At 38.8% G+C, this 56,747-nt stretch carries 56 protein-coding genes, 3 tRNA genes and 1 rRNA gene (2 of these 60 cut by a window edge); 8 read left to right on the forward strand and 52 right to left on the reverse strand.

What is annotated here, in order from left to right; all coding sequences use genetic code 11:
• The 4 genes in view from EUBELI_RS09160 to EUBELI_RS09175 are tightly spaced (at most 30 nt apart) and all read right to left on the reverse strand, a layout consistent with a single transcriptional unit that may run on beyond the window.
• On the reverse strand, positions 1-33 hold the 5' portion of the coding sequence (locus EUBELI_RS09160; protein ID WP_012740126.1) for a LytR/AlgR family response regulator transcription factor. Its footprint begins 654 nt before the window's first position; 33 of the gene's 687 nt are visible here — the first part of the coding sequence; it begins with the start codon at positions 31-33; its stop codon lies off the left edge, out of view.
• Positions 34-57: 24 nt separating this feature from the next.
• A complete protein-coding gene (locus EUBELI_RS09165; protein WP_012740127.1) occupies positions 58-630 on the reverse strand; it encodes an indolepyruvate oxidoreductase subunit beta in 573 nt (190 codons plus the stop codon).
• Positions 631-660: 30 nt separating this feature from the next.
• Entirely contained in the window at positions 661-2,406 is a 1,746-nt protein-coding gene (iorA, locus tag EUBELI_RS09170) for an indolepyruvate ferredoxin oxidoreductase subunit alpha (protein WP_041688298.1), read from the reverse strand.
• A 26-nt stretch (positions 2,407-2,432) separates the two neighbouring features.
• A complete protein-coding gene (locus EUBELI_RS09175; RefSeq protein WP_041688300.1) occupies positions 2,433-4,067 on the reverse strand; it encodes a class I adenylate-forming enzyme family protein in 1,635 nt (544 codons plus the stop codon).
• A 447-nt stretch (positions 4,068-4,514) separates the two neighbouring features.
• Here EUBELI_RS09175 and EUBELI_RS09180 point away from each other — a divergent pair, with 447 nt between their 5' ends.
• On the forward strand, positions 4,515-5,750 hold the full coding sequence (locus tag EUBELI_RS09180) for an NAD(P)-dependent oxidoreductase (protein ID WP_012740131.1): 1,236 nt from the start codon (positions 4,515-4,517) through the stop codon (positions 5,748-5,750).
• Positions 5,751-5,845: 95 nt separating this feature from the next.
• Here EUBELI_RS09180 and EUBELI_RS09185 read toward each other — a convergent pair whose 3' ends face one another.
• From EUBELI_RS09185 to EUBELI_RS09220, 8 genes are all read right to left on the reverse strand, one after another.
• Complete coding sequence (locus tag EUBELI_RS09185; protein WP_012740132.1) at positions 5,846-6,073, reverse strand: hypothetical protein; 228 nt, start codon at positions 6,071-6,073, stop codon at positions 5,846-5,848.
• 132 nt (positions 6,074-6,205) lie between these two features.
• Complete coding sequence (locus EUBELI_RS09190; RefSeq protein WP_012740133.1) at positions 6,206-7,231, reverse strand: branched-chain amino acid aminotransferase; 1,026 nt, start codon at positions 7,229-7,231, stop codon at positions 6,206-6,208.
• Between the two features lie 99 nt (positions 7,232-7,330).
• Positions 7,331-8,311, reverse strand: a complete 981-nt coding sequence (locus EUBELI_RS09195; RefSeq protein ID WP_012740134.1) for an aldolase catalytic domain-containing protein — start codon at positions 8,309-8,311, stop codon at positions 7,331-7,333.
• Positions 8,312-8,437: 126 nt separating this feature from the next.
• Complete coding sequence (gene mfd / locus EUBELI_RS09200) at positions 8,438-12,058, reverse strand: transcription-repair coupling factor (protein ID WP_012740135.1); 3,621 nt, start codon at positions 12,056-12,058, stop codon at positions 8,438-8,440.
• 13 nt (positions 12,059-12,071) lie between these two features.
• On the reverse strand, positions 12,072-12,632 hold the full coding sequence (gene pth / locus EUBELI_RS09205) for an aminoacyl-tRNA hydrolase (protein ID WP_012740136.1): 561 nt from the start codon (positions 12,630-12,632) through the stop codon (positions 12,072-12,074).
• A 126-nt stretch (positions 12,633-12,758) separates the two neighbouring features.
• Positions 12,759-13,025, reverse strand: coding sequence for a septation regulator SpoVG (spoVG, locus tag EUBELI_RS09210; protein ID WP_012740137.1), 267 nt, complete (start codon positions 13,023-13,025; stop codon positions 12,759-12,761).
• Between the two features lie 73 nt (positions 13,026-13,098).
• On the reverse strand, positions 13,099-14,214 hold the full coding sequence (glgD, locus tag EUBELI_RS09215) for a glucose-1-phosphate adenylyltransferase subunit GlgD (protein WP_012740138.1): 1,116 nt from the start codon (positions 14,212-14,214) through the stop codon (positions 13,099-13,101).
• Positions 14,214-15,485 carry a glucose-1-phosphate adenylyltransferase gene (locus tag EUBELI_RS09220; protein ID WP_012740139.1) on the reverse strand — a complete coding sequence of 424 codons (1,272 nt, stop codon included), beginning with the start codon at positions 15,483-15,485 and terminating at the stop codon, positions 14,214-14,216. The genes glgD and EUBELI_RS09220 overlap by 1 nt, the downstream gene beginning before the upstream one ends.
• 208 nt (positions 15,486-15,693) lie before the next feature.
• Between EUBELI_RS09220 and murC the strand changes: the two genes are divergently transcribed.
• The 4 genes from murC (at position 15,694) to EUBELI_RS09240 (ending at position 20,757) form a co-directional block, all read left to right on the forward strand.
• Positions 15,694-17,073 (forward strand): UDP-N-acetylmuramate--L-alanine ligase, encoded by a 1,380-nt coding sequence (murC, locus tag EUBELI_RS09225; protein WP_012740140.1) that lies wholly within the window; start codon positions 15,694-15,696, stop codon positions 17,071-17,073.
• Between the two features lie 267 nt (positions 17,074-17,340).
• Positions 17,341-18,456: a DnaD domain protein gene (locus tag EUBELI_RS09230; protein ID WP_012740141.1), complete on the forward strand. Its 1,116-nt coding sequence runs from the start codon at positions 17,341-17,343 to the stop codon at positions 18,454-18,456.
• Between the two features lie 17 nt (positions 18,457-18,473).
• Positions 18,474-19,472: an ATP-binding protein gene (locus EUBELI_RS09235; protein ID WP_012740142.1), complete on the forward strand. Its 999-nt coding sequence runs from the start codon at positions 18,474-18,476 to the stop codon at positions 19,470-19,472.
• Positions 19,473-19,572: 100 nt separating this feature from the next.
• Entirely contained in the window at positions 19,573-20,757 is a 1,185-nt protein-coding gene (locus EUBELI_RS09240) for a ribose-phosphate pyrophosphokinase (RefSeq protein ID WP_012740143.1), read from the forward strand.
• 47 nt (positions 20,758-20,804) lie between these two features.
• Here the strand turns inward: EUBELI_RS09240 and EUBELI_RS09245 are convergent, their stop codons facing one another.
• The 14 genes from EUBELI_RS09245 to EUBELI_RS09310 all read right to left on the reverse strand — a co-directional run bounded on the left by EUBELI_RS09245 (position 20,805) and on the right by EUBELI_RS09310 (position 34,810).
• Positions 20,805-23,027, reverse strand: a complete 2,223-nt coding sequence (locus EUBELI_RS09245; RefSeq protein WP_012740144.1) for a transglycosylase domain-containing protein — start codon at positions 23,025-23,027, stop codon at positions 20,805-20,807.
• Between the two features lie 24 nt (positions 23,028-23,051).
• On the reverse strand, positions 23,052-25,589 hold the full coding sequence (locus EUBELI_RS09250) for a cysteine peptidase family C39 domain-containing protein (protein ID WP_041688302.1): 2,538 nt from the start codon (positions 25,587-25,589) through the stop codon (positions 23,052-23,054).
• Between the two features lies 1 nt (position 25,590).
• On the reverse strand, positions 25,591-26,739 hold the full coding sequence (locus EUBELI_RS09255) for a class I SAM-dependent methyltransferase (protein WP_012740146.1): 1,149 nt from the start codon (positions 26,737-26,739) through the stop codon (positions 25,591-25,593).
• A 103-nt stretch (positions 26,740-26,842) separates the two neighbouring features.
• Positions 26,843-27,568 (reverse strand): YwmB family TATA-box binding protein, encoded by a 726-nt coding sequence (locus tag EUBELI_RS09260; protein ID WP_012740147.1) that lies wholly within the window; start codon positions 27,566-27,568, stop codon positions 26,843-26,845.
• A gap of 59 nt (positions 27,569-27,627) precedes the next feature.
• Positions 27,628-28,032: an ATP synthase F1 subunit epsilon gene (gene atpC, locus EUBELI_RS09265; protein WP_012740148.1), complete on the reverse strand. Its 405-nt coding sequence runs from the start codon at positions 28,030-28,032 to the stop codon at positions 27,628-27,630.
• Between the two features lie 13 nt (positions 28,033-28,045).
• Entirely contained in the window at positions 28,046-29,440 is a 1,395-nt protein-coding gene (atpD, locus tag EUBELI_RS09270) for a F0F1 ATP synthase subunit beta (RefSeq protein WP_041688829.1), read from the reverse strand.
• Positions 29,441-29,459: 19 nt separating this feature from the next.
• Positions 29,460-30,320: an ATP synthase F1 subunit gamma gene (gene atpG / locus EUBELI_RS09275; RefSeq protein ID WP_012740150.1), complete on the reverse strand. Its 861-nt coding sequence runs from the start codon at positions 30,318-30,320 to the stop codon at positions 29,460-29,462.
• A 26-nt stretch (positions 30,321-30,346) separates the two neighbouring features.
• Positions 30,347-31,855: a F0F1 ATP synthase subunit alpha gene (atpA, locus tag EUBELI_RS09280; protein WP_012740151.1), complete on the reverse strand. Its 1,509-nt coding sequence runs from the start codon at positions 31,853-31,855 to the stop codon at positions 30,347-30,349.
• Positions 31,856-31,906: 51 nt separating this feature from the next.
• Positions 31,907-32,452, reverse strand: coding sequence for an ATP synthase F1 subunit delta (atpH, locus tag EUBELI_RS09285; protein ID WP_012740152.1), 546 nt, complete (start codon positions 32,450-32,452; stop codon positions 31,907-31,909).
• Complete coding sequence (gene atpF, locus EUBELI_RS09290; protein ID WP_228003418.1) at positions 32,440-32,994, reverse strand: F0F1 ATP synthase subunit B; 555 nt, start codon at positions 32,992-32,994, stop codon at positions 32,440-32,442. Before atpF ends, atpH begins: the two co-directional genes overlap by 13 nt.
• Before the next feature lie 36 nt (positions 32,995-33,030).
• Complete coding sequence (atpE, locus tag EUBELI_RS09295; RefSeq protein ID WP_012740154.1) at positions 33,031-33,288, reverse strand: ATP synthase F0 subunit C; 258 nt, start codon at positions 33,286-33,288, stop codon at positions 33,031-33,033.
• Between the two features lie 34 nt (positions 33,289-33,322).
• Positions 33,323-34,045: a F0F1 ATP synthase subunit A gene (gene atpB / locus EUBELI_RS09300; protein ID WP_012740155.1), complete on the reverse strand. Its 723-nt coding sequence runs from the start codon at positions 34,043-34,045 to the stop codon at positions 33,323-33,325.
• A complete protein-coding gene (locus EUBELI_RS09305) occupies positions 34,046-34,498 on the reverse strand; it encodes a hypothetical protein (protein ID WP_012740156.1) in 453 nt (150 codons plus the stop codon).
• A gap of 3 nt (positions 34,499-34,501) precedes the next feature.
• Complete coding sequence (locus tag EUBELI_RS09310) at positions 34,502-34,810, reverse strand: AtpZ/AtpI family protein (RefSeq protein ID WP_012740157.1); 309 nt, start codon at positions 34,808-34,810, stop codon at positions 34,502-34,504.
• A gap of 149 nt (positions 34,811-34,959) precedes the next feature.
• On the opposite strand from EUBELI_RS09310, the gene EUBELI_RS09315 reads away from it, so the two are divergent.
• On the forward strand, positions 34,960-35,430 hold the full coding sequence (locus EUBELI_RS09315) for a DUF402 domain-containing protein (protein WP_012740158.1): 471 nt from the start codon (positions 34,960-34,962) through the stop codon (positions 35,428-35,430).
• Between the two features lie 46 nt (positions 35,431-35,476).
• Here the strand turns inward: EUBELI_RS09315 and EUBELI_RS09320 are convergent, their stop codons facing one another.
• The 9 genes from EUBELI_RS09320 to EUBELI_RS09355 all read right to left on the reverse strand — a co-directional run bounded on the left by EUBELI_RS09320 (position 35,477) and on the right by EUBELI_RS09355 (position 42,802).
• The gene (locus EUBELI_RS09320) at positions 35,477-35,956 is read right to left on the reverse strand and encodes a deoxycytidylate deaminase (protein ID WP_012740159.1); all 480 of its coding nucleotides are present in this window, start codon (positions 35,954-35,956) and stop codon (positions 35,477-35,479) included.
• Between the two features lie 3 nt (positions 35,957-35,959).
• A complete protein-coding gene (rpiB, locus tag EUBELI_RS09325) occupies positions 35,960-36,388 on the reverse strand; it encodes a ribose 5-phosphate isomerase B (RefSeq protein ID WP_012740160.1) in 429 nt (142 codons plus the stop codon).
• Entirely contained in the window at positions 36,388-36,870 is a 483-nt protein-coding gene (locus EUBELI_RS09330) for an arsenate reductase/protein-tyrosine-phosphatase family protein (protein WP_081458309.1), read from the reverse strand. The genes rpiB and EUBELI_RS09330 overlap by 1 nt, the downstream gene beginning before the upstream one ends.
• Positions 36,871-36,905: 35 nt before the next feature.
• Positions 36,906-37,961, reverse strand: a complete 1,056-nt coding sequence (locus EUBELI_RS09335) for an L-threonylcarbamoyladenylate synthase (RefSeq protein WP_012740162.1) — start codon at positions 37,959-37,961, stop codon at positions 36,906-36,908.
• A gap of 21 nt (positions 37,962-37,982) precedes the next feature.
• The gene (locus EUBELI_RS09340) at positions 37,983-38,771 is read right to left on the reverse strand and encodes an N-acetylmuramoyl-L-alanine amidase family protein (protein WP_012740163.1); all 789 of its coding nucleotides are present in this window, start codon (positions 38,769-38,771) and stop codon (positions 37,983-37,985) included.
• A gap of 61 nt (positions 38,772-38,832) precedes the next feature.
• Positions 38,833-40,356, reverse strand: coding sequence for a glycosyl hydrolase family 18 protein (locus EUBELI_RS09345; RefSeq protein ID WP_012740164.1), 1,524 nt, complete (start codon positions 40,354-40,356; stop codon positions 38,833-38,835).
• Entirely contained in the window at positions 40,344-40,520 is a 177-nt protein-coding gene (locus tag EUBELI_RS14395; RefSeq protein WP_165437544.1) for a hypothetical protein, read from the reverse strand. The genes EUBELI_RS09345 and EUBELI_RS14395 overlap by 13 nt, the downstream gene beginning before the upstream one ends.
• Before the next feature lie 196 nt (positions 40,521-40,716).
• Positions 40,717-41,388, reverse strand: coding sequence for a hypothetical protein (locus EUBELI_RS09350; RefSeq protein ID WP_012740166.1), 672 nt, complete (start codon positions 41,386-41,388; stop codon positions 40,717-40,719).
• Positions 41,306-42,802, reverse strand: coding sequence for a serine/threonine protein kinase (locus EUBELI_RS09355; protein WP_012740167.1), 1,497 nt, complete (start codon positions 42,800-42,802; stop codon positions 41,306-41,308). The genes EUBELI_RS09350 and EUBELI_RS09355 overlap by 83 nt, the downstream gene beginning before the upstream one ends.
• A gap of 190 nt (positions 42,803-42,992) precedes the next feature.
• On the opposite strand from EUBELI_RS09355, the gene EUBELI_RS09360 reads away from it, so the two are divergent.
• On the forward strand, positions 42,993-43,841 hold the full coding sequence (locus tag EUBELI_RS09360) for an adaptor protein MecA (protein WP_012740168.1): 849 nt from the start codon (positions 42,993-42,995) through the stop codon (positions 43,839-43,841).
• Positions 43,842-43,904: 63 nt separating this feature from the next.
• Here EUBELI_RS09360 and EUBELI_RS09365 read toward each other — a convergent pair whose 3' ends face one another.
• Positions 43,905-44,111, reverse strand: a complete 207-nt coding sequence (locus tag EUBELI_RS09365) for a DUF1858 domain-containing protein (protein ID WP_012740169.1) — start codon at positions 44,109-44,111, stop codon at positions 43,905-43,907.
• A 258-nt stretch (positions 44,112-44,369) separates the two neighbouring features.
• Between EUBELI_RS09365 and EUBELI_RS09370 the strand changes: the two genes are divergently transcribed.
• Positions 44,370-44,540 carry a DUF362 domain-containing protein gene (locus tag EUBELI_RS09370; protein WP_012740170.1) on the forward strand — a complete coding sequence of 57 codons (171 nt, stop codon included), beginning with the start codon at positions 44,370-44,372 and terminating at the stop codon, positions 44,538-44,540.
• Positions 44,541-44,655: 115 nt separating this feature from the next.
• On the opposite strand, the gene dnaB is transcribed toward EUBELI_RS09370, so the two are convergent.
• The 16 genes from dnaB to EUBELI_RS09450 form a co-directional block, all read right to left on the reverse strand.
• Complete coding sequence (dnaB, locus tag EUBELI_RS09375; RefSeq protein WP_012740171.1) at positions 44,656-46,002, reverse strand: replicative DNA helicase; 1,347 nt, start codon at positions 46,000-46,002, stop codon at positions 44,656-44,658.
• 35 nt (positions 46,003-46,037) lie between these two features.
• On the reverse strand, positions 46,038-46,484 hold the full coding sequence (gene rplI, locus EUBELI_RS09380) for a 50S ribosomal protein L9 (RefSeq protein WP_012740172.1): 447 nt from the start codon (positions 46,482-46,484) through the stop codon (positions 46,038-46,040).
• Entirely contained in the window at positions 46,484-48,547 is a 2,064-nt protein-coding gene (locus EUBELI_RS09385; protein WP_041688305.1) for a DHH family phosphoesterase, read from the reverse strand. The genes rplI and EUBELI_RS09385 overlap by 1 nt, the downstream gene beginning before the upstream one ends.
• Before the next feature lie 319 nt (positions 48,548-48,866).
• Positions 48,867-49,130: a 30S ribosomal protein S18 gene (rpsR, locus tag EUBELI_RS09390; RefSeq protein ID WP_012740175.1), complete on the reverse strand. Its 264-nt coding sequence runs from the start codon at positions 49,128-49,130 to the stop codon at positions 48,867-48,869.
• Between the two features lie 17 nt (positions 49,131-49,147).
• Positions 49,148-49,612, reverse strand: a complete 465-nt coding sequence (locus tag EUBELI_RS09395; protein WP_012740176.1) for a single-stranded DNA-binding protein — start codon at positions 49,610-49,612, stop codon at positions 49,148-49,150.
• A gap of 66 nt (positions 49,613-49,678) precedes the next feature.
• Positions 49,679-49,966 (reverse strand): 30S ribosomal protein S6, encoded by a 288-nt coding sequence (gene rpsF, locus EUBELI_RS09400; protein WP_012740177.1) that lies wholly within the window; start codon positions 49,964-49,966, stop codon positions 49,679-49,681.
• A 116-nt stretch (positions 49,967-50,082) separates the two neighbouring features.
• The gene (locus EUBELI_RS09405) at positions 50,083-50,280 is read right to left on the reverse strand and encodes a DUF951 domain-containing protein (RefSeq protein WP_012740178.1); all 198 of its coding nucleotides are present in this window, start codon (positions 50,278-50,280) and stop codon (positions 50,083-50,085) included.
• 23 nt (positions 50,281-50,303) lie between these two features.
• Positions 50,304-51,020 (reverse strand): NAD-dependent protein deacylase, encoded by a 717-nt coding sequence (locus EUBELI_RS09410; RefSeq protein WP_012740179.1) that lies wholly within the window; start codon positions 51,018-51,020, stop codon positions 50,304-50,306.
• Entirely contained in the window at positions 51,013-51,597 is a 585-nt protein-coding gene (locus EUBELI_RS09415) for a non-specific protein-tyrosine kinase (RefSeq protein WP_012740180.1), read from the reverse strand. The genes EUBELI_RS09410 and EUBELI_RS09415 overlap by 8 nt, the downstream gene beginning before the upstream one ends.
• A gap of 24 nt (positions 51,598-51,621) precedes the next feature.
• Positions 51,622-53,133, reverse strand: a complete 1,512-nt coding sequence (locus EUBELI_RS13720) for a YveK family protein (RefSeq protein ID WP_012740181.1) — start codon at positions 53,131-53,133, stop codon at positions 51,622-51,624.
• Positions 53,134-53,151: 18 nt separating this feature from the next.
• Positions 53,152-53,922, reverse strand: a complete 771-nt coding sequence (locus EUBELI_RS09425) for a hypothetical protein (protein ID WP_012740182.1) — start codon at positions 53,920-53,922, stop codon at positions 53,152-53,154.
• A gap of 48 nt (positions 53,923-53,970) precedes the next feature.
• On the reverse strand, positions 53,971-55,158 hold the full coding sequence (locus tag EUBELI_RS09430) for a glycosyltransferase (protein ID WP_012740183.1): 1,188 nt from the start codon (positions 55,156-55,158) through the stop codon (positions 53,971-53,973).
• A gap of 70 nt (positions 55,159-55,228) precedes the next feature.
• Positions 55,229-55,299 (reverse strand) — tRNA-Cys (locus EUBELI_RS09435).
• 14 nt (positions 55,300-55,313) lie between these two features.
• A tRNA-Glu gene (locus EUBELI_RS09440) sits at positions 55,314-55,385 on the reverse strand.
• Between the two features lie 43 nt (positions 55,386-55,428).
• Positions 55,429-55,500 (reverse strand) — tRNA-Asn (locus EUBELI_RS09445).
• Between the two features lie 186 nt (positions 55,501-55,686).
• A 23S ribosomal RNA gene (locus EUBELI_RS09450) occupies positions 55,687-56,747 on the reverse strand; it runs 1,827 nt beyond the window's last position.

Consider the following 56,747-nt stretch of genomic DNA (forward strand, 5'->3'; position numbering starts at 1 on the left):
CGGCTCATCATCGCATATAGTAAATCTCGTCAAATGCCTTCCCCCTGTGTGTATTATCTAAGCATTTCTTCCCAGTTCAAATGCCTTCCTGTTAAGCTCAAGGAATTTAGCAGGAACATTTTTCTCTATGGCATCCTGCCACTGTTCGTCTGTTATGTCAGGGAAGTATGTTGAGAATCTTCCCATAAGTGCTATATTAACAGCCTTAGAAGAACCTGCCTCCTCAGCGAGTGCAAGGAAATCCTTCGCATCAACCTTGGCGCCTGCTGCTGTAAGCTTCTCAATAAGTCCTTCCGGATACTCTGCTGCCCCTGTAATTACAGGCATTGGCTCCATCTTCTGCGTATTGGTGATGATAACTCCGTCTTTCTTTAAGAATTCAACCCATCTTGCAGCCTCTAACTGCTCAAATGAAATGATAACATCAGCCTCACCTTTATCGATTACCGGTGAATATACCTTCTCGCCGTATCTTACATAAGTTACAACCGAACCGCCTCTCTGGCTCATTCCGTGTACCTCGGAAACCTTAACATCATATCCCTGCTTTAATAATACATATCCTAACATCTTGCTGGCAAGAAGTGTTCCCTGTCCGCCAACACCAACTATCATAATATTCTTTGTCATATTGAATCTCCCTTCAGTTACCTGTCTAAACTACATTCCTATTGCATCGAATCTGCACATCTGCTTGCACACTTCACATCCGATACATAATGTTGGGTCAATATGTGCTTTCTTATCCTTGAATGATATAGCAGGACAGCCAATCTGCATACATGCCTTACAGCCTTTACATTTGTCCTGATTAATTGCTATTGCAGGCTTGTGGACAGTTCCCTTAATCATTACACATGGTCTTCTGCTTATGATTATAGACGGTTCTTTAGCTGCAAGCTCCTCTGTTACTGCTGTCTCAACTGCTGCGAGGTCGTATGGGTCAACAACTCTTACTCTGTTAAAGCCTAAAGCCCTGCATAATGCTTCAAGGTCAACTTTGCCTGCAGGCTCACCTCTTAAGTTCTTACCAGTTGTAGGATTCTGCTGATGTCCTGTCATACCTGTGATTGAGTTATCAAGAATAATTACTGTTGAATTACTCATGTTGTAAGATATGTCTGTAATTCCAGTCATTCCTGAATGCATAAATGTTGAATCTCCGATAACACCTACGCTGTTACTCTCGCCTGCTTCTCCCATAGCCTTGTTAAAGCCATGAAGTCCTGAGCATGACGCACCCATGCAGACATTAAGATCCATTGCATTAAGTGGTGCAACTGCGCCCAATGTATAACATCCGATATCTCCGTATACCATAATCTTCTTCTTGTGAAGAATGTAGAATATTCCTCTGTGTGGACAGCCGGCACACATAACTGGTGGTCTGCCCGGAATCTGTGCGTCTATTGTTGTGTATTCAGGTTCTTCCATTCCCATACATTTTTTAATAAGATTCTGTGAGAATTCTCCACATATTGGAAATGTATCCTTACCATGAACCTGTATTCCTAACTGCCTGCAGTGGTTCTCAATGATTGGGTCAAGCTCCTCTATTACATAGATTTCGTCCTTACCCTCTGCAAAATCTTTGATAAGCTTCTCTGGAAGTGGATATACCATGCCAAGCTTAAGTACGCTTACCTTATCTCCAAATACTTCCTTAGTATACTGGTATGATGTTGATGATGTGATTACACCTATCTTCTTTCCATTGACAAGGCTTCCCTCTGCACACTCTTCAATTCTGTTAATTCCACTTGTCTCTGCATACTGTATAAGGTCAAGTGTTCTCTGCTCAACTCTTACATGTGCATCTCTTGAATTCTTAGTCATCATGACCTTAGTTGGGTCTTTTACATAAGGGACCTGTGCAGGCTCTACTCTTTCTTCAGGACATACAACACTCTGTGAATGTGCAACTCTTGTACACATTTTGATAAATACTGGTGTATTGTACTTCTCTGATATCTCATATGCTTCCTTAACGAAAAGTCTTGATTCTTCTGAATCTGCAGGCTCAAGCATAGGTACTTTGGCTGCAAATGCATAATGTCTTGAATCCTGTTCGTTCTGTGATGAGTGCATTCCCGGGTCATCTGCTACACAGATTACAAGTCCTGCGTTAAGTCCCTGATATGATATTGTAAATAATGGGTCTGCTGCCACATTTAAACCAACATGCTTCATTGCACATGCTGCTCTTACTCCACCGAGTGTTGCTCCGTGTGCTGCCTCTAATGCAACCTTTTCATTAGGCGCCCACTCGCAGTATATCTCATCATATTTTGCTGCTTCTTCTGTTATCTCTGTACTTGGTGTTCCCGGATAACTTGATATTACCTTACAGCCTGCTTCATACATTCCTCTTGCAACTGCCTTATTGCCCAGCATTAATTCTCTCATAACAATCTCCATTCTATGTATTCTTATCAGCCTTTATTTTCCTGTTCTACAAGTCTGTCTGCGCCGTACATCTTACGAAGCTTCGGCTTCTCAATCTTTCCTGTAGCATTACGCGGAATATCTGCAAATATAATCTCTTTCGGACGCTTGTATCTTGGAAGCTCCATGCAAAAGTCTTCTATCTCTTCCTTTGTACATGTAACTCCGTCCTTAACTTCTATGATAGCCGCTGTCTTTTCACCCAGTCTGTGGTCTGGAAGACCGATAACAGCTACATCTTTAACTTTATTAAATCTTCTGATGAAGTCCTCTATCTGAACCGGATAAATGTTTTCTCCACCGCTTACGATAACGTCTTTCTTTCTGTCTACAAGGAAGTAGAAACCGTCCTCGTCCTGCATAGCCATATCACCTGTATATAACCAGCCGTCCTTAAGAACCTCCTTAGTAGCTTCCTCGTTGCGGTAATAACATGTCATGACACCCGGTCCTTTAACACAGAGTTCTCCGACATCTCCCTGTTTTACTGTATTACCGTCTTCATCAACTATCTTACATTCCCATCTGTAACCCGGAATTCCGATAGCACCAACCTTATTGATATTCTCCACACCAAGATGTACACAGCCCGGACCTGTTGATTCTGAAAGTCCGTAGTTGGTATCGTACTGGTGCTTAGGGAAGTATTCCTTCCATCTCTTGATAAGTGAAGGTGGAACCGGCTGCGCACCTATATGCATAAGTCTCCACTGGTCAAGTCTGTAATCTGATAACTTGATGTCTCCTCTGTCAAGTGCATCTAATATATCCTGAGCCCAAGGCACTAACAGCCACACGATTGTACATTCTTCATCTGATACAGCCTTAAGGATTGTCTCAGGCTTAGTTCCCTTAAGAAGTACAGCCTTGCTTCCTGCCACAAGACTTCCCATCCAGTGGAACTTGGCTCCTGTATGGTAAAGTGGAGGAATACATAAAAATGTGTCATATCTTCCCGTTCCATGGTGCTTCTGCTCCATCTCGGCAGCCTGTGTAAGGCTTCTGTGCTTATGAAGAATAGCCTTAGGAAATCCTGTTGTTCCTGATGAGAAATATATTGCACCGTAATCATCTTCTGTTATTGTTACATCAGGTGCTTTGCTTGAACAGTCAGCAACCAGTTCACGGTAGCTTTCTGCAAAGCTTGGACAGTTATCTCCCACATAGATAAGAAGTCTGCCCTTTGATAATCTCTCAGCATTTACCTCAATTCGTCCTATAAACTGTGGTCCAAATACAATAACATCTACCTCTGCAAGCTCTGCGCAGTAATAGATTTCGTCTGAATCATATCTGAAGTTGAAAGGCACTGCTATCGCACCTGTCTTTAACACTCCGAAATATATAGGAAGCCATTCAAGGCAGTTATACATAATAATAGCTACCTTATCGCCCTTCTTGATCCCTCTGCTGATAAGCATGTTGGCGAATCTGTTCGCTTTCTCGTTAAATACACTCCATGTAATCTCTCTGCGGTATGGAGAATAAGTTGTAGGCTCAATAAGCCCGAACTCCTTCCATGTCGTTCTTCTCGTATCCTTTTCATCAGGATTGAGTTCTACCAATGCAACCTCGTCTGGATATTCTCTTGCATTGCGCTCTAAGTACTCTGTAACTGGCATCTTAATTCCTTCCCTGCTGCCCCCGACAGCATGCAATTTCATTAAATTATATCATACTATATTTTGCCAAAAAAATCCATAAAACAGCCCGCCTTTCAGCCACGCTTTCGTCAAACTTCCCCTTTAATTCCAACTTAAAAAATGCTATGATTAAGTTAGTTAATTTGCGCATGTGTATCCGGCTGTCCGGCACCTGTCTGTGGTGCAGGAATGAATTGTGACGAGCTGTGCAGGAGTTAAGCCGCTGTCTGCAAAAGCTAATCGCACAAAAGCTCGTCCAAGCGAAGCGCGTTTGCTTTTGTGCGATGTAATAAACTCTGCAGACAGCGGCTTTTACTCCTGCTAAGCGAGGAAAACCTGAGTTCCAGCGCCACAGACAGGTGTCGGACAGCCTGATACACACACGCAGCTTACTACTACTTAACATTTTTTAAAGGGGGATATATTATGGCGTTACATGTTATGGACGAGGCCAACCGCTGCTTACAGTGCAAAGTGCCTCAGTGTCAGAAGGGATGTCCTATCAACACTAACATTCCTATGGCAATCCGTTTACTTAAAGAGAACAAGCTTAACGAAGCTGGTAAAATGCTTTTCGAGAACAACCCACTTACTACCGTGTGCAGTCTTATCTGCAATCATGAGAACCAGTGTGAAGGTCACTGTGTACTTGGAAGAAAGGGCGCTCCTGTACATTTTTCTACTATTGAAAATTATATCTCAAGTACATATGCCAACCAGATGACTGAAGGTCCTAAGCCTTCTAACGGCATGAGAGTCGCAATCATCGGTTCGGGCCCTGCCGGTATCACTATTGCAATTATTCTTGCAAGATACGGATATCAGGTTACTATATTTGAAGGAAAGGACAAGATTGGCGGCGTATTAAGATACGGTATTCCGGAATTCAGACTTCCTAAGACTGTTCTTGACGATATTGAATACAGACATCTTGCCTTGAAGGGCATTAAGATTCGTCCGAATACAACTATCGGTGGTGCAATCGGAATTGATGATTTGTTCCGTGATGGCTACAAGTCTATATTTATAGGTACAGGCGTATGGAAGCCTAACTCTCTTCATATTAAAGGAGAGACTTTCGGTAATGTCCACTTTGGTATCAATTACCTCAATAACCCTGACAGCTATCACCTTGGTGAAACTGTTATTGTTATCGGTGCCGGTAATGCCGCTATGGACGTTGCAAGAACTGCCAAGAGAAAAGGCTCCCGCAATGTCATCTGTTTCTCTATCACTAAGGAAGTTGCTGCAAGCAAATATGAATTCAGCTATGCACAGCTTGAAGGAATCACATTTGAATATAACAAACGCCCCGTTGAGATTAAGGATGACGGTGTTATATTCAGGGATATTATTGAGAATGAAGATGGAACTTTCACTGATGTAGAAGGAACTGATACACTTCACCACTCAGACAGTGTTATCATCTCTATCAGTCAGGGACCTCAGAACCGTATTGTTAACACAACAACAGGTCTTAAGGCTACTGCAAGAGGACTTCTTGACGCAGACGAGACTGGTCACACAAGCCGTCCGGGTATATTTGCATCAGGTGATGTTGTCAACGGTGCAAGAACCGTAGTAGAAGCTGTTGCACACAGCAAGATTGTGGCAGAATCAATGCATCAGTATATGCAGTCTCTGCCGAAGGATGAAGAATAAAGATATTATTTTTAGCAATAAAAATCGTCTATGACACAGCTCTTAAATTGAGTTTCTGTCATAGACGATTTTATTTATCTCTCATTAGCTTTTAATTACATATCTGCAAGCAATTCCTTTGCCTTGTCCATAGAATCCATATGAACATAGATATCACACTTAGAATTCTTGCTGTTATTAAGGAACTTGAACACGCCTGTGTGGAAATTCCACTTCTCAAAATATGATATATTGTTTCTTCTAAGCACTCTCTCTATCTTTCTGCTTTCTTCTAATGTTACATCAGAACGCAATAAACGTTCATTAGTTCCGACTTCTGACATACTGCTGCACCTCTTTACTAACGTCTGTTATATTAGTATGTTACCACATTTTAAATGTAAAATCCACTTTAGAAAATTAAAAAATCGGTCTGAACACTTGTCCAGACCGAATAAACATTTAAAGAATATCAATTAAGCGATTGTGTAAATCCATCCCTTAGGAGCTTCAATCTTGCCCATCTGGATACCTGTTAATGTATCATAGAGCTTCTGGATTGTAGGACCCATCTTCTCCATTCCGCTTGGGAAGCAGATTTCCTTACCATGGTCGTTAATCTTTCCAACAGGTGAGATAACTGCAGCTGTACCGCAAAGACCACACTCTGCAAAATCCTTAACTTCATCAAAGAGAACTTCTCTTTCCTCAACCTCTAATCCAAGATATTCCTTAGCAACAACCATTAATGAACGGCGTGTGATTGATGGAAGAATTGAATTAGACTTTGGTGTTACGAACTTACCATCTTTAGTGATGAATATGAAGTTAGCACCACCTGTCTCCTCAACCTTAGTTCTTGTTGCTGGGTCAAGGTACATATTCTCTGCAAATCCTTCTTCATGTGCTGTCATAATTGCATGTAAGCTCATAGCATAGTTAAGTCCAGCCTTGATATGTCCTGTTCCGTGTGGTGCTGCTCTATCAAAATCTGAAACCTTGATAGTAATAGGCTTGGCACCGCCCTTGAAGTAAGGACCTACTGGAGTTGTAAGTACTCTGAACTGATATTCATCAGCAGGCTTAACTCCGATAACAGGGTTGCTTCCGAACATGTATGGACGGACATAAAGTGTTGCACCTGAACCAAAAGGTGGTACCCATGCTGCATTAGCTTCTACTGTCTTAGCAACTGCCTCTACCCACTTATCTTCTGGGTAAACTGGCATCTCAAGTCTCTCACATGAATCTTTCATTCTTGCTGCATTCAGATCTGGGCGGAACATAACAATGTGACCATCCTCTGTTGTATAAGCCTTAAGACCTTCAAAACATGTCTGTGCATACTGAAGGACACCTGCACACTCGTTAATGACAACCTTGTCATCCTCTGTAAGTGTTCCGTTATCCCATGCGCCATCTTTATAGTTGGCTACGAATCTCTTGTCAGTCTTGATGTAACCAAAGCCAAGGCTTGACCAATCAATATTCTTCTTTTCCATTGTTAGTACTTCCTTTCATCTAAAGATACCAATGTAAAAAATGTTTTACACGATTTTGAGCATATTTTACGCTCTTAAAAATGTCATGTCAACATTTCATTACTCATCTCCGGTAATTTCTGTGTAATATTTAGCATAATCGGTTCTTTCTGCCTTAGTAAATGCAATTGCTGTTCTTGGATGCTGGTTAGTCTGACCGGTAAGCATGTACTGTACATCACATCCCCACACAACACCTGATGCTTTAAGTGGAACCATATGCTTTTCAATAAACTTAAGCACTGGAACAATATTAAACTTAGGATTTCTTAAGAACCCTAATAATAATTCTGAATAGCAGTTACCTGCACCTCTTCCCATTCCGCTTACTGTTGCATCAAGAAGGCTTACGCCGATTGAGCATGCCTCAATTGTATTGGCAAATGCAAGCTGCTGGTTGTTATGTGCATGTATACCAACACTTTTTCCATACTTCTCTGCTATCTTAATGTATTTGTCAGCAAGTCTTCTTACCTGCTCCGGGTATAATGAACCATAGCTGTCAACAAGGTATATGTACTGTGCCTTGCTCTGTGATGCAAGAAGCTCTAATGCAAGGTCTAACTCATTCTCACCTGCTGTCGATATCGCCATAATATTGACTGTAACCTCATATCCCATATCTGAACAGTAGTTAGCCATCTCAATAGCTGCCGGAATGGTATTAATATATGTTGCAACTCTCACCATATCAACAACTGACTCTGACTTAGGTGGAATATCTCTCTTCATATTAGTTCTTCCGACATCAGCCATAACTGATATCTTAAGTGGTGTATCATTCTCGCCAACAATAGCTCTGATATCTTCTTCCTTACAGAACTTCCACTTTCCGAATTCTTTCTCATCAAATATATCCTTATCAGCCTTATATCCAAATTCCATATAATCAACGCCTGCTGCCACATTAGCTTCATAAAGATCTTTAACAAACTCATCAGTGAATTCAAAATTATTCACAAGACCTCCATCTCTTAATGTACAGTCCATAACCTTGATGTCTGGTCTGTAAGAAGTCAAATTACCCCTGTTTTCTGCCATAACCTGTTTCCTCCTGTAAAATTTCCTCCTGGAATTGTTTCGCTTTAAACCGTTACGCTTTAAAGTGTTAAACTGTTTTGAATTATAACACATCTATCAAGGTTGTCAACTGTTGATGTGAGATTTTTACTTCACCATCAGCCTCTCCATAAACACATCCATCAACGCATTAAGCCCCTTAAGGTATTCCTTCGCATTAGTGAATTTCTTCTTAGTTACAGTCCATATAAATGCAGGATTGGCGTCTACTCTCATCTGGATTGCACCGCCATACTCGTCAAGAAGCTTCTTTATAGCATCCGGGTCTAATTCAGCCTTAGGATAAACTGTCATAACTGTACGCCATACTGCTGTTCCTGATTCCTGATGCGCAACGCCGCCCTTTATCTCTATCATGCCAAGTTTATGTGCCTTTGACTTGATAAGCGCAATCATAAGCAGATTGTCGGCGCATGATGGCACACTTCCGTATCTGTCTGATAACTCGTCCCTCATATCTGATAATTCATCCATGTTCTCAAGTGCAGCAATTCTCTTATATATATCAAGCTTCTGGTACTCACTCTTAATATATGTTGCCGGAATATAAGCGTCCACATCTACATCTATTGTTGTCTCAAACTCATACTCATTCTTAATTCCCTTAAGATTGTTGACTGCCTGATTAAGCATTTTACAGTACAGGTCGTATCCTACAGCCGCCATGTGACCATGCTGGCTGTTTCCAAGCACATTTCCTGCACCTCGGATTTCCAGATCCTTCATCGCAATCTTAAAGCCCGAACCGAAATCCGCAAATTCCCTGATTACGCTGAGTCGCTTCTCCGCTACCTCTGTCAGTACCTTATCTCTTCTGTACAGTAAAAATGCATACGCAGTCCTTGAGCTTCTGCCAACTCTTCCTCTTAGCTGATAAAGCTGAGAAAGTCCAAAACGATCTGCATCTTCAATTATCATTGTGTTGCAGTTGGATATATCCATACCTGTTTCAATTATAGTTGTAGACACCAACACATCTATCTCACCATTAACGAAATCACACATTATCTTCTCAAGCTCCCGTTTAGCCATCTGACCGTGGGCATATGCCACATTTGCATCAGGAACAAGCTCCTGAATGTGTGCAGCCGCCTCATCAATGCTTCTTACACGGTTGTATACATAGTAGACCTGACCGTTTCTGGCAAGCTCCCTTGTGATTGCCTCTCGTATCATCTCATCATTATGCTCTGTAACGAAAGTCTGTATCGGAACACGGTCAACCGGAGGCTCTTCAAGAACACTCATATCCCTGATTCCCGCAAGGCTCATGTGAAGCGTTCTTGGAATCGGAGTGGCACTGAGCGTAAGCACATCAACATTATTCTTTAACTTCTTAATCTTCTCCTTGTGTGTAACACCAAAACGCTGTTCCTCATCAATAATAAGAAGTCCCAGATCCTTGAACACCACGTCTTTAGAAAGAAGCCTGTGTGTGCCTATTACAATGTCAACCATGCCCTTCTTAAGTTCCTCAATGGTCTCCTTATTCTGTGCTGAGGTTCTGAAGCTTGACAACTGGGCTACCGTAACCGGAAAGTCCTTCATTCTCTGTTCAAATGTGGTAAAATGCTGACTTGCAAGTACTGTTGTAGGTACAAGATAAGCAACCTGCTTTCCTTCCTGAACCGCCTTAAATGCTGCTCTTATCGCAATCTCTGTCTTACCATAGCCCACATCTCCACATATAAGTCTGTCCATTACCCTGCGGCTTTCCATGTCATGCTTCGTGTCTTCTATCGCATTTAACTGGTCTGTTGTCTCCTCATAAGGGAACATTTCCTCAAATTCCTGCTGCCATACCGTATCCGGTCCAAACTGGTATCCTTCTATTCTCTGTCTTGTGGCATACAGCTCAACAAGGTCTTTAGCCACTTCTTCAACGGCTGAATGAACCTTTGACTTAGTCTTTCCCCACTCTGAACCACCAATCTTATTAAGCTTTGGCTTTTTCTCTACATCTGAACCGGCAAATTTCTGCAGACGGTCAAGCTGTGTTGCGAGCACATAAAGGTTGCTGTTATCTGCGTAAGATATCTTGATGTAATCCTTCTCAACACCTTCAACCTTAATCTTCTCAATGCCCTTGTACTGGCCTATACCGTAATTCTCATGAACAACATAATCGCCAATATTAAGTTCATTAAAGCCGGCAATATTCTTGCCATCATACTCCTTCTTCTTAACCCTCTTGCGCTTCTTCTCTGTAAATATGTCATTTTCGGCAATGCACACAAATCCCTGCAGCGGATACTCAAATCCCCTGTGAAGGCTTCCGTAAGTAACCATCACAAGTCCGCCTGCCATGGATTTATTGCTGTCCTCTGTATAGAAGCTCTCAATTCCAAGCCTTCCAAGATCATCAACAATTCTGTTAGCTCTTGTTCTTGAGCTGCACACAAGAAGAACTGCGTATTTATTACGTTTATACTTCCTTATGTCATCTGAAAGATATTCAAAGCTGTTATTATATGAGCTTATGCTTCTCGCTTCAATATGCATTGAATAATCTATCCCAAAGAATTCAGGTGTGTATTCAAGTGTTGTCAGCACAAGCTGCTTATGTCCGTTCATTGAAAGAACGGCTGTCTCCATATCCATAAACATATGTGTCTGACTTGGTAGCACATAACCGCTTTCTAATCTGTTCTTCATACTCTCACTGTACTCATAGAAAGTCATGTCGCTGTGTTCCTTAAGCCTTACAGGTTCGTCCACGACAATAAGAGTATCTCCCTTAGGGAAATACTCTGCCAGGCTGCTCACTCTGTCTGCAAATGTATATATGAATTTGCTGTAATCTCCTGTCCTTAACGCGTCATCAAACATTCTGTTAAGATGATTGCCAGCCTCTATCTGTTCCTTAGTACGCTTCCTTTTATCTGCTCCGAACAGCTTCATCTGTTCGTCTTTTTCATGTCTGATTTTTTCAATCCCCTGCTCTATTTCATCCTCAGTAAAAAGGAACTCTGTTGCAGGAAATACCGTATAACTCTTATAATTCTCAATGGAACGCTGGCTGTCTGCATCAAACGCCCTTATTGAGTCTATCTCATCATCCCACAATTCAATTCTCACAGGTGCTTCATCTGTATATGAAAATATATCTATTATTCCGCCTCTTATGGCAAACTGTCCTTTGGCTTCAACCATTCCGAATCTCTCGAATCCCATAGCTGTAAGTTTCTTTGCCATATCCTCTACATCGAGTATGTCACCCTTCTTAAGGTTAATGACTGCCCGCTTGAATCTGTCGACTGGAAGAAGCATATCTGATATTCCATCAATGGTTGTCACAATTGTAAGCGGTCCGTCTGAAGCTTCCTCTGTTGATTTCTCTGTTCCAGATTTTACAATGTCCGATTTATTCAATCTGTCAATTATGGCTGCTATACATCTGATTCGCTCTCCGGCAATCTGTCGTCCCTGCACATCTGCGTTATAAAATATTACATCTTTCGCAGGATAATACATTACATTTCCGCCGTTAAAGAATCTGGCATCCTCCGCCATATCCCTTGCTTTCCCCTCGTCACTGGTTATAACAAGCTGGAAATTATAATTGCTGGCTATGGCACTTGAAAAATGCAGCTTCTGCGTGTCAATACAGCCACTTACCATTACTGTTCTGCCACCATCTTTAGCAAGCTCTTTATTAAGTTGTTCCACACCGGCTGTATTATACACCGGCTCAAATATTGCTTTCATATTATACCACCAGTTATCCGTTATATTTATTCATACCACTTTCTATTCCATCTGTAAGTATGCATTCTACAGCTTCACAGGCTTTCTTATTAGCCTCTCTTAATGTTGCATATTCCTCTGCAGGAAATTTCCCAAGCACCCAGTCTGCAAGATCCCAGTTCTTAGGCTTATCGCCGACTCCGAACTTTATTCTCTTGAACTTGTCGCTTCCAAGATGTGCTATTATACTCTTGATTCCATTGTGTCCACCTGCACTTCCCTTTGCACGGAGTCTTAGCTTACCTACATCAAGACTTATATCATCAAAGATAACAAGAAAATCATCTATATCACATTTGTAATAATCCATAACTTCTCTTATACACTCGCCTGAATTATTCATATATGTCATAGGCTTAACAAGTATTACTTTCTGACCTGCTATTACGCCTTTTCCGATAAGTCCCTTGTGCTTTGCTGTGTCCACACTGATATTATATTTGTCTGCAAGCTCGTCTATTACTGAAAATCCTGCATTGTGTCTTGTTCCCATATATTCTTTACCCGGATTACCAAGTCCCGCTATTATATACATTGTGTTTTCCTCTCTTTTTATTATAACATTTATTGAGATTATACTTATTCAATAAATTTAAAGCAAGTACAAAAGAGCCAGTCTGCTTTCACAGGCTGGCCCTTACTCATCTTGTATCCGACTGCTTTACTCTTCTACATACTCTGCCTTTTCGTAAGCTTCAAGAACAATCTTCTGCAGCTTATCCCTTGTCTGAGTATTAATTGGATGAGCGATGTCCCGATACTCTCCGTCTGATGATTTTCTGCTTGGCATTGCAATAAACAATCCCTTCTCTCCCTCAATCACCTTAATATCATGTACAACGAATTCATCATCTATTGTGATTGACACAACAGCTCTCATCTTACCTTCTTTAGCAATCTTTCTAACCCTTACATCTGTTATATTCATAACGCACCCCTTCTAAAACCTTATGGTTCCTGTTATACTTTAGTCCAAACACCTTCTGTTGCAATTCTTATTCTTAATAGTATAATGGACTGTCCTCCACAACAATCCTTACACCATTCTCACCTACATATCTTGAATTAGCCTTTATTGTACTATTGCTTTCAACAATACAGTTCTCAATATATGCATTGTCTCCAATATATGCATTGTTAAGAATAATTGAATTCTTGATTACACTGTTATTACCAATATATATCTTCTTGAATAACACTGAATCTTCAACAGTTCCGTTCACTATACATCCACTTGAAACAAGGCTGTTTCTTACATTAGCACCAAAATTGTACTTTGCTGGTGGTAAATCCTCAACCTTAGAATATACATCCGGATACTGCTTGAAGAAATAATCTCTTACATCCTTTTTAAGGAAGTCCATATTAGTCTTATAATAAGAATCTACTGTTGATATATTGCTCCAGTATGTATCAAGCTTATATCCATATATCTTCTTGACATTCTTATATCTTACAAGAATATCTCTTACAAACTCATGTCTGTCTTCTTCAGCAGCCTTCTCAAGAAGTTCAATAAGAAGTCTTCTTCTTATCACATAGATACCTGTTGAAACTGTTGAAAGATTAGTCTCTAATGGCTTCTCATCAATATCTGTGATTCTTCCTTCCTCTGTCATGGCTACTACACCATAACGGCCTATTTCTGAACGATCTTCTAAATTCTTGACGACAACTGTAATATCAGCCTTCTTCTCAATATGATACTGAAGCACCTTATTATAATCGAGCTTATATATACCATCACCTGATGCAATAACTACATATGGCTCATGGCTCTGCTTTAAAAACTGCATGTTCTGATATAATGAATCTGCTGTTCCTCTGTACCAGTTACTGCTCTCTGCTGTGATTGTAGGAGTGAATACAAATAATCCTCCCTGCTTTCTTCCGAAATCCCACCACTTAGATGAGCTTAAATGTTCATTAAGTGATCTTGCGTTGTACTGTGTAATAACTGCAACCTTCTGGATTCTTGAATTAGTCATATTGCTCAATGCAAAATCTATGGCGCGATAACTTCCGGCAATCGGCATGGCTGCAATGGCTCTCTTATTAGATAGTTCACGCATCATTCTGTTATTTCCGCCAGCTAATATAATACCTATTGCTTTCATTAATTATCACCTGCCTTAATTATTATGCCTCCGCCTGGTAACTCACCATTAGGGTAATCCTGTAATGTTGTCTCTCCTGATATGGCTGTATTCTTTCCAACCTTAACATTGTCTGGAATAACAGACCACTCACCGACGGTAACAAGTCCGGAATTATATATCTTAGGGAACTTAACATTCTCTGCTTCTTCACCAACTCCAAGTTCAACATTCTCTCCAATCGTTACATCTTCTGCGATTATTGACTTGGTTATTGTTGTGTTCTTTCCGATGTGTGAATTATTCATAATAATTGAGTCTCGGATTACACAGCCTTCTTCAATAACAACTCCCGAACCTATTACAGAATTAAATACTCTTCCGTATACTTCAGTTCCATCACCTATGATACTCTTCTCTATATAGGCATCTTTAGCAATATACTGTGGTGGGATTGTATCTGTCTTGGTGTATATCTTCCAGAATTCCTCATAAAGATTAAATATAGGAATAATATCTATAAGTTCCATATTAGCTTCCCAGTATGAGCTTAATGTTCCTACATCCTTCCAGTATCCGTTGTATTCGTAAGCAAATATTCTCTTATTATTATTAAAGCAGTATGGAATTACATGCTTTCCGAAATCGCATTCCTGCTGATCCTTAAGCTTGATAAGTGCATCCTTAAGAACCTTCCAGCTGAATATGTATATACCCATTGACGCAAGATTGCTCTTTGGATGTTCAGGCTTTTCTTCAAACTCTGTAATCTTATTATCGTTATCTGTAACAACCACGCCAAATCTGCTTGCTTCTTCCATAGGTACAGGCATCGCAGCAATTGTAATATCCGCATTGTTAGCCTTATGATAATCAAGCATTATCTTGTAATCCATCTTGTATATATGGTCACCTGAAAGAATAAGTACATATTCCGGATGATACTGCTCCATATACTCCAGATTCTGGTAAATGGCATTAGCTGTTCCTGTATACCATTCACTGTTCTGGCTCTTCTCATAAGGTGGAAGAACTGATACTCCTCCTACATTACGGTCAAGATCCCAAGGAATACCAATTCCTATATGCGTATTAAGACGAAGTGGCTGATACTGTGTTAATACTCCCACTGTATCTATTCCTGAGTTAATACAGTTACTGAGAGGAAAGTCGATTATTCTATACTTTCCACCAAATGCTACTGCCGGCTTTGCCACTTTAGAAGTAAGTACTCCTAATCTGCTTCCCTGGCCACCAGCTAACAGCATTGCAATCATTTCTTTTTTAATCATGCTATCACCTCTGATGTTAAATTTTTACTGCTTTTAGATATTTTGATTATATCATACTATTCTCATTAAGTAAAAAGAATTTCGAGTTTTTTATACACATTTTTATGCACATTTTCTAAATCGTATATTATATAATAAGAAAGGTTTGAAAAATAAGCCGATAAGACATACAATATAACAAACAATAATTTCAAGGAAGGAAAATATCATGTACAAGATTGATTTCAACAACCCTATCCATATTCACTTCATTGGCATAGGTGGTATAAGTATGAGTGGGCTTGCCAAGATTCTTTTATCTAAAGGTTTTTCTGTTTCAGGTTCCGATTCACACTCATCAGCACTTACTGACGAACTCATTGGGGACGGATGTCTGGTATCTGTTCCACAAAGTGCCGGTAACATAACTAATGATATAGATCTTGTTGTATATACAGCAGCAATTCATCCTGATAATCCAGAATTCAAGGCAGCTAAAGAAGCAGGACTTCCTATGCTTACCCGTGCAGAGCTTCTTGGCCAGATTATGACCGTCTATAAGAATGCAATTAATATTGCCGGTACTCATGGAAAGACAACAACTACTTCCATGGTCTCTGAGATACTGCTTGCTGCCAGCATGGATCCTACTATATCTGTGGGCGGTATACTTAACAGCATTGGTGGCAACACCAGAGTAGGCGGTGATAATTATTTTGTAGCAGAAGCCTGCGAATATACTAACAGCTTTTTATCATTTAATCCAACTATGAACATTATTCTCAATGTCAAGGAAGATCATCTTGATTTCTTCAAGGATATTGATGATATCCGTCATTCTTTTAAGCTTTTTACTGAAAAGCTGCCTTCTGACGGAACTCTTATCATCAACACTGACATTGATAATTATGAATATTTCTATCAGGATACTGACTGCGAGGTCATTACATTTGGCTCTGACCCTGCAAAGAGCATGTACAGTGCTTCTGATATCGCTTATGACGAGCTTGGAAGATGCACTTATTCTCTTCTTATTAATGGAGAGAAGGCTGACACTATAACTCTTGGTGTACCGGGGCTTCACAATGTTTACAATTCTCTTGCTGCTATTGCCGCTACAAGAAAGCTATCTGTTGATATGGAGCATATCAAGGCAGGTCTTTCTAACTTTAAGGGTACTAACAGAAGATTTGAGAAGAAAGGCACATTTAACGGTGTTACTGTCATTGATGATTATGCCCATCACCCTGATGAAATCCGTGCTACTTTAAGTTCTGCCGCACACTATCCACATAACCGTGTATGGGTAGTTTTCCAGCCTCATACATATTCGCGTACGAAGCTTTTATTTAATGAGTTTGCTGATGCATTAAGCCACGCTGACAAAGTTGTCCTCGCCAAGATATACGCTGCAAGAGAGACTGATACGCTTGGAATCAGCTCTGCTGACCTGTGCGAGAAGATTAAATCTCTCGGTAAGGAATGTGTATACATTGACAATTTTGAGGACATTGAAAAATATTTATTAAAAAATTGTATCAACGGTGACTTGTTAATAACTATGGGGGCCGGTGACATATATAAAGTCGGTGAGGACTTGCTTAAATAGTCGGTTTTCCACCTGCCTGAATTTTTTCAACAAAGTTATCCACATTATCCACAATTTTCTGTTACTTAATTGTGCAGAATGGTTGTGGATAATTTTTTATTATAGTCTTTTTTTAATTCCGCTTTTTACACGGTTCTCTGTATCTGTTTTTAATTTATCCACATTTTCCACATTTTCCACAAACCTCCTTTCCGCGCTGAACGCGCTTTGCATTTATTTTTTTCAGTGGTATAATCTGCTCATAACTTTTTTGGGGAGAATGATACCATGAATAATCTGAATTTATCTTCAGAGACTGCATCCGGTTATACAGCAGTTTCTGATCTTTTTATAGACGAATATGTTCCTTCTGCGAACGGTGATTTTGTTAAAGTATATCTTTATCTTTTAAGACTGCTTTCAAGAAAGAATAGTGATTTGAGTATCTCCTCTCTTGCTGATACATTTAACCAGACAGAGAATGATGTCATGAGAGCATTACGATACTGGGATAAGCTGGGGCTTTTAACTCTTTCCTATGACAGTAATAAAGAATTGTCCGGAATTACTTTCAGACAGCCTGATAATAAGCCTTCAGCACCTGACCCTGATGATACGAATATTATACATACTACTTTTAATGAAGCTTCTGACAGCATTCCTGATGCTAAGCCTGCGAAAGAACCTGAAAAGATTCCTTTAAAAGAATCTGTAGAACCTTCCAGAGTTACTGTTTCGCCTGATAAGCTCAGCGAATTATCATCTAATGATGATTTTTCAATGCTTGTCTTTGTTGTCCAGACATATCTTGGAAAGACTTTATCTGAAGGAGAAATTAATGCCATTGTTTACTTCTATGACACATTACATTTTCCGGCAGATCTCATCGAATACCTTATTGAATACTGCGTCTCTAAAGGCAAGACTTCTTTAAGGTATATAGAGAAGGTTGCTTTAGCATGGGCAGATGAAGGCATCAGCACCGTAGAAGCAGCTAAGGAAGAGGTTTCTAACCACAACGAGGTTGCTTACCGTATAATGCGTGCATTCGGAATAACAGGAAGAGAACCCGGTCAGGCAGAAAAGCAGCTTATTTCCAAGTGGACTGATGTATTCTGCTTTGATTCTGACATGATTATTGAAGCATGTAACAGAACTCTTAAAGCTACTCACCAGCCGAGCTTTGAATATGCTGATTCTATTCTTACAAAATGGAACTCTTCTAATATCCGTAATTCTGAAGATGTTAAAAAATCAGATGCCCAGTATGAGGCCTCTAAAGCAGCCAAGGTAATTAAGAACCCGGCATCACTAAAGCAGAATGCCAACCGTTTTAACAATTATCAGCAGCGCCCTAAGAAATCTGATGATTTTTACAATTCATTATTAAGCAATAATAATTAATTAGAAAGGAGTGTGTTATGCCTCTAACTAATACCCAGTATGACTCAATAATGAGAATATATGATGATATCCGCACAACCAACAGACATATTCAGGCTGACCGTTATAATGAAGCTGTTTCCGCTTGTCCATCTATAGCAGATATTGATTCTGATATCATAGATATGTCTGTTAAAAATGCCAGAGCCCGCATAGACACTGGTTCATCTGACACGACTACTGATGAACTGGCTGCTGCACTTAAGACACTTCATGAAAAAAGAGTATCTGCCCTGGCTTCAATTGGTAAGCCTGCTGATTATCTTGATGATATATATACCTGTCCTTATTGCAAAGATTCCGGGTATGTTAACGGAAAAAGATGTACATGCTTTAACAAAAAAGCTATTGATCTTATATATAAGGACTCTAATCTCAAGAACATAACTGAGAATGAGAATTTTGATACATTTTCATATAACTGGTATAATAACATCGATGTAGATCCTGCCACAGGACTCACACCTTATAATAATATGCAGAAGGTTGTCAGCATATGCCATGATTTTGTTGATAATTTTGATAAGAATTTTTCTAATCTGTTATTTATCGGTCAGACAGGTGTAGGCAAAACATTTCTTTCTAACTGCATTGCCAAAGCTCTTATGGATTCTTATCACAGTATTATATATTTGACTGCCGGTGAGTTCTTTGATTCATTTAAAAGCGGTGATTTTAAAGAGTATGGTAACTCTAAATTCGATACATCTTTCTTTACTGAATGTGACCTGCTTATAATTGATGACTTAGGAACGGAGAATTCTTCCAGCTATAATTTGTCGAATCTGTTTTACATTATTAATGAAAGGCTTCTTAGAAAGAAAAGTGTTATTATCTCTTCTAACCTTGATATGCCTGATATTGAAAGCAGATATTCTCAGCGTATCTTTTCAAGGCTTGTAAGTGCCTATTCTATTTTAAGAATTTTTGGTGATGACATCCGGTGTATGAAGAAATTATCAGCTAAAAACTCTTAACGATTATTTATGTCAAATATATCATTGACTTATTTCGCGTCAATGTTTATATTTTTATATGTATGTTTAATTATTATACTTTTATGGAGGATTATTTATTATGCCACGTGATGAAAGACACACAGAAACTATTCCCTACGGAACTTTAGGTATTATCCCATTAGCAAGCTGCACTGAAATGGGTAAGAAAGTTGACGAGTACCTTGTAAAGTGGAGAGAGCAGCGTCAGAATGAGAATACTTCTACCCTTAATTTTGCAGGATATAAGAGAGACAGTTACATTGTAAACGCTAAGACTCCTAGATTCGGTTCAGGAGAAGGAAAGGGCGTTCTTGTAGATTCTGTCCGTGGTCATGACTTATATATTATGCTTGATGTCTGCAACTACAGCCTTGAATACACTGTATGTGGTTTCAAGAATCATATGTCTCCTGATGATCACTATGCTGACCTCAAGAGAGTTATTGCTGCTGCAGGTGGTAAGGCAAGAAGAATTAATGTAATCATGCCTTTCCTTTATGAATCAAGACAGCACAAGAGAACAGGAAGAGAATCTCTTGACTGTGCACTTATGCTTCAGGAACTTACAGATATGGGTGTCGAGAATATTATTACTTTTGATGCTCACGACCCTAGAGTTCACAATGCAATTCCTCTTAAGGGATTTGAATCTGTATCATGCACATATCAGTTTATCAAGTATCTTCTTCTTAATGTAGATGACCTTCATATTGACAGCGAGCATATGATGGTTATCAGCCCTGATGAAGGTGGTATGGGACGTGCTGTTTACTTTGCCAATGTTCTTGGTCTTGACATGGGTATGTTCTACAAGAGAAGAGATTACACTAGGATTGTTAATGGTCGAAATCCTATCGTTGCACATGAGTTCCTTGGAACTAATGTTGAGGGCAAGGATGTTATCATCATTGATGATATGATTTCTTCTGGTGAAAGTATGATTGATGTTGCTTCTGAGCTTAAGAAGCGTGGCGCAAGCAGAGTATTCTGTGCTACTACATTCGGTCTTTTCACTAACGGCTTTAAGAAGTTTGATGAGGCATATGAGAATGGCATTATTGACAGAATCCTTACAACTAACCTTGTATACCAGCCATCAGAACTTCTCTCTAAGCCTTGGTACATCAATGTTGATATGAGCAAATATATGGCTCTTCTTATTGATACACTTAACCATGATTCTTCAATCAGCAATCTCTTAAGCCCGGTTGAAAGAATCCAGCAGAGAGTTAAGGAATATAACGAACTTCATTACGGAAAGTAATTAATAACAGAAATGGAATCTGACACATTTAAGCCAGATTCCATTTTTTAATTTCTTATTGCAGCATCATTCTTTGTTTCCGCTGGTCTGTCTGTACCAGAATTATTTCCAGCAGCTGTACTATCCTGCTTAGTGCTTGCAGTTGCATCATTATCCCTTACCGTTCCTGTTTCCATCTGACTTGAAGCCTGTGTATAATGATGACTGCTACTATTTTGCGTCTGCGTTACTGATTGTGTTTCTGTCTGTGTCTGTGTTACTGACTGAGTTTCTGTCTGCGTCTCTGTCTGTGTTTCCTCTTGATTTTCTTTGTGGCTATACTTTGGAAAATCTTTCTTTGCAAGACCATTATGTGCCTGTTCCATAAACTGTCTGAATATTTTCAAAGTCGCATTCTGAGGTATTGATGCCGGATAATCATATCCCTGCCATACTGCCAGTGTATAATATGCACTATATCCACAAAACCATGAATCATAATTAGAATTCGTCGTACCTGTCTTGCCCGCAACAATGGCATTTTCAGGTGCTGCTCCTCTTCCGGTTCCTTCTGTCACAACAGTTTTTAACATATCTGTCATCATCCTGCATGACTCTGAATCATATATATTCTCCTCACGGTTAGAAGTATCAAGCACCAGCTTTCCTCTATTATCGTATATTGAAACTATACATGTTACACGCCGGTACTTTCCATCATTAACTATCGTTGTATAAGCTCCCGCCATCTCTTCAGTTGATACTCCATATGTGAAACCACCGATAGCAATGGCATTATAATCCTTATCCATCCATATTTTATGGAATCCCTGATTAAGAAGATATGAACTGCCAACCTTGGGAGTTATCTCTTTAAGAACATTCCACGCAACAGTATTTCTTGAAAGGCTTACCGCTGTTCTTAAAGTTATATTTCCCATATAAGTTCCATCAGCATTTTTAGGACCATCCTGTATATACTCATCTGATACTATCGTATCAGGTGTATTCCCCTTTTGAAGATATGGAATATAGTCTAATATTGGCTTAATTGAACTTCCAGGCTGTCTGTAGCTTTGATATGCCCTGTTAAGTGTGTATCCCTCCAGCTCCTGACTTCTTGAACCTACAATAGCAACCACATTTCCTGTCATATTATCAATACATGTTGCTGCTGCCTGCATCTCATATATTCCATCCTTCATCGAAGTATAACTGTCCAGATTATCATCAACTGCTGACTGCAGCTTTTTCTGGATATTCATGTCTATGCTTGTATATACACTATATCCCCCTGATAATAATTTCTGCTGATACATCGTATAACTTTCTTCATAAAGCTTCTTATACTGGTCATAATCATCATCATTAATAAAATTTGTTCTGAATATAAATCCGCCTGCCTGCATCATTCCTTCCGTAGCACAATGTCTGGCATATGTTTCAACTGAATTATTCCTTGACGAAACAGGCTGCCTAGACAGCTCAACTTGTGAATCAAGTGCTGTATAATAATTCATTGAATTAATTATATCTTCATTATACAGTCTGGCCAGAATATTATCCCGTCGTTCTACAGTGTTATCAAAGTTAGTCAGAGGATTATATCTTGTAGGATTATTAGGTATTGCCGCTATAAATGCCTGTTCCGAAAGAGTAAGGTCTTTTACTTCTTTCCCAAAATATCCCTTTGCCGCAGCTCCTACACCATAATACCCATTACTAAAATATATGTTATTAAGGTAAAATTCCAGTATCTGCTCCTTGGAATATTTCTTTTCAATATCTCTCGCTACAAATATTTCTTTAACCTTTCGTTCCCATGTAACTTCCTGTGTAAGAAAAATATTCTTTGCCAGCTGCTGTGTAATAGTACTTGCTCCCTGCACTATCTCGTCATTTTCAGTATTTGCTATAACAGCCCTTATAATTGCTTTGAAATCAATTCCCTTATGTTTATAGAAATCCTTATCTTCCATCACTATAAAGGCCTGTTCTAATGTATCCGGGATATCTTCAATTCCCACATAATACATATCCTTAGATTCTCTCATTGTACAGAGTTCATTGCCGTCTGCATCATATATAACCGTAGTTCCCGACTCCATAAATGTACTGACAGAACTTTCATTAACCATTGTCTTTGCATCCTGTGCAAGACTGATTACTCTTATTATCTTCGGTAAAAACAACAGCAGGCCTGTAGCAATGCCTAACAAAAACACCAGCAGTATAATTCTTCTTATTAATCTGCGTCTTCTTTTCTTTTTTGATAATCTCTTTTTTGCCATTCTTCACCAATTTTTAATATCTGATTATTTGTAATATGTTACATAAACATTTCCACCCTGTGAAAACATTTTAGCGGCATCATTCATGGAAATATTTTTCTGCTCTCCGGTTAATGGTACAATATAAGCTATTTCACTTGAATTATATGCCACAATAACAATATATTCATTAGCTGCAACCTTTGCAATAACAGGATTTCCATTAGAAACACAGCTAAGCATTTCATCATATGACACACCAGAAACACTTATTCCCTTAACTCCATTTATCTTATTTAAAATATCAACTGCAGATTCTCCCTGCTGCATATATTCATATGCATTGATACCACCACCAAGATAATTACAAAGCATCTGAACAGCACTGGTAAGCGAATTTCCTGCTGACACAGCCGCAACTCCATCCACAGATGCCTGACTGCTTCTATATCTTTTCCACACAACCTTTGAATCACTGTCAATTACAGTTCCATATGTGTTGTTTGCAAGAATTATTGCAGATCCAAGCCCTGTTCTGCTGCCCTGAAACCTTCCATAACCATACACATAATACAAGCCTTCCCATACAAATGTATCATCAAGCTGAAGTTCAGTATTATTCTTAAATATAATTTCACCTGAAGTCCTTAAGCTGACATTTATATCAGCCACCTTAGTTGTTAGATCAATATACAATTCCTGTTTTCGTGCATCTGTGCTTATTGTTTCAGTACCTACGCTGTTATCAGCTACATTTTCATCCTTATTAATAAGCTGATCAATGCTTATTGAAGTATAACCATCCTCTGATTTAACAACTCTTGATAAGGTAATACGCATACCCTCAACCTCTGTTCCTGAAACATATATCCCCGGCTGCTCATACTCTTTTATTGTATTATAGTCGACATCAATAATGCCAACCTTATACATCGCATATACGCTGTTTCCATCCTGGGCAGATATTATATCTGACTTATGCGCCACACCATATATAAAATCCGACTGGATATAACCAAGTGCCCTCAGTGTATCACCATCTTCCGCCTTTATCTCAAAAGCACTGTCATTACTCATATTAAGTACTCTTATTGTATCTGTATTATAAATATCTCCTGAAACACTGTATGCAATAGCATCACCATTATCTGAAACAGCATATGTTCCATCCTTGAGATTATCTATCTCAATCATAAGCTCCTTACTGTCAAGGTCTACAGAAAATAATGTATCATCTATAAGAATATAAAATTTATCTGATGATACATATGCCACACCGCCCACATTCTCCGAAAGAATATTATATGGAACTGCAAGTGGTATAAAGAGCCTTTCTGTAACATCATTGTCAGCATACGAATATCTGCACATAGATACGCCTGTCTGCCCCTCGTGCTCACCCCTGTTCATATATCCTTTAACTATAAATGTACAATCACCATTCTCCTGTATATCGATAATCTTAATTGTATGAGCATCATAAGACTCCCGCACGGTATCCGTTTCTGCTCCATCAAAAGAAAATACCTTTGTAAACACCTTATTGCTGCTATTAAAACACCACAATGATCCCTGATTAACGAAATATGTATATATTCCTTTCTCGTCTGAATCACATAAAGCCTGTGTCGATGAATTAATTCCAAGGTTTATCTTTGATGAAGATGTAAGATCATTTTTAGCATCAAACACCTGATTCATTTCTCTTTCATAATTAAGAAGATAAAATCCGGTTGCAGTCTGCCTTATCCTATAGTACTCACTAACCCTGTATGTATCATTAGAGTCATAATCATTAGCTGCACCCACTCTGTATTCAAGCCTGATAATTGCTACATCATCCGTTATAGATATAATTTCCGGAATAATATCACTTTCAACAAATGGATCCAGATTTCCCCAATTTACCTGACTTATAGAACTATTAATATTAACCTTTCCATAGTTAGTATTATCCCCTATACTCGAAGTCTCAAGATATCCCGCAATTTCCTTGCTTCTGCTCTGGTCAAATGTAGCTGAATTAAAATCCAGAACAAAATCAATCTTCTTCTGCAAATCATACTCGCCACCATACATAATTCTAGTATAGTAGTATATTTCATCATGTTTTTCTGTCTTTAAAACAATCTCTAATGCATACTCTTTTCCTGTATCAATAAGATTCTTAATATTTAGGACACCTTCTATTGTACTTCCACTTTCAGAATAATTAGTGACCTCTGTATTCTCGATAAGTGACTTATCATCAAGTGCTCTTATCCTGTAAGCTACACCTTCTATCTGCTCCCCATATGTATGAATAATAACAGGCAGCTTCCTGTCCTTATTCACTGGGGTAATATTACCATAGAATAAAGTTGAATCAATCTCCATAGTATATCCATGAAGCAGATTAAACTCTCCCCCATTATCAGTTTTCATGGAAACTGTTGGAAGTGTAGCATCTGCCATTGTAGTAGCTGATGGCATTATCTGCTCAAATTTCATTGATATAAATGTTACGATAACTGTAACTAAAAATATAACTCCAAGTATAAAATACTTAGATCCTGATAGATTATAATTCCTGATTCTTTTCAATTTAATCCTCCAAAAGCTTCTTTAGCGTAAGGTCAATATTAAGCGCCCTGCTCATATTCTGTACTTCCTCATAAGCCTTTGCATCAGGCTTTCCAGTCTTAACAGCTCTTATAAGCAGATTCTTTGGTGTATGCTCCATGTCTATGAATTCGAGTATCTGTGTCTGGTAACCCTTGGATTCTAAAAGCTTTGCCCTTGCGCCATCAGTCGCTATTGCTGCAAATCTTTCCTTTAAGATTCCATAATCCATGACAGGTGAGAGAGTTTCATCCGCAATTGTTCTGTTTGCCTCATGCTGACAACAAGGCACAGAAAGTATAACCTTCGCCCCCCATTTTACCGCTTTGGCAAGTGCATAATCTGTAGCCGTATCACATGCATGAAGTGTTACAACCATGTCTACAGACTCAACACCCTTGTAAGAAGCAATATCTCCCTCATAGAAATCGAGTCTCTCATAACCATATTTCGTTCTTAACCGGTTGCAATGCTCAATAACATCTTTCTTTAAATCCAGTCCAATTATTCTTATATTGTATCCCTTAAGAACCTTAAGATAATAATACATTGCAAATGTAAGATATGATTTTCCACATCCAAAATCAATTATTGTCTGTTCTTTATCCTTATCTAACTGTGGCAGAATATCCTCTATAAATTCAAGGAATCTGTTAATCTGCCTGAACTTATCATATCTTGTTCTTACAATTGCCCCCTCTTTAGTCATAACTCCAAGATCAACAAGAAAATCCACCTTCTCGCCCTCTTTAAGAATATATGTCTTGGTTCTGTTGTGTGACATATCCTTCTGGCTCTTTATCTGTGCAAGCCTTTTATACTTACAGGTACATGCGCCCTTCTTAGAGCTAAGCACTGTAGCAGACGCATCTGTCATATTAAACTGCGCCTGTTTAAATGTGTTCTGCATATATTCTATAATTCTCGTCTTAATCTCTTCCTCTGAATAATTAGCATGAAGCACCTTTTTCCCTACGAATTCTGATGCCTGATATTTTATCTCATCTTTCAGCTGGACAGGACGTATCTTAACCCTCATCGCAGCTTCTTCATTCTTTACCCTCTGTCCGCTTATTGTAAGATCAATAAGCCTGTCATTAATACATTTATCTAAAAGCTCTTTTAATTCCATATCTGCCTCATCTTTTCTTGATTTATCCTCTGGATATACATAGTTATTTTAATCTCTTTAGACAAAAACCACAATAGCAAGTTTTATGCCTTAAAAATCATCATCAGAAATCCTCATTATATATCGGTGTTGAAAGCTGTATATCCGTCACTCCCCTTGTCTCGTCATAATTCATTGTTATATTAACATTTATCTTGTTCTTTCCTATGCTTACAGAATCCTTAACGCTTTTAGCGTAAGCATACACAACATATGAATCCTGTATCTGTCCCGTAGTCACAGTCTTTGCACCCAGCATCTTAAGCATTCTGCCGCTGACCTCGCTCTTATCATACTGTGACATATCCCCAGCAATGCTTCCTTTCATGCTGACTGTTACATGAGTATCTATTCCATATTCCTCTAACACCTGTTTCATCAGCTTTTCATAATCTGAAGTGCTCTCAAATCCCTTATACAGTTCTATATCAGTTATAAAATATTCTCCTGTACTGCTCTTTTTTATTGATATATCTGCACTCCCATTAACTGATTGCTGTGTAAGATATATTCCTGTTTCATCCTCCGTTATATTATATCTGTTAAGTCCCAGAGTCTTTGCCATCTGTGTCATCATCAGCTTCTTTGCAGTATCCGACATTCCATTGTCAAGCTTTCCTGTCGCTGATATATCGGCGCTTATATCATAGTAAACATTTTCACAAAATGTATCTACAACATCCATTGTCTCACCCTTTATGCCCTTGTATACAAGTCTGCCGGCAAATACTGCCCATATAATTACTGCGGCTGCTATCATCAGCCTCTGAAATCTATATATCTTTACCATATAAAAAACCTCCCATCACCTGAAATATTCCCAGATAATGGAAGGTTTATACATATTATTTAATTAACAGCCTTAATTCTCGCAAGCGATCTCTTAAGCGCTGTCTCTGCTCTTACCATATCCAGATTAGAATCATGGCTGGCAAGTCTCTTTTCAGCTCGCAGTCTCGCCTCATTAGCTCTTTCTACATCGATTTCATCTGACCATTCTGCCACCTCAGCAAGAATAGTTATCTTATCCTTGAGAATCTCTATAATTCCACCGTGTACCGCAGCTTTCTTTACATCATTACCATTGTGTATGCTAAGAACACAAGGAACAACAACTGCAGTAAGCGGAATATGTCCCGGATAAACACCTATATCGCCTTCACTGGTAGAAAGTTCAACAAATGTAGCGTCATCATGGTAGAAAACTCTGTCCGGCGTATTAACCAGAAGCTTTATTGTCTGTAAATCTGCCATTACAACCTCTTTTCTACTTCTCTACCTTAGCTAAAACATCATCAATTCCACCACAGTTAAGGAAGTAACTCTCTGGAATGTCATCATACTTTCCTTCGATAATTTCCTTGAAGCCCTGAATAGTCTCACTTACAGGAACATATCTTCCTTCAAGACCAGTAAACTGTCCTGCAACGAAGAATGGCTGTGATAAGAATCTCTGAACCTTTCTTGCTCTTGAAACAACAAGCTTATCATCCTCTGAAAGCTCGTCCATACCAAGGATAGCGATGATATCCTGTAATTCTTTGTATTTCTGTAAGATTTCCTGAACTGATCTTGCAACCTTGTAATGCTCCTCACCAACAATTCTTGGATCAAGAATTCTTGATGTAGACTCTAACGGGTCAACGGCTGGATAGATACCAAGCTCAACGATTGATCTTGAAAGAACTGTAGTAGCATCCAGATGTGCAAATGTTGTAGCCGGAGCCGGGTCAGTAAGGTCATCGGCTGGTACATATACAGCCTGAACAGATGTAATAGATCCGTTCTTAGTAGATGTGATTCTCTCCTGAAGAGCACCCATCTCTGTCTGTAATGTTGGCTGATAACCAACGGCTGAAGGCATACGTCCAAGAAGTGCTGAAACCTCTGAACCAGCCTGGGTAAATCTGTAGATATTATCAATGAAAAGAAGTACATCCTTTCCACCCTTATCTCTGAAGTACTCAGCCATTGTAAGTCCTGCAAGACCAACTCTCATTCTTGCTCCAGGTGGTTCGTTCATCTGTCCGAACACCATGGTAGTTTTCTCGATAACGCCTGATTCCATCATCTCATGATAAAGGTCGTTACCCTCTCTTGTTCTTTCTCCAACACCAGTAAATACTGAATATCCACCATGCTCAGTTGCAATATTTCTGATAAGTTCCTGAATAAGTACTGTCTTACCTACTCCGGCACCTCCGAAAAGTCCTATCTTACCACCCTTCTGGTAAGGACAAAGTAAATCTACAACCTTGATACCAGTCTCAAGAATCTCTGTATTAGTTGCCTGCTCTGCAAATGCAGGTGCCTTTCTGTGAATAGGCATATGCTCCTGTACTTCTGGAGCTGGCTTATTATCTATTGGCTCACCTAATACATTGAACATTCTTCCTAAAGTCTGTTCACCTACTGGTACAGAAATTGGGGCTCCTGTTGCCTCTGCTTCCATACCTCTGACAAGACCATCTGTAGGACCCATGGCTATACATCTTACTACATCATCACCAAGATGCTGGGCAACCTCTACAACAAGCTTACCGCCGTCATTAGTCTTAATATTGATGGCCGAATTGATTTCTGGCAGATTACCGTCTGTAAACTTAATATCGATTACAGCACCGATAACCTGAGTAATCTTACCAATATTATTCTCTGCCATTATTCCCTCCATTGTTTTATTAATTGATAGCATTCGCTCCTGCTATAATCTCTGTAAGTTCCTGTGTAATTGAAGCCTGACGCGCTCTGTTAAACTTAAGCGACAGATCTGATATCATATCCTCTGCATTGCTTGTTGCGCTGTCCATTGCCTGCATACGTGCTCCGTTCTCACTTGCAACGGCCTCAACCATAGCTCCGTATATCAGACTACACACATACTTCGGTATAATCAGGTTAAGAGCTTCCTCTTCACCCGGTTCATAATTCATAGGTGTGTTATCAGTCTCTTCGCCATCCTGTTTCATCGCATCTGCGTCAACAGGAAGCAGCCTGATAAGCTTAGGTTCATGAACCACAGTGTTCTTAAAAGATGTATAAGCAAGATATATCTCTCCGACTTCTCCACTTGTAAATGCATCAAGCACCTCATTACATATAGCCTTGGCATCTGTATACGCAGGTTCTTCAACCATATCTGAATAATCTGCTTTAATCTGATAGCCTCTTCTTGAAAGGAAATCTCTTCCCTTTGTTCCTATTGCATATATAAGTGCGTCTTCCTTAGGAATATCACTACCTGTTATAAGTCTGGTAATATTAGAATTATATCCTCCGGCAAGTCCTCTGTTCGCTGTAATTGTGATAATCGCTTTCTTACTTGAATCTCCGGCTTTCAGATATTTGTGATTGATATTACCTGACTTGGCAAGCATATTCTTTACGGTATCATACATGAGGTCGAAATACGGCTTGGTACTTTCCGCTTTCCCTTTAGCTTTCTGCAATTTAACAGTAGATACGAGCTTCATGGCTTTGGTAATCTGACCGGTACTTTGAATACTATCTCTGCGTCTTTTTATGTCTCTCATTGAGGCCATAAATTATTACCTCCATTCCAAAACATTTACTGGATAAATGTTTTCTTAAACTCCTCGATGGCAGCTATAAGTGCCTTCTCATTATCTGCTGTCAGTTCCTTAGTCTCCTTGATAGACTCTGGAATCTGTGGATACTTGGTATCAATAAAGTCGAATAATCCCTGCTCAAAATCAAGAATTCTGTCAACATCTATATCGATAACATACTTCTTGGTAACTGCATAAATGATTATAACCTGATACTCAACCGGCATTGGCTTGTACTGTGGCTGCTTAAGCATCTCTCTGATTCTTTCACCCTGTGCAAGCTTTTCCTTAGTATCAGCATCAAGCTCTGAACCGAACTGTGAGAATGATGCAAGCTCTCTGTACTGGGCAAGCTCTGTACGGATAGGAGCAGCAATCTTCTTAATAGCCTTAATCTGTGCTGAACCACCAACTCGTGATACAGACAAACCGGCATTAATAGCTGGTCTGAAACCTGAATTAAACATTTCTGTCTCAAGATATATCTGTCCATCTGTGATAGAAATAACATTAGTAGGAATATATGCTGAAACATCTCCTGCCTGAGTTTCAATAATTGGAAGTGCTGTAAGTGAACCTCCACCGTATTCATCTGACATTCTGGCTGCTCTCTCAAGAAGTCTTGAATGAAGATAGAATACATCACCAGGATAAGCCTCTCGTCCAGGTGCTCTCTTAAGAAGAAGTGAAAGTGTTCTGTATGCTGCAGCATGCTTACTTAAATCATCGTAAACAACTAATACATCTCCACCGTTCTCCATCCACTCTTCACCAATAGCGCATCCTGAATAAGGAGCGATATACTGTAAAGGAGCAAGCTCGCTGGCTGTAGATGCAACTACAGTTGTATATGCCATTGCACCGTACTCTTCAAGAGTCTTAACAATACTTGCAACAGTTGAAGCCTTCTGTCCGATGGCAACATATATACAATGTACGCCCTGACCCTTCTGGTTAATAATAGTATCAATAGCGATAGCCGTCTTACCTGTCTGACGGTCACCGATAATAAGCTCTCTCTGTCCTCTTCCGATAGGAACCATGGCATCAATAGCCTTAATACCTGTCTGAAGTGGTACGCTTACTGACTTTCTTGTAATAACGCCTGATGCAACTCTCTCAATCTTACGATACTTATCTGTAACGATTGGTCCTTTGCCATCAATAGGCTGTCCTAATGCATTGACAACTCGTCCTGTCAATGCGTCACCAACTGGAACCTCAACAACTCGTCCAGTTGTCTTAACAGTATCGCCTTCATTAACATTTCTTGAATCACCAAGTAAAACGGCACCAACATTATCCTCTTCAAGGTTAAGTACCATTCCATATACCTCGCCTGGGAACTCAAGAAGTTCTCCCTGCATGGCCTTTTCTAATCCATGAATTCGTGCGATACCATCTGCTACCTGAATAACAGTACCAACATCTGATACTTCAAGTTCGGTAGAATATCTCTTTATCTGTTCTTTTATAACTGAACTGATTTCTTCCGGTCTTAAATTCATTAGCTCTATGCACCCGCTTTCTGATTAATTAAACTAACCTGTCTGATATTCCTATAACTGAATCTTCATCAGACTTCTGGAAAGTTCGTCTATTTTATGCTTAATACTGCTGTCTACTACACGGTCACCGATTCTTATTACCATTCCGCCAATAAGACTTTCATCAACCGAATAATGCATCTGGAAATCAACATATCCTGTAGTTTCTAACAGCTTCCCAGCAACAGCCTTCTTCTGTTCATCAGTGAGTGGCTTTGCTGTGCTTACATAAGCAATTCCTATTTTCTTGTATTCGAGAACTCTCTTTCGAAAATACTCAAGTGTATCAACAATCTTTTTCTGTCTGTCCTTTGAGACCATGGTTATCAACAAACCTGTCATATCTCCTGAAACAAACTGAGAGAAAATGTTATTAATAAGTCCTTCCTTTTCTCCCTTTTCAACTTCTGGATGATTGAGCAGTCTGCCAAACTCCGGATTATCATTAAATGCTTCAATGACAGCCCCGGCCTCATCATACAGAGAATCCACCCTGGACTCTTCTACGGCAAGCTCAAATAAAGCATCACCGTATGTTGCTTCAATTAGCTTAGCCATGTTTTCTCACCCATTTCATTCAAAGTCTCTTCAATAAGAGCATTGCTGTCCTTCTCATCAATAGATCTGGCAACTAACTTAGATGCCATAACAGCTGCTACAGTTACAATCTGCTGTTTAACCTCATCAGCAACCTTCTGCTTCTCAAGTTCAGCTTCAACATTAGCTCTTTCTATAATTCTTGCTGCCTCAGCCTTGGCTTCATCAATGATTTTGGTCTCATTGTGCATAGCAGTCTTTCTTGCATCACTAAGAATCTGTTCTGCCTCCTTGTGGGCATCCTTTAACTTAGCCTCATATTCTGCTTTAAGGGCACCCGCTTCCTTCTTATCGTTCTCAGCGTTCTCCCTGTCACTTGTTATCTTGTCCTGTCTCTTCTTTAACATATTCCTTACAGGATTGAAAAGAATAAATGTAAGTAAAAGAAACAGTACAAATACATTGACTGCAGTTACTGCTGCATCAAAAAGGAGCTGCGGATCCAGACCGAATAATCGTCCATCAGCCGCTATGGCAACAAATGTATTTCCTGACAAATTCAATTGTAGGCCTCCTTTCTATTATCTTCGCACCTCTTCTTAGTTTCCGAAAGGCTTAACGAACATTAAGATAATAGCTACGGCAAAACCGTAAAGACCTGTTGTCTCGGCTACGGCCTGTCCAAGAAGCATTGTTGAAGTAATATCAGACTTAGCTCCCGGGTTACGTCCTACTGCAGATGCACCATAACCTGCTGCGATACCCTGACCAACACCAGGACCAACACCTGCGATCATCGCAATACCTGCTCCAATTGCTGACATAGCACTAATAAATTCACTTCCTGAAATATTCATTTAAAAATCCTCCGTCTAATAAAAATATTTGCCGTTAATCGGCTATCTTGTCGTTAACATAAACCATAGTTAACATGCAGAATACATACGCCTGAATGCAGCCTGAGAATAAATCAAAGTACGCATGCAGAACTGCCGGGTATGCAACTGTAAATGGACTGAGCAAATCATATATCAATCCCATAAGAACTGTTCCTGACATTACATTACCGAAAAGACGTAATGATAATGATAACGGAACTGCAAATTCACCAATAAGGTTAATCGGGAATAAAAACCATATCGGTTGGAATAATGCTGTAAAGTGCTTAATCCTGTTCTTCTTGATACCATTGAACTGAACCAGTATAAATGTTATCAGACCAAGACACAGAGTAACACCATAATCAGCCGTTGGTGGTCTTAACCCAAACAGACCGGATATGTTAGATATTATTATAAACAAGAATAATGTGGATATATAATTCACAAACTTGTTGGCATTCTTACCCATAATACCATCAACCATAGTGCCTAACATCTCAACGATGATTTCTATGGCATTCTGGAACATTCCCGGTGTATCTGAAGCATCGACTTTATTAATCTTAATCCTTGCTATTACAGCCATAACAAGAATAAAGACTGATACCAGCAGCAGAGCCACATGTGTTGTGTCAATGTTCAATGAAACGCCATTCAGCTTAAATGTGTACAGCGTCTTAATCATGAAACTTGAATCTCCGGCCACCATCGCAGTCAAACTCTCGCTTCCCACCTACTCACTCTCCTTTTCTATTATATTTTTATCAGTCTGCGGAAACTCCCCAGTACTGTTTTCCCCTTTTGTGGACCTGTTCTTGTCCAGTAAAGGCGACAGATATGCCGCTATCTTCTCTGAGAACATGCCAATAATTGCACACAACAGATCTCCTGCCTTAAAGATATACAATAATGCAAGCAGTATTATCATTACAAGAAATCTTACAATGTACCCAAATACAAGTGTTGAAGACTGCTTATGCCCGCCATACACAACCTTTCGTATAGTAAAGCTTAAATGAAATGAACTGAATACGGCATATATAACACCTGCCAGCAGTCCCACTGCACACATTATCTTATTCGGAACAGCAATAAATATAATTATCTGGGCAACAACAAGATAAATACATTCTATAAGCAGCATTCCCGGAAGAGCTTCATTAATATCTTTAATTCTTTTTAACATAAATCACCTCTTAATTTCACTGGAATCTTTTTCCTGCCTCTTTCTGTATTCCTCTACCTTTCTGTCGATTTCATCCTGCTGTGCCTTATCTTTCTTAAGCTTCTCCTGTCGTATTGTGTCCATTGCCAGAACATATGCATTTCTTGCACCTGCTGCCATCCCGATAAAAAGCAGCGGAACCGTAAACCATGTTCCAAACCTTTTATCAAGCCATATTCCAAGTGCCAGACATAAAAATGTTGGCACCATCACACATATAGCGAGCTGGGATATCAGTACAATATTTCGTAATGCTTTACTATCATTCTTCATATCATGTTCCTCACAAAAGTCTGCATTAATTTTACCAATTTATAGGTATATTTTTCAACCCTTTTTATTGAAATTTAATTAATCTGCTGATATAATTTTGTCATTATATTTTGTGTATTATTAACTATACCCGAAAAGGGGGATTTTATATGCCTACATTATACAGAAAAAGACTTATTCCTGATGAATGCGTTAATCTTAAGGACGATAACATAATATTCTTAGATTCTGATGCTATTATGACCAGCTGGAACACATTTCGTCCAAAAGCTGAATTCACACATGGAACATCATATTATGTTATTAACGAAGGTTTTAAGATAAGCAAATTCTATAAAGCAGATAACTCTCTTGCATATATCTATTGTGACATTATTGACACTTCTTATGATGCTGTCTCTGATACATATATATTCACTGATCTTCTCGCTGATGTCATAATTGAGAATGACGGGCGCGTCCGTGTTGTCGACCTTGATGAATTAGGAGATGCACTTACAGAGAATATCATAAGCTGTGAACTTATGTCTGATGCGCTTCACAAGCTTAACAAGCTTCTTACCGCCATCTATAACGGAACCTTTAATGAATACATCAGGATTCTTGAATCTCATGAATAACAAGCTCTAAAGGGTCTGGAAACCTTATTCGTTTCCAGACCCCTTTTTACATGTCAATTGTTATTGTGCGACCTGTTCTTTCATACTTGTAATATCTGACACCTGCGGCATTAAGCATTCTCTTTGATGCAATTACAGATGCAGTATCTGCATATTTGTCACAGTCATATACAACAGTCTTAATTCCTGCCTGAATAATTGCCTTAGCACATTCGTTACATGGAAAAAGTGTAACATAAAGCTTGGCATTATCAAGGCTTCCGCCTCTGTAATTAAGAATTGCATTAAGCTCACTATGAGTTGTGTAAAAATACTTATTATCTTCGCCATCTCTGTTCCATGGAAACTCATCATCAGAACAGCCCCTTGGAAGTCCGTTATACCCCATGGATAATATCTTATTATCCTGACTTACTATACACGCACCAACCTGTGTATTAGGATCCTTTGACCTCATACCGGAAAGTGTTGCAATTCCCATGAAATATTCATCCCATGATATATAATCTTTTCTCTTATCGCCCATTTATTAATCCTCTAACATACTGATTCTTCTTATATGTCTCTCATCATTAGAAAACTTGGAATCTAAAAATGTATCTGCTATTCTGAAAGCAAGCTCTGGTCCGATAACCCTTGCACCCATACACAATACATTGGCATTGTTATGTTCCTTAGTAGCCTGTGCTGAGAAGCAGTCGCTGCATAATGCCGCTCTGATTCCCTTAATCTTATTAGCTGCCATGCTCATTCCAATTCCTGTTCCACAAAGAAGAATTCCTTCCTCACACTCACCAGAAAGAACAGCCTCAGCCACTTTCTTTGCATATACAGGATAATCACATGAATCCTTAGTATATGTTCCATAATCCTTGCACTCAATGCCTCTCTTCTTAAGATGCTCTATAAGCTGTTCCTTTAATTCTAATGCTCCGTGATCACAACCGATTGCTATCATTATTCTTCTCCTTTATCCTTATCTTCTTTTTCTTCTGATAACCCATCCAGATACTCTGCAACATTGCTGACTAACCTGTATATCAGTTCAAAACATGCACTATACTCTTCAATGCCTTTGCCATATGGGTCTTTAATCTCCTGTTCCGGCTCTCCCGCATACTCACTCAGAGTATATACATTAATTGCCTCGCTGTATTCATCGTATATCTTCTGTTTCATATGCGAATTCATAGCCAGTACAAGTGTATCATTTCCGAAATCCTCATTCAACAACTGTTTTGCTGAATTGTTCGGAATTATCATATTATGCTTGGCTGCGACTGCAACCGCCTTCGGATTATAGGGTTCTGGGAAAAGCACCACCATTCCTCTGGATTCCGATATAATATCCTGTTTAAGATTGGCCATAACAGTTGCCGCCATTGGACTTCTGCATGTATTTCCATTACATACGAATATCACCTTGTCAAATGTGTTCATAGGAAATCCTCATATCTTCATTAATTAAAAATATATTAATCCAGTTTAACTATTTTGTGCCCGGCTGCCTTGATAAGTCTGTTCATAACAGCCTGTCCCACATTCTTTGTCTCAAAGCTTTCTGAGTAAACAAACTCTATGTTCTGCTTGTCAAAGTCCCTTAATATCGCATACAGGTTTCTTGCAACACTAAGCTCATCATCCTTATGTCCTGCTGAAACAATATCACTGCATATATATTTATCTTTTGTCTCATCAGTTGCCATAACTGCACATCTATGACCTTCTGCTTCCTTTTCTGCAATCTGGGCGTTAATATACTGAACAACCTTTTCATGCTGACCTTCAACAATAGTCACATCAGCATTAGGTGCATAGTGCTTGTATTTCATTCCCGGTGCTTTAGGTACAACCCCTTCTTTAAGGCTTCCCATAATAGCAGGATCAATTATCGTCTTTCCTATAGCTTCCTCAAACATAGCCTGTGTGATATATCCAGGTCTTAATATAGTCGGAACTTCCTCGCTCAAATCAATAATTGTAGATTCCACACCTATATCTACAGTATCATCCTGAATAATCATATCTATTCTTCCAGATAAATCATTAATTACATGCTCTGCCCTTGTTGGGCTTGGCTTTCCTGATGTATTGGCACTTGGTGCAGCTATATATACTCCTGAGCTTCTTATAAGTTCTGCCGCAACAGGGTGGCTTGGCATTCTTATAGCAACCGTTCCAAGACCTCCTGTTATAGAATCAGGTACTTTATCCTTTTTCTTAAGAATCATTGTAAGCGGACCCGGCCAGAATTTTTCTGCCAGCACAAGTGCCTTATCTGGTACCTCTTTGGCTAAGTCATACAATGCATTAACATCTGCAATATGCACTATAAGCGGATTATCAGAAGGTCTTCCCTTTGCTGCATATATTTTGGCTGAAGCTTTTGCATCAAGTGCATCCGCACCAAGTCCGTATACAGTCTCCGTAGGAAATGCCACAAGCCCTCCCTCTCTTAGAATCTGTCCTGCCTGTTCATATATTTTCTTATCTTCTTCTGTGTGTGTTATCTTCTTTATTATTGTTTCCATAAAACCTTTCGCCAGCTTTCATTACTTCATATTCATCATCAGATATTCTATTATACCACAATACAGAGCATCAGCCACTTTTTCCTGATATTCTTCCGTACACAGTCTCTGCTCCTCTTCCGGATTAGACAAGAAACCACACTCTGATATAATTGTCGGCAGCTTGGAATGAAGCAGTATGTAATAATTAACATCTGACTTAATCTGCCTTGTTGTACCTAACTTCTCACCAAGAATCCCCTGCATTATCTGCGCTATTCTTTTACTTTCCTCAGACTTCTTATAATAAAATACCTGTGCACCTTCTGCCTTAGGTGTGACATAACTGTTCTGATGGATACTGATTACCATATCAGCACCACTGCTATTGATTATATCACATCTTCTTTCCAGGTCAGCTTTCTTTTTACTCTTATCGGACTCCACACTTAAATCATCATCCGTGTCCCTTGTCATAATAACATTAATCTGGGCATCTTCAAGCCGTTCCTGTAATTTTTTTGCAATTGCAAGATTAATCTCTTTTTCATTTGTTCCCGCAACCCCTACTTTACCTGGGTCTGCGCCACCATGCCCACTATCAATAACAATACATTTTTCAGAAAAATTAATATTCATCTCAACGACTTCACCATCACCTGCATCATCTGACAAATGTTGTCTCTCCTGCACATCTTCACTTTCTTTGCTGCCTTTGCCATTGGCCTTTAATGGAAGAAGTACATTGGCTGTCATGTAAACAGCAACAAGAAGTATTATTGACATAAACGGCAGAAGAAGTGTCCTGCTTATATCAGCTTTTTCTGGCATAACGACTCCGAAACCTGTAATTCTCTACTAATTTATTACAGAAGGTTTATGCATATTACTTTTATTTATTATATTTGCTGATAACTGACCATACTGATGACTTCTCAAGACCTAACTTCCAGCCTGCAACACCTGCCACATTATTTTCCTGTATAATCTGCATCTTGGCCTCTATTGATTTCTCTTCTTCAAACCATATCTGTCTTGTGGAATTTCCTACAGTATATGAAGCAACATACTGTCCACAGTCATCATTCCACAATGCAACCTGTCCATCACTGTTTAACTGGTCAACTGCTGCCTGCATACCAACAGCCCTGCTTGTTGTATTTCCATCTGTTGTTGTCCATATTCTTGTATAAAATGGAATACCTGCTATTACATGTTCCTTGCCAACAAGCTGTACTGTAGCCTCAACTGCCTCCTTTACAAATGGAAGTGAAGCTACAGAACCGGCATCTGTTCCTGCATAGTGTTCATCATATGCCATTACAATAACATAATCAACGAATCTTGACTGTTCTTTTAAATTATAGCATCTGTTATATGCCTCCGGTTTATAGTTATCTGTTGACAACACAAGACCTTTTCTTTCACATGCAATTGACAATTCTCTTACAAACTGCAGATAATCTTTGGCATATGCGCTCTTAATATTCTCAAAATCAAGATTAATTCCGTCAAATCCATACTTTTCAGCATCATTAATAAGTGTATTAACCATATTGGTTCTTGCCTTCTTACTTGAATAAAGTGCTGCAAAATCCACATTTGTATCAAAATCACTTACAAGTGCCCATACATCTGTTCCTCTCTGATGCATTTTGTTAACCAGCCCGGCCGATGCATAACATGACATACTGCCTGATGAATCTGTAACTGAATACCATGTTGGTGCAAGCACATTAACACCTGACGCTGTAGCAATATTATTGTCTATTCCTGAATTGCCAGCCACTCCGCTTACCTGAAACCAGGCAAGCGTAACCTTGTCATCTTTCATATTATAATTATGAGTCTCATAATTCTTTTCTTCTCTTATATATTCAAATGTATCTGATGCCTCTGTTTTCTTTATATATCCTGTATAACCTGTCGCAGTTGTTACCTTTATCCAGTCGTCAAGGTCATCCTCGTAAACTAATCTGTCCCCCTTCTGCACATACTCAAGAACAGGACTTTTAATTCCTCCCCTGTATCTTACAGCAGACTTCTTTTTAACTGTAACACACTGCTTGTTTTCTCTTTCAATACTGATATTAATTCTTTCCGGTTCACTTCCATAAGCGTATTCACAATCTGTATGCTCTGCAATATACTCCCATGCAATAAAGCATTCTCCATTGATATCAATCACAACCGGATAATCTGTATTATATGTCTTTCCTGTATCATCCGTGTATACATTTTTACCACTCATATATGTATACATATATGATGAATCTGAATATAATACAGCCTGTGATTCTTTATCATAATAAAATCCGGCATTTATATTATCTGCAACAAATTCCTGTGGCAGATAATGTCTTCCATCTGTCACAACTCCGGTATCTGAATACTGTTTTCCATCTATAATAACCATTGTTTTATCTGTGGATTTATCCAGGTTAAAAAAACATAACCGTTCATCTTTTCCTTTGTCGGTGTATATCTTACTATCATAAACATTGCTGCCATAACCACAATCAGTATTACAAATGCAGCTACAATAACAATTCTTTTCTTTCCTGCCGTACTTTTATTCATTTCTCTGCCTTTCCTTTGCACATTATTATTATAATTGTACCACTATGCATATAAATCATGCAATAAAAAGGCACACCTTTATAATTGCCCAATCAATCATAAAAATGTGCCTGCGGTCGTACGCAAAGGTATTCCATAAGACCGTATTCGTGATATATTATTGACTTTCCAGATGCTTTACTGCATAAATAAACTTTTAAGTTACTACCCGCTTAAGCATCATGACAGCCTCTCCATTCATTTCAAAAGGATCCATCTGCATTGGCGCTTTATATGCTTTAAGTTCAAATTCACGTTCCATGTTTTTTGCCCTTTTTTCCTGCCATGTCATAGAAACAACCGGCATATTTTTTATACTATAAATCCGTCTTATTCTTCCAAGCCTTTTAATACACTCGCCATATTTCCATGGCACCATTGATCCAACAAGAACCCGGCACTCACAAGACATTACATCCCTTAAACCATCAGCAAGTCTGTCCTTCATATCTGCAAGATTCACCTCTACTATCACCACATCATAATATTCTGTAATGATGTGGACGAAACCTTGTCTTACTCCACTAAAGAAGTCTATCCCCTTATATGAAAATCCTTTTCTGCTACCTGCATAATTCTTCACCTTACAAGTCTGCACTTCTTCTTTTATTCTGTCAAAAGCATCATCATAGCAAGAACTTACGATAGCTGTTTTCAGATGAAGTCCATTAGAGAAATAATTTGCAAGCATAACACCAAGCTGTGTTGTTCCGGCACCGCTGCATAATCCAATCAGTCCGACAGTCTTATAATTTATTACAGCTGTGTTCCTGCTTTTTCTTCTTTTTTCTAAACCACTTAATAACCCTGAAATTTCTAACTTTTTCATATAGCCTTCCAATACACTCCTTTATTCTGTGAGGTCTGTAACCTTTCATTATCCCTGTAAGGTTATCCTGTAAGAAATCATTCATTGTTTCGTCAAATATAGGATTTGCTTCATTCCAGTTATATATGCATGGTATTCTATAACATTTCTTTCCTTTATACACACTGTTTACAAGTTCATAAAATTGTCTTGCCCCTACAAGGTTCAGCATAATAATATCTTTATCATCCATCTTCTTCCCGCTGCAATGTGTAGCCTTTCCAACTATAAAAACCCGTATACATGTATAATTATCCCCAGTAATATCCGTAATTTTAACCTCTCTGCTCTTATTAAAATCACATCCGCAGTCTATAATTACAATTCTGCTTCTCACTCCATTTACAGATATTGCATTATAATAATCCGGTATAACTTTTATATTATCATAAAGATAAAATCCTTCTGGCATTAATGTGCTCCTCACAATTTCCCTGTGCAGATAATCGTTACCAGATTTATCAACAACAACACAATCATATTGATTATTCCGAAAAAAATGTGCCATACTCATAACTGCATTAGTAACACCTATACCGGGTTTTTCTCCTGCAACCTGAATGACATAAGAGAGTTTTTCAAATGTACCGCCACCCATTTTCATTATAGATTCCAGTTCTTCACGAACCAATGTAACACTTTCATACCTCAATCCCCATTGATGATGCAGTGATTTGTTAATTAAGTGATACAATACTGAATATCTTTCAGCTGCTCCTGATAAGTTATGATTCTCATATGTCCTGATTTTTCCATGAGAAATCATAAATAGGATGACCATTCCCACACTATATATATCTGACTGCTCCACGGCATCTTCACCTGAGTATTGTTCAGGTGCTGCAAATAACAGACTTCCATTATTTACCTGCATACCGCATCCTGCAATGACTGCATTGTCAAAATCTATAAGTTTAACTTTTCCGTAATTATCAAGCATAATATTATCAGGCTTAATATCCATATGTAATATTCCTTCACCATTAAAGCTGTGAAGATATTCCAGTATACAACACAATTCTATGCCAATACGGCATATTTCATGGATATCCAGGCAGCCATTAGTCTCTGTTTCATCATTAACATATTGCCGCAAAGATTTACCATCAATATATTCTTCGATAATGCAGATACTATCATTATCTTCTCCAATATTCTGTTCAATATCATAAATTACAGGAATGTGGGGATGTTTCAAATTCTTAATAAGATGGGCCTCATTCAGAAGTCGTTCTGATTCCTCATGACTGCCCGTAAATATCTTGGCTACACGATATACATCTAGTATAACATGCCTTACCAGATAAATTTTAGAATGATTGGAACTTGCAAGTTCCTTAATGATTTCATATTTCTCGTAAAATCGGTTATCCACCTCCTCTTACGACGATACATGAAAAACATCTCCTAAACATAGGATACACTATAATAATTTAATTTTCAATATATTTTTTCAAAAAATTTATATTTATTTTACTACTGCTTTCTTACACCGCCTTTACATATCCATAAAAAATGGGTATTATATCTTTACGATAATTAACAAATTTAGTCAGAGGTGGCTTATGAAAATAGAAAGACTTAATGAAAATCAGATCAGATGCACACTTAACAAGTCCGATCTGGCTTCAAGACATTTGAAAATCAACGAGCTTGCCTATGGCAGCGATAAAGCGAAAGAACTTTTTCGTGATATGATGCAGCAGGCATCGTATGAATTAGGCTTTGAAGCAGAGGACACTCCTTTAATGATAGAGGCAATTCCTGTTTCAGCAGAATGTATTGTTCTTATTGTTACTAAAGTTGATAATCCTGAAGAACTTGATACCCGTTTTTCCCGTTTCTCACCGTCAGATTCTGATGATGATGACGGCTTTGATTTTGATGATATAGAGACAATTGAAAGCAACGGCTACTCATCCTATTCTCCTCCTAAAGCTAACGAAGAACTTGATGAAGAAAGCGCCGCTACTGAGGAAGATAATAACATTTCAGAAGATAATCTTATGAATATATTAGACCGTGTTAAGGAGTATTTTAATAATAAAGAAACTTCCGGCAAAAAATCCGGTGAGTCTGACACCTCAGAAAACAAACCTACTGTTAAAGAAGCATCCAGCCATATTGTCAGAGTGTTTTCATTCGGTTCACTTGATGATATCAGTAGTGCTGCCCGGATAATTAACCGCTTTTACCACGATAATAACTCTGTTTATAAGAATCCATCTGATAAGCGTTATTATCTCACAATTTCCAAAAACAAAACATCTTCTAAAGATTTTAATAAAGTATGCAACATTCTTTCTGAATATGGTAATAAAGAAGCTGCATTCGATAATTATACAGGTTTCTTTTCAGAGCATTGTGAATGTATTGTAAAAGAACATGCCATTCATATTCTAAGCAGACTATAATAACAGAGCCGGAGCAATTAAATCTAATGCTCCGGCTCTGTTATTATCACTCATTGTCTGTATTTATCCAATAGACTGAAGATAATTCTGAATCTCCTCAATAAGCATATCTGGATCAATACCATGAACCATAGCAGCTTCCTCTAATGTCTCGCCTGCTGATGATGGGCATCCAACACAATGCATACCAATTCCCATAAGAATAGGTATAATTCCTGCATCTATCTGAAGAGCTTCTCCAATTGTAGTGTCCTTAGTAATTCTTGTCATACTGACCTCCTGTTATTAGGTTAATATTATCGGTACTTTTGTACCGCTCAACATACCTACTATAATATTGCCCCGGATAAATGTCAATAATACACTAATTTTGCTTTACTATTCTATCTCAAGTTAGTTATACCTAACAGCAATAATGTATTTTATTGATAAAAATTCATATTGAATTTTATCAAAGGCTATCGTATAATATCACTAAAGCGACTGCCAAAGCAGTTAATAAAGAGATTATTAAGGAGGATATATACTATGGCATATGTAATTAATGATGATTGTATCAGTTGTGGTGCTTGTGCAGCAGGATGTCCTGTTGAAGCAATCAGCGAGGGTGCTGCTCATTACGAAATCAACGCTGATGTTTGTGTTGATTGTGGTGCTTGTGCTGGAACATGTCCAGTTGGCGCTCCTAACCCACAGTAGTCTGAACAAGATACAGATTAATGTTCACCAGATGGTGTTCAATGTACCTGAACGGTACTTACATAAAACCCCGGACCAGTTTAATACTGATTCGGGGTTTTTTTTGCATGTTCAATTACTGTCTTAAGTCTCTTGAAAGATCTGCAAATCTTGTCTGTTCCGGCAGCCATGCCATCTTAACAGTTCCAATAGGACCGTTACGCTGCTTGGCAATAATAATCTCTGCAATACCCTTCTGCTCTGTATCCTTATTGTAATAATCATCTCTGTAAAGGAACATAACAACGTCGGCATCCTGCTCGATAGCTCCTGACTCTCGAAGATCCGAAAGCATAGGTCTGTGGTCTGGTCTCTGCTCTACTGCACGGCTTAACTGTGAAAGTGTTACTACTGGTACATTTAACTCTCTCGCAAGTGCCTTTAACGCTCTGGATATGTCAGATACTTCCTGCTGTCTTCCCTCAGAACGTCCGCTTCCACTGCCACTCATAAGCTGGAGGTAATCGATAATAATAAGTCCAAGATTATTCTCCATCTTGTATTTCCTGCATTTACTACGTAATTCTGCGATTGAGATACCCGGCGTATCATCAATTATAAGCTTCGACTTGGCAATGCTGTCCGCACCCTCTATAAGCTTGCCCCAGTCATTAGAATCCAGATGTCCTTTTCTTATCTTGTCCGCATCCACTGTTGATTCAAGTGATAACATACGATTTACAAGCTGGACATTAGACATCTCCAAGCTGAATACAACTGTTGTAATCTGCTGCTTGATAGCTACATTTTCAGCAACATTAAGGACAAATGCGGTCTTACCCATTGAAGGTCTGGCTGCAACAAGAATAAAATCTGACGGCTGCAGACCTGACAGATAAGTATCTAAGTCCTTGAACCCTGTAGGAACACCTGTTACAGCACCTTTAGTCTTTGCTGCCGCAGATATTCTGTCAAGTGCCTCAAGAACAACCTTATCAATAGGTGTATATTCCTTTCCACCCTTATTCTTAACAAGCTCAAATATCTTCTTTTCAGTATCAGCAAGTATATCTTCAGTCTTTTCCTTGCCCGCATAACACTGATTGGCAATATCATCATTAACTCTTATGATATTCCTGAGTACTGCTTTTTCCTTAACAATACCCGCATACTGTCTTATATTAGCCGATGTTGGCACTGATGATAACAGTTCTCTTACAAACTCTATACTATAGACTTCAGCCGGTACATCTGTCTCCTTCAATCTTGCCTGCAGAGTAACTATATCTACAGGTTTTCCCTCGTTATTCATGTCTACCATCGTCTGGAACATAGTTCCATACTGCCTGTAGTAGAAATCATCCTGCCTTAAGATTTCAGCGGCAGTTATAATTGCCTGTCTGTCCAGAATCATTGAACCAACAACAGACTGCTCAGCTTCAATGCTGTTAGGCATCACCCGTGTTACCACTGACTCATCCATAGTAATTCCCCTTCTTACAAATGTATCTTATATATTTATTTCTCAACAACCTTAACAGTCAGCTCAGCTGTTACATCTTTATGAAGCTTTATCTGGATAATGTAATTACCTAAAGCCTTAATTGGCACATCAAGCTTCATTTTCTTCTTGTCAATATCAAGACCTAACTGCTTCTTAGCTTCTTCTGCAACTTCCTTAGTTGAAACAGTTCCAAATGTTCTTCCACCTTCGCCTGTTTTCATGGAAACAGTAACTGTGCACTCTTTAATCTTAGCCGCAAGCTCCTTTGCTGCTGCAAGCTCTTCTGCTGCCTCTTTTTCTTCTCTCTTCCTGGCTAACTTAAGGTCATTAAGATTCTTTGCTGTTGCCTCAATTCCAAGCTTCTTTGGAAGCACATAATTTCTTGCATAACCGTCATTAATCTTAACAATCTGTCCCTTTTTTCCTAATGTCTTAACATCCTCTAATAAAATAACATCCATTAAATTTCACCATCCTTAATCATATTATCAAGTGTAAGCTTAATTTTATTAACTGCCTGATCAATTGTACAATCTGTAAGCTGAGCTCCTGCAATACTCATATGACCACCTCCGCCCAGCTTTTCCATAACAAGCTGTACATTAACCTCATCTATAGACCTTGCACTCACATATATCTTATCCTCGTAAGGAGTGATAACAAAAGACGCCTTGATTCCAGATATATCAAGCAAATCATTGGCTGTCTTGGCACCGCCAACAGTTGGTGTGTCAATTCCATCGCCATTAAATATTGATATTGCAAATGCGTCCTTATAAATCTCCACACGGCTTACAGCCTTTGCAATCTCCTTATATTCATTCATATTACTTCGAAGCATTTTTCTTACTCTTGTTACATCTGCACCATGTCTTCTTAAGAATGCTGCTGCCTCAAAAGTTCTTGGTCCTGACTTACTGTTAAATCCGTCAGTATCAATATTAATTCCGGCATAAAGTGCATCTGCCTCAAATGCTTTAAGCTTAATATTGTCATCAACATACTGTATCATCTCTGTAATCATCTCACTGGCAGATGACGCATATGGGTCGACATACGAAAGAACTGCTCCTGTTATTGTGTCACTCTGTCTTCTGTGGTGATCAAATACAACAACTGTCTTGCATTTTTCAAGAAGCTCTGGACACTCTGTTCTCTGTGGTCTGTTAACATCAACAACAATAACTACTGTTGATGCATTTATTCTGGAAGACGCATCCTCTGGCTTTATAAACATATCATCCGGATACTCTTCCTTGCCTATGAATCTGTTCACAAAAGGCCGTACGCTGCTTGTAACCTCTCCAAGAACAATATGTGCCTCCTTGCCAAGCTTCTTAGCAATAACATATATACCCAGAGCTGAACCAAATGCATCAATATCCGCAAGTGTATGTCCCATAACAAGCACATTACTGTTATTATCAAGAATCTGTCTTAATGCATGAGCTTTAACACGCACCTTAACTCTTGTATTCTTCTCCATCTGCTGACTCTTGCCACCATAATAAAGAATCTTCTCACCATCCTTGACTACCGCCTGGTCTCCTCCTCGTCCAAGAGCAAGATCCATCGCTGCCTTAGCCACATCATAATTCTTAGAATACTCTGCCGAACCCGTTCCTATACCCATGCTGAGTGTAAGAGTCATCTCATTACCAATCTTAATGCTCTTAATCTCTTCAAGCAGGCTGAATCTGTCCTGCATAAGCTTCTCTAAGAAATTATATCTGAAAACAACAATATATTTATCCTTCTCCAGTTTTCTTACAATTGCTGAACCCGGAGAAAAATACTTATTAACCCTCTTATCAATAAGACCTGCAAGAAGCGACCTTCTTACATCGTCAGTACTATCAAGGGCTTCCTCATAATTATCTATATACACAAGTCCCACAACGAATCTTTCATCCTTTAACTTCTGTATATATGTATTAATATCAGTCTCATCAAAAAGATACATTACATACATTGAAGAATCCATGCTTTTCTCTATTATATCAACACCCTCTGCTATAGAATCTGCGTCAATATTCTTTAATTCAGCCTTATAATCCCTGTCCTGAAATGTAAGTCGTATCTCCTTAAATCCAATCTCACTATCTGGAAATATACTTGGTGTAACTTCTGGAAGAACAGTATTGATATTCTTTCTGAAATCCTTCTTAATTCCTATGCAGTCCTGCATTGCCTTATTAGTCCACATAACATTTCCATTATTATCCAAAAGGCAGTATGGCACACTCAGATTATATAAAAGCTGCTTCTGAACCTGAGAATAATTGGCTGCAAATTCAACCATTCCATACATTATTCTTGGTCTTAAGTAGAAATACATCAATCCGCACGCCAGCAGATATATAACCATAAAAATACTTATAATTGTTGCTGCCATAACATTAATGCAGAACATAACAGTACATATTATAATCAGAATTGCACCAATATACAAAGGCCATGCAAAAAAAGACCTTAAAAGTCCACTATATTTAAATGCTTTTTTCCCATTTTTATTATCTGGCATAATACCCATCTCCATAATCGAATTAGAATAATTATATCATGTATACAAATATACTACAAGCATACTTTGTGCAAGCACATTCTGGATTGCACGGCTCACTGCTGCGGGCAGCATACTTTGTAAGCCAAGTCTCTCCGTAGCTTCGCTACTCCCGAGCCTTGATAATTCACAACTCCCGGTCTTCGACCTTCGTTGTTCATTATTGGCGCTCGCCGTATAATCCAGAATCTGTGCAAGCACATTCTGGATTGCACGGCTCACTGCTTACAAAAAAAGCCGTAGCAGGGAAACCTGCTACGGCTCGTATTCTTAATATATATTAGTCTACTGAATATGGAAGAAGAGCTACATGTCTTGCTCTCTTAACAGCTACAGTAAGAGCTCTCTGATGCTTTGCACAGTTTCCTGTAATTCTTCTTGGAAGAATCTTTCCTCTCTCAGAAACATAATGCTTAAGTGTAGCAACATCCTTATAATCTAATACCTTGTTGGCATCTGCACAAAATGCGCAAACTTTCTTTCTTCTACGCATTGGTCTTCTTCTCATCTGACCCTCTGGTCTCTCAGCCTTCTTATCTGGCATGGTTTTTACCTCCTATCTTAGTTGAAAGGCAAACCCTCATCATCTACTCCGTCAGGAATAGCCATAAATCCATCTCCAGCCGCCTGGCTTGGTTCTGGTCTTGATGGTGTGTACGCAGCATAATTAGAGTCTCCTCCATTACCTGCTGCTGCGGATTTGCTTTCTGCAAATTCCTGTTCTTCAACAACTACATCGGTTGTATAAACTCTCTGACCATCTTTGTTAGTATAACTACCTGTCTGGATTCTGCCAGTAACAACAATCTTTGTTCCCTGATGAAGATACTTCTCAGCGAATTCTCCTGATCTTCCAAAAGCAACACAGCTTATGAAATCAGCAGACTGCTCATTATCACTGTTTCTTCCACGTCTTCTGTCTACAGCCAATGTATATCTGGCAACTGCCATAGAACCTTCTGCATTCTGTGAATATCTTACATCTGGTTCTCTTGTCAATCTTCCCATTAAAATAACTTTGTTCATACTTTATCTCCTCTTCTATAAAGAGTTGCAAGTCAAACGTCATCTTTAAAAATCGGGATTAATAAATTACTCTCCGTCTTTAACGATTAAGAATCTTAATACATTATCCATGATACGGATTCTGCTTTCAATCTCAGCTGGAGCAGCAGCTTCTGCTTCAAACTTAATGAAACTATAGAATCCTTCGCTCATATGCTGGATATCGTATGCAAGCTTCTTCTTCTCGCTTGTGCCTGGATCTGTAATAGTACCACCGAAACGAGTAATTAACTCATTAACCTTCTCGATAGTAGCTGTTCTTACTTCATCCTCGACGTTTGCGCTAACAACTAATGCTAATTCATACTTATTCATCTACGTCGCACCTCCTTCTGGTCTTTTGGTCCCTTCTATCCTTATACATATAAATGTAAATGAAGGAACAAGGATTAAAAATATATCACAAGACAAAATCTTATCATATCCAGAAGTTAATTACAAGCCTTTTTTAATTTTTTTGTATTTTTTTGTACCAGTGATCTTTTAATAATAACTTCATGACCGCAACCCATGCACTTCATTTTAATGTCTGCACCAGCCTTAAGAATTTCCCATTCGCTGCTTCCACATGGGTGCTTTTTTTTCATTTCTACAATATCACCAGGTTCGTATGGAATAATACCCGCCATTCACAATCTCCGTTATATATTAATCACATAAAATTCTTAAATACATCTGCAAGTGGTGCATTTATAAGAATATCAGCCCTGTTGTCATAAGGTGTTGCTGACTTATTAATAAGAACAAGCTTGTCTCCCCTATAATAATCTATAAGTCCTGCCGCTGGATATACACCAAGAGATGTACCGCCGACTATAAGCATATCTGCTTGTTTTATACAATTCACAGCATTTGTTACATTGTTATCATCAAGGCCTTCTTCATACAATACAACATCAGGTTTTATCCTTCCACCGCAGTCACACATTGGAATGCCTTCAGAATTAATTATCTTATCGATACCATAGAACTTATGACATCTTTCACAATAATTTCTAAGCACTGATCCATGCAGTTCAATTACATTGCTGCTTCCAGCTTTCTGATGAAGTCCGTCAATATTTTGTGTAACAACTGCTTTCAGCTTTCCTTCTTTTTCAAGCTTTGCCAATGCCAGATGTGTAATTCCAGGCTTTGCGTCAGGATAAAGCATTTTATCCTTGTAAAATCTATAGAATTCCTCTGGATATCTCTGGTAAAAAGAATGACTGATAATCGTTTCTGGTGGATATTTGTATTTCTGGTTATATAATCCGTCCGGACTTCTGAAATCAGGAATCCCACTCTCTGTAGATACTCCCGCCCCACCGAAAAAAACAATATTATCACATTCATGCACTAATTTAATAAACTTATCAACATTATTCATTAATTACCACACCTAACACATTACATTTATTACTTTCCAACTCATTTTTGTAATTCTGTGCTGCATATTCACCGAATTCACTTTCGTTGTAGATAATGACTGTTCCATCGCAGTATTTAGCTATTCTTCCCTCTTCATCTGAACTCATTACAATCCTGTCATAATCCGCTGAATAGATAAATATAAGCTTCTTCATCATTTCTTCTTCATCTTCAGATATAACACCATCATCTAAAACACCTGTAAATATAATGTCCATATCTGCATTATTGGTTTTACATATAAGATCATTTTGCTTTTCTGGATTACGCATAAAGTCTGCAACACCTTTAAGATTTTTACCAAGTTTGTATTTCCCAAGGAAAATCTCAGACATAATATCTGCATCTATAAACAATACCTTCTCACCCGTTGCAACAAAACTATATGCAATTTTAAATGCACTCAGTCCATCTTTTGTAACAGCCAGACACTTGCTTGTTCCCAACTCAGATTTAAGAGTCTTTACCAGTTCTTCATAACATTTTCTTTCATTATCAGTCATATCAACAATCTTATCAATATTAACACTAAACATCCTGTATTCCTCCTCCCCTATATATTACTTTACTATTCTTCCGAGAATCTTTACATTAAATACAGGTTCTGGTTCTATAAATGGCTCTGGTTCTACGACATCTTCCTCTGATTGTACTGCAAATGCTTTTGCAATCACATCTTCTGCCTCATCTGGCTCTGCTTCTGCCTGTACTTCTGGTTCTGCTTCTATCTCCGGCTCTGCTTCCACCTGCACTTCCGGTTCTGCCTCTGGCTCCGGCTCTGCTTCTTCCTGCACTTCCGGTTCTGCCTCTGGCTCCGGCTCTGCTTCTTCCTGTACTTCTGGTTCTGCTTCTATCTCAGGCTCTGCTTCCACTTGCACTTCTGGTTCTGCTTCTATCTCAGGCTCTGCTTCCACTTGCACTTCTGGTTCTGCCTCTGGCTCCGGCTCTGCTTCTTCCTGCACTTCCGGTTCTGCCTCTGGCTCAGGTTCTGCTTCCACCTGCACTTCCGGTTCTGCCTCTGGCTCCGGCTCTGCTTCTTCCTGCACTTCCGGTTCTGCCTCTGGCTCCGGCTCTGCTTCTTCCTGCACTTCCGGTTCTGCCTCTGGCTCAGGTTCTGCTTCCACCTGCACTTCCGGTTCTGCCTCTGGCTCAGGCTCTGCTTCTTCCTTTACTTCTGATTCATACTCTACCTTTATTGGTGCTTCCTGTTTACTAACGGTCTCTGACTCAATCTTTATTTCCTGATTTAATATTGGCTCAGACTCGGACTCTCTTGCAACAGCTGCTTCCTTTTTAAAAGTTTCGTCATGCTTATCAACCGCATTTTTAGTAAGAAAATCTATATTGTCATCATCATCGTCATCGTCATCAAATGCTGCTAAAATATCATCCGTACCAGCCTTCTTGGTATTGTCGTGTGGTAATCTGTGCTGTTCTGAATCAATTAACTCCTGCCTTGGATAAACATATCTTCCAAATCTTGCTTCATATTCATACTCATCATCACTGTGATCCTCTTTTTTCTTAAATGCGCATAATATAAGGCACACAACAAGTTCAATAAATATACATACTGCACTTGCCATACCAGCAATTATAACTGTATTTCTATACAAATTTGGTTTAAATGCGTTACCTGTGCTTGTTCCTTCAGACAAAATCTGCATTGACTCAACTGGAATTATTGTTGTTGTCTTAACAGCAGTCTTTGCTATCGCATCTACATATGTTTTAGCAGTATTCTGGTCCGGATTGATAACCTTTAATTCTACAATGTTACTATCTGCTGGAGATGTAACAGTAAGATATTCAGAAATATCCTCCGATGTACCAGCAATCCTCTGAGCAGCTTCAATAACAACATTACTTGAAAAAATTATCATAAAATCCTTATTAAGACCGCCATCCTTCGCCCTTATTGATGCCTCACTGTCACTTCCCGGAACCACATAAATTTTTGATACAGACTCATACATTGGTGTTATTGTACTATCCTCATAAAAATATCCGCCAACTACGCTTAGAATAACGACCAAAATAAGTATCAATAAACATCTTGCAAATTTCTTCATAATAATCCTTCCTCTCCTTTATTTCTGTTCTGGATAATAAAACCATGAAATAGCTGTAATTTTACCATTATTGTCAACTTCAAAATTAATTGTTGCAAAATCATCATCAACAGATGCTCTGTCGCCTTTATATTTGCTATCAAAATATGTAAATTCTATATTATAGCTCTTTGCTGTCTCCAGACTACTGTAGCCATTATAATTAACCAATCCATAGGCAATTGCATCTTTTGTATTAATTTTATCCAACTCCGCCATTGTAAAATCACCATAAATGAATTTACCATAAGTCAGTGTTTTGTCCTCTGACATATACAAATGATTTTGATAATCGTTGTCTCTGTAATATGCTTTTAATATATCATCTACAGAATCCCCGACATTCATATTTCGGGAAAATTTATCATTGTTCTTTATTGATGCTGCCTGTGTGACCTTATATGTACCATTTGAATCAGGTCTGTTATTGTCATCTAGTTTTTCAAAACCAATCGACATTTCATTATAAGAATAAATCTTTTCATTATTATTTTCTGTCTCCTCAGACGGCTTTCCAAATATAGATTTCACTTGATCTTCTGACATAAGATATGTTATATTCCCTATTTTCAAATCTTTATATGTAAATATATCTTCATGACTTTCTTCCAATGTAGGATATTCTGTACCAGCTTCTGTAATATCCTCTCCATCACTAATTACAGCTTCTGTCCTTTTTCCACATGCCCCCAGAGCCATTGCAGTAAAACATAGAATTGCAAACACTCTGCTTTTTTTTAATCTAATCATTAAATTCCTCCCTACTGCACATTTCAGTTAATTATAACATACATATTATTATTCAGAAAGAAAATGTTTTATAATTCTCTCTCCAACATTATTCCATGTGTAATTTTTTTTGTATTCTTCATGAGCTCTGTATACCATATTTTCATAATATGCTGTATCATTCAACAATTTATCTGCTTTTGCGCATATATCATCAACATCATTAATACTATACATTTCTGCTACATTATCTAAAATATTCATTCTATATTTATTAGAATCTGTCATGACTACAGTATTATTAGCCATTCCTGCATATATCCTGTCATGCACTCCCATTTTAAAAAAAGGTGATGAGTCTGCTAACACTCTGCTTTGTGCGATTATTTCAAATGATTTCTCAAACGATACGGGTTTAATTATTTTTACATTTTTCTTACATGACTTATCATATTTTTCCCACCATTCACCTGCAATTTTTAAAGGGAAACCGTTATCAGCCAGCGTATCTATCAATTTCTTTCTATAATAATTTCTTATATACATTTCTACAAGATAATATTTATTTAACAGTTCAGCTTTAGGCTCTATATTGATAGAATCTTCTATACTTAATTCTTCATTATTCATAATTCTGTCTATCATTGACAACATATCATTTTTCTCTCTGATTCCACATCTCAATATGTGTTTCATATACACATCTGGTTTTCTGAATGTCCCCATAAATAATATGTTTTTTTCTTTCTTATTTATATCTGATGTACACACATGTTCAGCTCCAAGATTAATCTGATACGCATCCTTAATCCATGGATAATATTTTTTTATATATTCGCAATGATTCCCGTCTACAGAAAACACATAATAATTATTCAGCCGACACGATAAAGTTGTGTGATGATACAACGGATGATCCAATATAAAATTATAAAATGGTGCATCAATGTTATCCAGATAATAACTATCATCATCCATTATTAGCCTGGGTAATTTCGAGTTGAAATCTATTATGGCATCAAATTTTTTATTCACATACCTTTGTAACAAATCTTCTGCCGACCGTTCAATTATTTTATCTGAATTTATTGATGCTGGTTGTGCAATTTCTGTTCCTGCTGATGGTATTGAATATTCTGGGATTTCACAAAATTCACACTGACACCCATAATTTTGCAATGCTTCAATGATTTTTTCTGCAAAATATCTTCCGCTGTTATAACATAACTGTCTTGTCACAAATATTAATATTCTCATTTTACAATCTGTCCCAATTCTCAAAAAAATCGAAAAAAAAGCTTTAACCCATTCGGATTAAAGCTTTAAGAGGCGACAACCAGATTCGAACTGGTGATCAGGGTGTTGCAGACCCACGCCTTACCACTTGGCTATGTCGCCTTATTATTAATAAATGACTCCAAGGGGATTTGAACCCCTGATACCACCGTGAAAGGGTGGTGTCTTAACCGCTTGACCATGGAGCCGTAATAAAGAATTCATGGGCAAGTGCATGCCACTTATTCTTAGCTCCCCGAGTAGGGCTCGAACCTACAACAACTCGGTTAACAGCCGAGTGCTCTACCATTGAGCTATCGAGGATTATCACTAATGTTTCCATTATGTGAAAAAATGTAAGCCACATAGCAGCTTACTTTTAAAAGGATTGCTCCTTCAAAACTGCACATTAAATATATCATATCGTATCTGTCTTTGCAAATATTTTTCATCCGATTACTCTTAAGAATAACTCTCTTTGTTCTATCCAAACCGTCTTAACCTTTTCTCTTGGTTAAGCCCTCGACCTATTAGTACAAATCAGCTCCATATGTCACCACACTTCCACCTTCTGCCTATCTACCTCGTCGTCTTCAAGGGGTCTTACTAACTTATGTTATGGGATATCTCATCTTGAGGGGGGCTTCACGCTTAGATGCCTTCAGCGTTTATCCCGTCCCGACTTGGCTACCCGGCTATGCATTTGGCAATGCAACCGGTGCACCAGAGGTCAGTCCATCCCGGTCCTCTCGTACTAAGGACAGCTCCTCTCAGATATCCTACGCCCACGCCGGATAGGGACCGAACTGTCTCACGACGTTCTGAACCCAGCTCGCGTACCGCTTTAATGGGCGAACAGCCCAACCCTTGAGACCTACTACAGCCCCAGGATGCGATGAGCCGACATCGAGGTGCCAAACCACTCCGTCGATGTGAACTCTTGGGAGTGATAAGCCTGTTATCCCCAGGGTAGCTTTTATCCGTTGAGCGATGGCAATCCCACTTTCATACCACCGGATCACTAAGTCCTACTTTCGTACCTGCTCCACCCGTCGGTGTCGCAGTCAAGCTCCCTTCTGCCTTTGCGCTCTTCGAATGGTTTCCAACCATTCTGAGGGAACCTTTGAGCGCCTCCGATACTCTTTCGGAGGCGACCGCCCCAGTCAAACTCCCCACCAGACATTGTCCCCCAGCCGGGTCACGGCTGCAGGTTAGAAGCCCAGTACTGCAGGGGTGGTATCCCAACATCGACTCTGATGCATCTGGCGACACATCTTCTCAGTCTCCCACCTATCCTGTACATGCAATACCGAACCCCAGTATCAAGCTAGAGTAAAGCTCCATGGGGTCTTTCCGTCCTGGCGCAGGTAACCAGCATCTTCACTGGTATTTCAATTTCACCGGGTGCATTGTCGAGACAGTGCCCAAATCATTACGCCTTTCGTGCGGGTCGGAACTTACCCGACAAGGAATTTCGCTACCTTAGGACCGTTATAGTTACGGCCGCCGTTTACTGGGGCTTAAATTCAATGCTTCACCTTGCGGCTAACATCTCCTCTTAACCTTCCAGC

Origin of the sequence: [Eubacterium] eligens ATCC 27750, from assembly GCF_000146185.1 — a bacterium.
GTDB classification, from domain to species: domain Bacteria; phylum Bacillota; class Clostridia; order Lachnospirales; family Lachnospiraceae; genus Lachnospira; species Lachnospira eligens.

What these genes read in the sequence shown, in the direction of transcription:
- EUBELI_RS09165 (WP_012740127.1), bottom strand. Translation starts at nt 630, where the DNA reads ATGACAAAGAATATTATGATAGTTGGTGTTGGCGGACAGGGAACACTT.
- iorA (WP_041688298.1), bottom strand. Translation starts at nt 2,406, where the DNA reads ATGAGAGAATTAATGCTGGGCAATAAGGCAGTTGCAAGAGGAATGTAT.
- EUBELI_RS09175 (WP_041688300.1), bottom strand. Translation starts at nt 4,067, where the DNA reads ATGCCAGTTACAGAGTACTTAGAGCGCAATGCAAGAGAATATCCAGAC.
- EUBELI_RS09180 (WP_012740131.1), top strand. Translation starts at nt 4,515, where the DNA reads ATGGCGTTACATGTTATGGACGAGGCCAACCGCTGCTTACAGTGCAAA.
- EUBELI_RS09185 (WP_012740132.1), bottom strand. Translation starts at nt 6,073, where the DNA reads ATGTCAGAAGTCGGAACTAATGAACGTTTATTGCGTTCTGATGTAACA.
- EUBELI_RS09190 (WP_012740133.1), bottom strand. Translation starts at nt 7,231, where the DNA reads ATGGAAAAGAAGAATATTGATTGGTCAAGCCTTGGCTTTGGTTACATC.
- EUBELI_RS09195 (WP_012740134.1), bottom strand. Translation starts at nt 8,311, where the DNA reads ATGGCAGAAAACAGGGGTAATTTGACTTCTTACAGACCAGACATCAAG.
- mfd (WP_012740135.1), bottom strand. Translation starts at nt 12,058, where the DNA reads ATGAAAGCAATATTTGAGCCGGTGTATAATACAGCCGGTGTGGAACAA.
- pth (WP_012740136.1), bottom strand. Translation starts at nt 12,632, where the DNA reads ATGTATATAATAGCGGGACTTGGTAATCCGGGTAAAGAATATATGGGA.
- spoVG (WP_012740137.1), bottom strand. Translation starts at nt 13,025, where the DNA reads ATGAATATAACAGATGTAAGGGTTAGAAAGATTGCTAAAGAAGGTAAG.
- glgD (WP_012740138.1), bottom strand. Translation starts at nt 14,214, where the DNA reads ATGAAAGCAATAGGTATTATATTAGCTGGCGGAAATAACAGAATGATG.
- EUBELI_RS09220 (WP_012740139.1), bottom strand. Translation starts at nt 15,485, where the DNA reads ATGATTAAAAAAGAAATGATTGCAATGCTGTTAGCTGGTGGCCAGGGA.
- murC (WP_012740140.1), top strand. Translation starts at nt 15,694, where the DNA reads ATGTACAAGATTGATTTCAACAACCCTATCCATATTCACTTCATTGGC.
- EUBELI_RS09230 (WP_012740141.1), top strand. Translation starts at nt 17,341, where the DNA reads ATGAATAATCTGAATTTATCTTCAGAGACTGCATCCGGTTATACAGCA.
- EUBELI_RS09235 (WP_012740142.1), top strand. Translation starts at nt 18,474, where the DNA reads ATGCCTCTAACTAATACCCAGTATGACTCAATAATGAGAATATATGAT.
- EUBELI_RS09240 (WP_012740143.1), top strand. Translation starts at nt 19,573, where the DNA reads ATGCCACGTGATGAAAGACACACAGAAACTATTCCCTACGGAACTTTA.
- EUBELI_RS09245 (WP_012740144.1), bottom strand. Translation starts at nt 23,027, where the DNA reads ATGGCAAAAAAGAGATTATCAAAAAAGAAAAGAAGACGCAGATTAATA.
- EUBELI_RS09255 (WP_012740146.1), bottom strand. Translation starts at nt 26,739, where the DNA reads ATGGAATTAAAAGAGCTTTTAGATAAATGTATTAATGACAGGCTTATT.
- EUBELI_RS09260 (WP_012740147.1), bottom strand. Translation starts at nt 27,568, where the DNA reads ATGGTAAAGATATATAGATTTCAGAGGCTGATGATAGCAGCCGCAGTA.
- atpC (WP_012740148.1), bottom strand. Translation starts at nt 28,032, where the DNA reads ATGGCAGATTTACAGACAATAAAGCTTCTGGTTAATACGCCGGACAGA.
- atpD (WP_041688829.1), bottom strand. Translation starts at nt 29,440, where the DNA reads ATGGCAGAGAATAATATTGGTAAGATTACTCAGGTTATCGGTGCTGTA.
- atpG (WP_012740150.1), bottom strand. Translation starts at nt 30,320, where the DNA reads ATGGCCTCAATGAGAGACATAAAAAGACGCAGAGATAGTATTCAAAGT.
- atpA (WP_012740151.1), bottom strand. Translation starts at nt 31,855, where the DNA reads ATGAATTTAAGACCGGAAGAAATCAGTTCAGTTATAAAAGAACAGATA.
- atpH (WP_012740152.1), bottom strand. Translation starts at nt 32,452, where the DNA reads ATGGCTAAGCTAATTGAAGCAACATACGGTGATGCTTTATTTGAGCTT.
- atpE (WP_012740154.1), bottom strand. Translation starts at nt 33,288, where the DNA reads ATGAATATTTCAGGAAGTGAATTTATTAGTGCTATGTCAGCAATTGGA.
- EUBELI_RS09305 (WP_012740156.1), bottom strand. Translation starts at nt 34,498, where the DNA reads ATGTTAAAAAGAATTAAAGATATTAATGAAGCTCTTCCGGGAATGCTG.
- EUBELI_RS09310 (WP_012740157.1), bottom strand. Translation starts at nt 34,810, where the DNA reads ATGAAGAATGATAGTAAAGCATTACGAAATATTGTACTGATATCCCAG.
- EUBELI_RS09315 (WP_012740158.1), top strand. Translation starts at nt 34,960, where the DNA reads ATGCCTACATTATACAGAAAAAGACTTATTCCTGATGAATGCGTTAAT.
- EUBELI_RS09320 (WP_012740159.1), bottom strand. Translation starts at nt 35,956, where the DNA reads ATGGGCGATAAGAGAAAAGATTATATATCATGGGATGAATATTTCATG.
- rpiB (WP_012740160.1), bottom strand. Translation starts at nt 36,388, where the DNA reads ATGATAGCAATCGGTTGTGATCACGGAGCATTAGAATTAAAGGAACAG.
- EUBELI_RS09330 (WP_081458309.1), bottom strand. Translation starts at nt 36,870, where the DNA reads ATGAACACATTTGACAAGGTGATATTCGTATGTAATGGAAATACATGC.
- EUBELI_RS09335 (WP_012740162.1), bottom strand. Translation starts at nt 37,961, where the DNA reads ATGGAAACAATAATAAAGAAGATAACACACACAGAAGAAGATAAGAAA.
- EUBELI_RS09340 (WP_012740163.1), bottom strand. Translation starts at nt 38,771, where the DNA reads ATGCCAGAAAAAGCTGATATAAGCAGGACACTTCTTCTGCCGTTTATG.
- EUBELI_RS09345 (WP_012740164.1), bottom strand. Translation starts at nt 40,356, where the DNA reads ATGGTTATTATAGATGGAAAACAGTATTCAGATACCGGAGTTGTGACA.
- EUBELI_RS14395 (WP_165437544.1), bottom strand. Translation starts at nt 40,520, where the DNA reads ATGAATAAAAGTACGGCAGGAAAGAAAAGAATTGTTATTGTAGCTGCA.
- EUBELI_RS09350 (WP_012740166.1), bottom strand. Translation starts at nt 41,388, where the DNA reads ATGAAAAAGTTAGAAATTTCAGGGTTATTAAGTGGTTTAGAAAAAAGA.
- EUBELI_RS09360 (WP_012740168.1), top strand. Translation starts at nt 42,993, where the DNA reads ATGAAAATAGAAAGACTTAATGAAAATCAGATCAGATGCACACTTAAC.
- EUBELI_RS09365 (WP_012740169.1), bottom strand. Translation starts at nt 44,111, where the DNA reads ATGACAAGAATTACTAAGGACACTACAATTGGAGAAGCTCTTCAGATA.
- EUBELI_RS09370 (WP_012740170.1), top strand. Translation starts at nt 44,370, where the DNA reads ATGGCATATGTAATTAATGATGATTGTATCAGTTGTGGTGCTTGTGCA.
- dnaB (WP_012740171.1), bottom strand. Translation starts at nt 46,002, where the DNA reads ATGGATGAGTCAGTGGTAACACGGGTGATGCCTAACAGCATTGAAGCT.
- rplI (WP_012740172.1), bottom strand. Translation starts at nt 46,484, where the DNA reads ATGGATGTTATTTTATTAGAGGATGTTAAGACATTAGGAAAAAAGGGA.
- EUBELI_RS09385 (WP_041688305.1), bottom strand. Translation starts at nt 48,547, where the DNA reads ATGCCAGATAATAAAAATGGGAAAAAAGCATTTAAATATAGTGGACTT.
- rpsR (WP_012740175.1), bottom strand. Translation starts at nt 49,130, where the DNA reads ATGCCAGATAAGAAGGCTGAGAGACCAGAGGGTCAGATGAGAAGAAGA.
- EUBELI_RS09395 (WP_012740176.1), bottom strand. Translation starts at nt 49,612, where the DNA reads ATGAACAAAGTTATTTTAATGGGAAGATTGACAAGAGAACCAGATGTA.
- rpsF (WP_012740177.1), bottom strand. Translation starts at nt 49,966, where the DNA reads ATGAATAAGTATGAATTAGCATTAGTTGTTAGCGCAAACGTCGAGGAT.
- EUBELI_RS09405 (WP_012740178.1), bottom strand. Translation starts at nt 50,280, where the DNA reads ATGGCGGGTATTATTCCATACGAACCTGGTGATATTGTAGAAATGAAA.
- EUBELI_RS09410 (WP_012740179.1), bottom strand. Translation starts at nt 51,020, where the DNA reads ATGAATAATGTTGATAAGTTTATTAAATTAGTGCATGAATGTGATAAT.
- EUBELI_RS09415 (WP_012740180.1), bottom strand. Translation starts at nt 51,597, where the DNA reads ATGTTTAGTGTTAATATTGATAAGATTGTTGATATGACTGATAATGAA.
- EUBELI_RS13720 (WP_012740181.1), bottom strand. Translation starts at nt 53,133, where the DNA reads ATGAAGAAATTTGCAAGATGTTTATTGATACTTATTTTGGTCGTTATT.
- EUBELI_RS09425 (WP_012740182.1), bottom strand. Translation starts at nt 53,922, where the DNA reads ATGATTAGATTAAAAAAAAGCAGAGTGTTTGCAATTCTATGTTTTACT.
- EUBELI_RS09430 (WP_012740183.1), bottom strand. Translation starts at nt 55,158, where the DNA reads ATGAGAATATTAATATTTGTGACAAGACAGTTATGTTATAACAGCGGA.